Source organism: Streptomyces sp. G-G2 (genome assembly GCF_030063135.1).
In the GTDB taxonomy this organism is placed as follows: domain Bacteria; phylum Actinomycetota; class Actinomycetes; order Streptomycetales; family Streptomycetaceae; genus Streptomyces.
The window spans coordinates 1-51,356 of sequence record NZ_JASISO010000054.1 but is presented as its reverse complement, the minus strand read 5'-3'; the positions used below and the strand labels follow the sequence as shown (position 1 = coordinate 51,356).

Sequence of the window (51,356 nt, the reverse complement as noted above, 5' to 3'; positions counted from 1 at the left end):
GAGGGGGGCGGGCTTGAGGGGGTGGGGGTGGACCTCGGGTGGGGGTGGGGTTGAAACTTGCGGCGCTAGGTTTTGTTCTCAGGCCCGCCGGGAGGCTTTCCGTGTCCGCGTCGAAAACGCCCTTCGTCCCCACCGACCCCCTCGGACTCGACGAGCTGCTCAGCCCCGAGGACCTCGCGGTCCGGGACACCGTCCGGGACTGGGCCGCCGACCGGGTCCTGCCGCACATCGCCGAGTGGTACGAGAACGGCGAGCTGCCCGGGATCCGCGAGCTGGCCCGCGAGCTGGGTGCGATCGGCGCGCTCGGGATGTCGCTGACCGGCTACGGCTGCGCGGGCGCCAGCGCCGTCCAGTACGGCCTGGCCTGCCTGGAACTGGAGGCCGCCGACTCCGGCATCCGCTCGCTGGTCTCCGTACAGGGCTCGCTCGCCATGTACGCGATCTGGAAGTACGGCTCGGAGGAGCAGAAGCAGCGCTGGCTCCCCGGCATGGCCGCCGGTGAGCTGATCGGCTGCTTCGGCCTGACCGAACCCGACGTAGGCTCCGACCCCGCCGCGATGCGGACGTACGCCAAGCGCGACGGCACCGACTGGGTGCTGAACGGGCGCAAGATGTGGATCACTAACGGCGGCGTCGCCGCCGTCGCCGTCGTCTGGGCGCAGACCGACGAGGGGATCCGGGGGTTCGCCGTCCCCACGGACACGGCCGGGTTCTCCGCCCCCGAGATCAAGCACAAGTGGTCGCTGCGCGCCTCGGTCACCAGCGAGCTGGTCCTGGACGACGTACGGCTGCCCGCCGACGCGGTGCTTCCGGAGGTGACCGGCCTCAAGGGGCCGCTCGGCTGTCTCAGCCACGCCCGGTACGGGATCATCTGGGGATCCATGGGCGCGGCGCGCGCGAGCTTCGAGTCGGCGCTCGGCTACGCGAAGACGCGCGAGCAGTTCGGGAAGCCGATCGGCGGCTTCCAGCTCACCCAGGCCAAGCTCGCGGACATGGCACTGGAACTGCACAAGGGCATCCTGCTCGCCCACCACCTGGGCCGCCGTATGGACGCGGGCACCCTGCGGCCGGAGCAGATCAGCTTCGGCAAGCTCAACAACGTCCGCGAGGCGATCGAGATCTGCCGCACCGCGCGGACCGTCCTCGGCGCGAACGGGATCTCCCTGGAGTACCCCGTCATGCGGCACGCCACGAACCTGGAGTCGGTGCTCACCTACGAAGGCACCGTCGAGATGCACCAACTGGTCCTGGGCAAGGCACTCACCGGTCTCGACGCCTTCCGGTAGACCGGAGGGAACCGGCGAGCGCCCCGCTCAGCTCTGGTTGAAGAAGTCGCGGGTGCGGCCGCCGGACTCGCCGCTGACGATCTGGGTGTCGGCCGGGGTCAGCAGGAAGACTCTGGTCGCCACCCGCTCGATCGAGCCGCGCAGGCCGAAGGTCAGCCCGGCCGCGAAGTCGACCACGCGCTTCGCGTCGCCCGGGTCCATCGACGACAGGTTCACGATCACGGGCACGCCCTCGCGGAACAGTTCGCCGATGCCGCGCGCGTCGCGGAAGCCGTCGGGGGTCACCGTGGCGATGCGCCGGCCCTGCTCGACAGCCGATTCGGACACGACCTGGACGCGCGGGTCGGTGACCCACTGCTCCCGCTCGACTCCACCCGCGTGGGAACCCTGTGCCGCGGCCTCCGCGTACTCGTCGTCGTAGTAACGCTCGTCGTTGCTGTCCTCAACGAGACCCAGCCAGGCACTCGCCTTGCGTACCGAACCCATGGACGCCTCCTTTCACCGGGGCTTGATCTGACTTCTTCTCCGCGTCCCTATGGTCGACCATGATGCTGACAACGCGCCAAGTGGATAGTCGCCGCGCAGGGGTTTCGTGACGGTACTGGTGCAGAACATCCGGTGCGCGGCCACGGTTCGCAGCGTGTGCCGCAGCCAGCTGAGTGAAAATACGACCGCTGCATCCGACCGGGTGACCGCATGGGACGTACGGGTGAAGGGCCTGGCTCGATACGATGCCCCGCACGTACGAGCTTGACACACGGGGGAACCACTTGTTCGGCATTGTCAGACCCTGCGCCCACCGGCTCGGAGACCGGTTCAAGACGGAGTGGATGGCCCATCTCTGCGGACTGTGCCTGGCACTTCGCGGGGACCACGGCCAGTTCGCCAGAGTCGTCACCAACTACGACGGGCTGCTCGTCTCCGTTCTGACGGAGGCTCAGTCCGCTCCGGCCCCGGGCGCGCGGCGCACCGCGGGTCCCTGCCCGCTGCGCGGGATGCGCACCGCTCCGGTGGCCGACGGGGAGGGCGCGCGGCTCGCCGCCGCCGTCTCCCTGGTGCTCGCCTCGGCGAAGGTACGGGACCACGTGGCCGACCGGGACGGCCTGTTGGCGCGCGCTCCGCTGGCCGCCGCCGCGCGGACCGTGGCCCGGCGCTGGGACCGGGCCGGGGCCCGTACCGGGGCCTCCCTCGGCTTCGACACGGCCGTCCTCGTGGACGCGGTGGACCGGCAGGGCGGCATCGAGGCCCTCGCCGGACCGGGCACCCCGGTCCTGCGCGTGACCGAGCCGACCGAGACCGCCACGGCCGCCGCCTTCGCCCATACCGCGACCCTGGCCGGGCGGCCAGGCAACGCCCCCGCGCTCGCCGAGGCGGGCCGGTACTTCGGGCGCCTCGCGCACCTGCTGGACGCGGTGGAGGACCAGGCCGCGGACGCCGCGGCGGGTGCCTGGAACCCGCTGACCGCGACCGGGACGTCGCTCACCGAGGCCCGGCGGCTGTGCGACGACGCGCTGCACGGGATACGGCTGGCGCTGCGGGAGGCCGAGTTCGTGGACGCGGGCCTCACGCACCGGCTGCTGGTCCACGAGCTGCGGACCTCGGTGGACCGGGCCTTCGGGACGAGTTCCTGCGGGCACCAGGGCGCCGCGTCGGCCGGGCACGGCCAGAGCCACGGTCAGGGTCAGGGGCAGGGGCAGGGGCAGGGGCAGGGGCACGGTCAGGGCTTCGGCTCGGCGCCGCCCGCCTGGGACGCGGGGACGGGGAATCCGTTCGGCGGCGGCCCCCAGGGGTCCGGCCCCTACGGCGGCAACCCCTACGGCGGCAACCCCTACGGGCCGACCGCACCCGGTGGGCCCGCTGCGCCCCCGCCGATGGGCCCGGGCGGTCCCGGAGGTCCGGGCGGCGGCGGCTTCGGCGGGCTGCCGCCCCAGAAGCCGCGCCGGGGCATCCTGGCGGGCTGCGCGGTGGCCATCGGGCTCTTCTGCACCTGCCAGCTGTGCTGCACGGACCACGAGGGTCCCTGGTCCCGGAAGAAGCGGGACGCCTGGTGCGACGACTGCGACTGCGACTGCGGTGGGTGCGACGGGTGCTGCTGCGACGGATGCGACTGCTGCGACTGCGGGTGTGACTGCGGCTGCTGAGGACACGTCAGGACAGGTCCGTACGGCGTACCTTGCGATGCCGGTGCCACCCGTGGGCGGTGCCGGTATGGAAATCTGACCGTATGAGTCCTGAGGCATCTGAGGCACCTGCCCCGACGGGCGCATCCGATGCGTCCGCCGCCTGGAAACGCTGGCACGAGCACCGGGTGGACGCGGTGTCAGCTCCCTACGGCCCCTTGTCCCTCATGGGAACGCACTGGCTCGCCGACTACCCGGAAGGTCGAATTCCGGCCGTTCCGGGCCTGTGGCGCGAGACGGACGGCGCCGTCCTCCTGACCGCGTCCCCGGCCGACGGCGTCACCCTGGGCGGCGAGCCCCTCGACGGAGAGGCGGTGCTCGCCGCCGACGCGGGGCCGCCGTCCGGTTCCCGGCTCGCCGCGGGCGCCGTCCGGCTCGTGGTGATCCGCCGGGAAGGGGCCTGGGCGGTCCGGGTGTACGACCCGGACTCCCCGGACCGCCGCGCCTTCGCGGGCATCGAGGCCACCCCGTACGACCCGGCGTACGCGCTCCCGGGGCGCTTCCGGCCGTACGCCGAGGACCGGACCGTCCAGGTCGAGAACGCCGACGGCGCCGCGCGGGGCCTCGGCCTCGGGGGCGAACTGAGCTTCACGTTCCAGGGCGCCCCGCACACCCTCCAGGTGGCCGTGGACGAGGGTGACGGCAGTCTGTGGGCCGTCTTCGGTGATGCCTCCGGCGGGCGGAGCAGCTACCGGTTCCGCTTCCTGCGGCCCGGGATCCCGGCCGCCGACGGCTCGGTCACGGTCGACCTCAACCGCGCGCTGCTGCCGCCCTGCGCCTTCGCCGATCACTTCATCTGTCCGTTGCCGCCGCCCGGCAACACCCTGCCGTTCGAGGTCGCGGCCGGAGAACGGAGGCTGAAATCAGCCCTTGCTGCCGGTATCTGACACCACGAGACTCCGGATCAGTGCTTGTCAGGTGCACGGCCAGACCCATCGGTCCGCCGAGCCCCGATCCCCTCCGGGAGGACGAGAAATGAGCTTCAAGCACAACCCCCCCACCCACACCCCCGTCGCCCGTCGCGTCCGCATCGGTACGCGGACCCGGCTCACCGTGCTCGCCGCCGGGCTGGCCGCCGTCGCCGCCTTCGCCGTCCCGGCGAGCGCGAGCGCGGACGCCGACGCGTCCTCGGGCGGCCTGAGCGCCGACCGGCTCGCCGCCGTCGGCGCCTCCGTACAGCGCGCCGACGTCGCGGGCACCGCCTGGTACACCGACCCCGCCAACGGAACCCTCGTGGTCACCGCCGACTCCACCGTTTCCGGCGCCGACCTCGCCAGAATCAAGCACGAGGCGGGGGCCGACTCCGGGGCCCTGCGCGTCGAGCACACCCCCGGCAGACTGAGCAAGCTGATCTCGGGCGGCGACCCCATCCTCGCGTCGAGCTGGCGCTGCTCGCTCGGCTTCAACGTGCGCAGCGGCAGCACCTACTACCTGCTGACCGCCGGCCACTGCACCCAGGGCGCGGGCACCTGGTGGACCAGTACCTCGCACACCACCACGATCGGCGCCACCGTCGGGTCCAGCTTCCCCGGCAACGACTACGGCCTGGTCCGCTACGACAACACCTCGCTCGCCCACGCGGGCACCGTCGGCAGCCAGGACATCACCAGCGCCGCCAACGCCACCGTCGGCATGTCCGTGACCCGCCGGGGTTCCACCACCGGCATCCACAGCGGCACGGTGCAGGCCCTCAACGCCACCGTCAACTACGGCAACGGCGAGATCGTCTCCGGCCTGATCCGCACCAACGTCTGCGCCGAGCCCGGCGACAGCGGCGGCTCGCTCTACTCCGGTACCCGGGCGATCGGCCTGACCTCCGGCGGCAGCGGCGACTGCTCCAGCGGCGGTACGACGTTCTTCCAGCCCGTGACCGAGGCCCTCGCGGCCTACGGGGTCAGCGTCTACTGACGGCCCCCGCCCGGGCGCGGCCGTTGCGCGCGCCCCCTGTGCGCACCCTGGACGTCCCCCCGCCTTCTGGGAGGATGTCCAGGGTGTTCGGGCTGTCACGGGGGAGGCTTGTGTATGAAACGCATCGGCGTGACCGGCCACCGGTCCATTCCCGGCGAGGCGCTCGCCCACGTCGAAGCCGGGCTGCGGAGCGTACTCCGGGGCCACCGGGGCCCGTTGGAGGCGTTCTCCAGCCTCGCGGAGGGGGCCGACCAGCTCTTCGCCGACATCGCCCTCCAGTGCGGGGCCGACCTGACCGTGGTGATCCCCAGCGGGGACTACGAGGCCACCTTCGAGGACGGCGCGTCCCTCGCCGGGTACCACCGGCTGCGGCGGCTGGCCGCCCAGGAGATCAGACTGGGCTTCGCCCGGTCCACGGACGAGGCGTACTACGCGGCGGGCACCTTCATCGCCGACAGCTGCGACCGGCTCGTGGCCGTCTGGGACGGCCTTCCGGCGCGCGGGCACGGCGGCACGGGCGAGATCGTCGCCTACGCCCGGGCCCTCGGGAAACCGGTCACCGTCCTCTGGCGCGCGGGCGTCGTACGGGACTGACCGTCCCGTACGACGCCCGCGCCGTCCGCGGCGCGGCGGCTCAACTGCTGTGCCGCGCCAGCCAGTCCGTGTGCTGCGGGGAGACGTACCGCTCCGTCTCGTACACCGCCGACGGCCACTGCGTCTCGGTGATCGTCGTCTGCATCACCACCATCATCGCGGAGAGGTCCTGCTCGATCAGGGTGTGCGCCTCGATCAGCGGATGGTGGCGGCGCACCTCGTTCCAGGCGATCCCGGCCGCCGCCGCCGCGCTCAGCAGCCCGGTCAGCCGGGTCCCCGGGCCCGAGCCGACGGCCCCCAGCAGCGCGAACAGCAGCGCCACACAGGTCAGCAGGACGATCGACCACGACCACACGGCGGTGGCCCGCCGCGACACCTCCGTCTTGCGCTGGTACCACTTGCGCTGCTCGATCAGCCGGTCCCGTACGTACGTCTCGCGCCGCACCCGGTAGTCCAGCCCCCGCAGCCGGTGCATGGCCCCGGTGATCTCCCCGCCCTCCGGCACCATCCCGGTGGTCCGCGGATCCTCCCAGCCCATCTTGCGCAGCTCGTCCAGGCCCGCCTCCAGCCGGGTCCCGTACACCTGGCGCGGGTCGGGGACGTCACTGCCGAAGGGCGCCCCGTGCACGGCGTACCGCCAGGCCAGGGACTTGATGAACTCCGCCGCGCTGCGGTTGAGCTGCCACTGCGGCCGGGCCCGGCGCCGGGTGGCGCGCACCCCCACGCCGAGCACGCCCGCGTACGCCAGCGCGCTCAGCAGCCCGAACAGGTGCAGCGACCCGAGCCGGGTCGCCGCGGGCAGCGCGCCCGCCGCGGCGGCCGTCACGAGCAGCAGCAGCTGGGCGCGGGTGGCCTGCGTCGACTCCCGCTGCCGGGAGATCGCCGCCTGGTCGGTGTGGTGGAAGAGGGCCGGTAGGTCTTCGTTTCGAAAGGTCATGCTGTCGGTCACAGCGAACCCCCCCAGTCTGCTGTCGGGTGGTGCGCGGGGCGGCCGCCGGGAACTGCCCGGTCCCCGGCGGCCGCCCCGCCCGGAGGCGGTCACACCGCCAGCGGCTCCAGGTCCCGGTGGACCCGGCGCTCGTCGCGTGCGTAGCGGGTCAGGCCGTGTTCCTCGCCCAGGAGTCTGGTCAGCTCGTTCACCGCCTCCGTGCGGACCCGCGCGGCTTCCTCCTTGCGGCCCATCGAATCGAGGCTGACCGCCATGTTCGAGGCGCTCGCCAGGGTTTCGGGGTGGTGCGCGCCGAGCGCCTCGCGCAGCCGCAGCACCGCCATCCGCTCCAGCTCCAGGGCGCCCTCCGGATCTCCCAGATCGGCCAGGGTGTTCGCCAGGTTGAGGTGGGCGAAGATGGTGTGCGGGTGGTTGTCGCCGAGGACCTCGCGCAGCTGCCGGATGGCGTGGCGCAGCATGGACTCCGCGGTCTCCGCCGCCCCCGAACCCCAGTGGAACACCGCGAGGTTGTTGATCGCGGCCAGGGTGTACGGGTGCCGCTCGCCCGGCACCTTCATGTACTCGTCGACGACCTCCTGTGCCAGGTCCCGGGCCGCGGCCGCGTCCCCGGTGGCGAACAGGTCGGCGGCCAGGTTGAGTTCGCAGGCCAGCAGGTCGGGGTTGACCGAGGTGTACTTGGCCCGGTAGCGGTTGCGGGTGGCGGTGGTCAGCCGCCGCGCGTCCTCCAGTTCGCCCGCCCGGCGCAGCGAGACCGCGAGGGACTTGGCGGCGGCCAGCGTGCCGGGGAAGGCCCGGCCCAGCTGCCGTTTGTAGATCTCGTAGGTGCGGCTGAGCAGTTGGACCGAGTCGTCGTAGCGGCCCACCTCGCGCAGGTCGCGGGCCAGGCTCTGGGCCGAGGACAGAGTGTAGGGGTGGTCCGGGCCGAGCACCTCGGTGCGCCGGTCGAAGACCTCCTGGTCGATCTCGCGGGCCCGGGCGTACTGCCCCACCATGCGCAGGTTCAGCGCCAGGTTGTTCGCGGCCGCCAGGGTCCGGGGGTGCGACTCGTGGAAGATCTGGCTGAAGCCCTCGTGCGCGGCCGTCGCCAGTTCCATCGCCTCGCTGTACCGGCCGAGGGTGCCCAGGTCCATCGCGAGGCCGCTGGTGGTCATGTAGGTGTGCGGGTGGGAGGGGCCGAGCGCGGTGCGCTGGCGCTCCAGGGTGACCTCGTCCAGTTCCTTCGCCTCCACGAACCGCCCCTGTGAGCGCAGGATGTTGGAGAGGTGGAAGCGCAGGTAGAGGTACTGCAGGTCGTCGTTGCCGAGGGTGTCCTTCCAGGTTTCGCGCAGCTCCTCGCCCAGCTGGAAGGCGGCCTTGAAGTCACCGCGCTTCCACAGGTACCGGACCCGGTCGATGAGCAGCCGCCGGGTCTCCGGCTCCTTGCAGAAGCGGGCCTCGGACGGGGTCAGGTGCGGCCAGATGGTGTTGAACCGGGGCCAGGTCTCCGGGTTGTCTATCGGCTCGTCGTCGTCCGGCCGGGCGCCCGCGAGGATCCGGTGCACCGCGTGCCGCGCCTCGCGCTGCTCCTCCTCGGTCAGCTGGGCCCGGATCACGGCCTGCACCAGCCGGTGCACCTGGATGCTGTTGCTGACCTGGTCGACCTTGGCCATCGCGAACCGGCCGATCTCCCGGATCACCCGGCCCAGGACCAGCTTCTCCTGGAGCGAGGAGTCGTACGGCTTGAGGGCGTCGATCATCTCCTTGCTGTAGAGGAGGTTCGCCGAGATCGGCTCGGGTGCGAAGAACGCGCAGAGCTGGAGCAGCCGCACGGCGGCGGGGGAGCGGCTCTGCAGCCGTTCTATGGACACGTTCCAGGTCGCCGCCACCGGCTCCGGGTAGCCGGGGGGCTGGTTGAGGGCCAGTACCCGGGCCGCCTGCTGGGCGAGCTGTTCCAGGTACGCCGACACGGGCGTCGCGGTCTCCGCGATCCACGCACCGGCCTGCTCGACGGCGAGCGGCAGGTCGCCGACCGCGATCGCGACCTGCTCGGCGTCCTCCGTGGTGAGCCCGGGGGCCCGCCGCTGGAGGTGCTCGATGGATTCCTCGCGCAGGAAGACGTCCACCGGCAGCGCGTCACCGTACTGCGACCAGCTCTGGTTGCGGGAGGTCACCAGCACGTGCCCGGGGCCGCCCGGCGGGAAGAACCGCTTGAGGGCCTCGGGGTCGTCCGCGTTGTCGAAGACGAGCAGCCACCGCGAGGAGGGGACCCCGCGCCGGAGCAGGTCGATCGCCTCCTGCGAGGCGGCCGCCATGTCCTCCCCGGTCTGCGCGCCGAGCCGGACGGCAAGCTCCGCGAGGGCCGCGACCACGTCGTCGGTCTGCTCGGAGGAGATCCACCACACCAGGTCGTAGTCCGCCATGAACCGGTGCACGTACTCCAGCGCCACCTGGGTCTTGCCGACCCCGCCGAGCCCGTACAGGGTCTGCGGCTGCGGCAGCACCACGGCCATGCCACCGCCGAGCTGGTCGCGCATCCGCTCCAGCACGATGGAGCGCCCGGTGAAGCCGGGGTTGCGGGGCGGCGCGTTCCAGATCTTCGGCACGGTCCCGGGGAAGCGAGGGCCGGGCGCCGTGGCGCTGCTGATCCCGTCGTTGAGGGCCATCGGCCGCTCCACCGCGCGCAGCAGGGCGGTGGTGGCGTGCACCTCGTCGAGGCGGAAGAGGTCCACCGGATTGCGGTCGATGTAGGGGGTGCTCAGGCGTACGTCGCCCACGCGCAGCGGCACCAGCTGACGCCGCCCGCCGGTCGGGTCCTCGGCCGCGGCCCGCGCCCACACGTCCACCGCCCGGGCGGACTTGAGGTAGGCGTTGGAGAGGAGCACCACGGTCCGGGCGGCGGTGTCGACGCTGATCCCGGCGCCGCCGAGGGTGTCCCCGGGGGCGGTCGCGGGGGCGGGGGCGGGCGGCCGTTCGGCGGACACGTCCTTGGGCACGACCCGGAATCCGGCGCGGGTCAGCACCGACTCGATCCAGTCGGCCCACATCCGGTTCTCGGCGACGTAGGACAGGAACAGGTCGGCGGGCAGGGTGGGCCGGCGCCGGGTGAACGCGTCGCGGATCCGCAGCCGGACCTCCTCGCCGATGGGCGGCATGGAGGTGATCTCGCCCTCGGTGACCACGGCGGTGAGCCGTTCGAAGGCGGAGAGCAGGGAGTTGGTGAGCCCGGCCTCGTCCCCGAAGGTGGCCAGCGTCTCCTCGTAGGCGTAGTAGGGGCGGTACGGGATCTCCACCGCGCCCCAGTAGGCGGTGAGTTCGTCCCCGCCCAGCCCGCTGGGGAAACGGTCGAACTTGATCCGGGCCAGCGCCCGGCCCGCGTCGGCCTTCTCCTTCTCGCCCTCGTCGATGCGCATCGGGACGGGGTAGATCTTGATGCCCCGGTCGTTGAACCGCTCGTCGATCTGCCGGGCGACGGAGGCGGCGCCGTCGATGGACTGGTCGGAGAGGGTGAAGCAGTCGACCAGCACGTCGGGCAGGTGGACCGTGCAGATGTCGGCGATGTCGCTCAGCCCGGTCCGGCTGTCGATCAGCACGTAGTCGTAGTTCCGCTTCATGTCGTCGCGCAGCGCGTCGAAGAAGTGGCCGCCGCCCAGGCGGTCGTAGAAGTTGTCCCAGTCGAAGGTGGAGACGGTCGCGGAGTACTCGCGGTTCTGCCGGCCCGCCGAGACGAAGTCGAGGGTGCCGCCGTCCGGGAACTCCCAGCCGAGGGTCTCCGGGGTCAGCGAGACGGCGTGCGGCTGGATCCGCGCGTAGTCCTTGTGCCAGTCGTCGGCGCGCTGCGCCGGGCTGGTCGCGGCCCACGCGTACTCGCTGATCAGGTCGATGATCCCGGTGGTGGCCCCGAGCGTGGAGGGGTCCAGGAACGGGTGGAAGAACCGGTGCAGGCCCGGGGCCTCCAGGTCCCAGTCCACGGCGAGGACCCGCTTGCCGTTGGCGGCGAGGATCCAGGCGGTGTTGGCCAGCGCCATGGTGCGGCCGGTACCGCCCTTGTACGAATAGAAGGTGACGATCCGTCCGTCACGACTGGCTGTCATCCGCGTCCCCCGCTTGGTTGGTCGGTTCGTCGGCGTCCGGCTGCTGCGGCCCGGTGGTGCGGGCGTGGCGCTCTGCGGCTGTGTGCTGTTCGGTGCCGTGCTGTTCGGCGCGGCGCTCTTCGGCGCGGTGCTCTTCGGTGTCGGGCGGGAACGGCGCGGGCGGCGGCGCCGGTGGCGCGCCCATCCCCATCGGGCCGAGCAGCCGCGGCCGTTCGGTGTGCGCGCCGCCCGCCGGGGGATAGACCTGGGCGTGTCTCAGGAACTGCTGGGCGGCCGCCTCGACCACCTGCGGAAGGATCTGGCCGAGGGTGTCCATGTTGGCCACCCCGTTGGCCGCGGCCCGGCAGGCGATCCGCCCCTGGTTCATCTTCACCGGCATGGTCTCTTCCAGCCGGTCCGTCAGCTCGCTTTCCTGGGCGCGGCTCTGGTGGTCGTAGCGGTTCCACGGGACGACCACGCTCACCCAGGGCCGCGGGTCCTGGTCGAAGGCGGCCAGCCGCTGGCGGCGCAGGTCGTCCGCGACGGCCCAGCGGTCGACGATCAGGATCTCGGGGCGGGTCGGCGGCTGCTTGGTGTCGAAGTGCCCCGCCTCGTCGTCGAAGGAGGCGAGCGTGGTGTGGTAGTTGAGGGAGCGCACCAGGTCCTCGGCGACGTAGGCCACGGGCCGCTGCGCGACCGGGTGGTACGGGTTCCAGTCCAGCGCGGTGTCCCCGTAGTACTCGGGGCTGCGGCCCTCCGGCAGGTCGTGGCGGGTGGCGGCGGCCACGGTGACATGGAGGCTGCGGGCGGAGTTGCCGGGGCCGCCCGCGCCCCCGGGACTGCCGAACGCGCTGGGCACCACCCGGTAGTCCATGGGGCGGCTGATGTCGAGCCGCACGGTCTCGGCGACGAGCACGATCCGTTTGGCCAGTTCGTAGACCGCCCGCTCGTACTGCTCGGCGTACCCCCGCAGTTTGATCAGTCCGTAGAGCCCGTCGGTGACGTAGCGCTCGCCGAACGTGTTGTGGTTGAACTGGAGCCGTTCGGCGGGACCGGGCAACTGGGCGGGCGGTACGGGGACCCAGAGGGCGGGCACGATGGCCTCGGCCGGCTGCCCGCTGACGGCGGTCCGCTGGATGGTGCGGTGCGCGAAGGCGAACCATTCCTTTCCGCACATCTCGCTGGCGAAGTACCGCGGCGAGAAGAGCGGGACGAAGACCCGGCAGGTGGCCAGTGCCGCGCCGAGCCGTTCGGACCAGCCCTCGCCGCTGCGTATCTCGCGGTCCATGAATCCGGCGTCGGAACCCGCGGGCAGGTCCGTGAGCGCCATGACGTGGCTGGAGAGGTCACGGAAGAGCCGCTCGACCCACATGTCCGGGTCGGGCCCCCCGGCCCCGAACCTCGGCGTATGCGCATAACTGAGAAAAAAGTACGGCTGCACTGATGCGGGCACACGACCCCCGTCCCGAAGATGTGGAGCGAAGAAACATCATTCCGGAGCTGCTCCGCCACATCGCCTCATGGTTCAGTCAATCAGCGTCGGTTTTCGGTCATCCAGGTAACGGCGTGATCGACGGCGTCCGGAACCCCGAAGAGCATGGCCGTACCCCCTCCCAGCTGCCCCTTCTTTACCCGGGACGGGGGAAATGCGCGGCCGATCTCCGCGAAATCACTGTCGTCGAGCGCGACGTCCTCGTATGCCGTCCACTCCTCCCCCTGCCGCCGCCCCGGATGGTTCACCTTCACCACACACTCGTACATGCGCAAGAGGGGCTTCGGAATTCGGTACTCCGCGAGATGGAAAGCGGTGCAGACGGAAAATCCCACATTGATCATCAGTACCTGGCCCCCCTCCCAGCACAGCATTCCCAGCGGCGACTCCTCGCCTAAATGGCAGCTCAGCCGGTGTCCCGCCGACAAACGCTCCGCGTCCCGGCCCAGCGCCGCGAAAGAGGTCTGCGGATGGGCACTGCGCACGGCCCCCGGCGCGGTGCGCACCGCCTCCGCGAAGACGCCCATCCCCTCGCTCGGGGTGCCCGCCGGATCGAAGGCGGGCATCCGGTCCCGGAAGGCCCGCACCGCGGGCTCGCCCAGGCCCTCGATCCGGGCCAGGTGGGCGCTGGAGGTACGGGAGTTGGACGCGGTGAAGGCGGGCACCACCAGGGTGCCCCGCGGGCCGAGCACCCCCGTCAGGGCGGCCAGCAGCCGCTCGGCGCGCAGCCCGGTGCCGCCGAGGGAGGCGTGCACCAGCAGCCGGGCCCCCGGCCGGACCCCGAGCAGCCGCAGCCGCACGGCGAGCGCGAGCGTACTGAGGGGGGCGGCCGGGGCCGGGGCGCGCGGGACCGGGGCCGGAGGAGGGGACGGGTGCGGCGCGGTGCGGTGCGGTGCGGGCGGGTCCTGGGCGCCGCCGCCGCTCACGCGTCGACCGCCTTGACTTCCCACCGCAGCTCCTCGACGAGCCGCTTGCCGGTGCTGGTCAGCTCGGCCGCCCCGGCCAGCCGGTCCAGCGCGCGGTGGATCCGGTCCGTGCCCGCCGGGTAGCGCGGCTCGGTGGCCCGCCGGTACGCCTCCACCGCGACCCGCTCGTGTACGTCGGCCAGCAGCCGGGACACCGGAACCGGCCGCTCCCGCCACGGCGAGGGGTGCTCCCACTCCCCGTCCAGCGCGTACAGGTCGGCCACCTCGGTCAGCGCCCGCAGCCGGGCCCGCCGCTGCCCGGTCAGCAGCGCCAGGGCGGTCTCCCCGACCCCCGCCGCGTACGGCACGCCCAGCGCGCCGGGGCCGTGGCGGCCCGCCTCGCCCCGGTCGACGGCCCTCGGGCCGCCCGCCAGCGGGGTCAGGGTGGTCAGCCCGATGGCCGCCGCCCGGGCGAAATCCGGCACGGCCCGGTGCAGCAGCGCCCAGGCAGCCCCCAGCCGCTCCCGCCACTCCTCGGCCTCCCCGGAGCCCAGCCGCAGCCGGGGCGGGCGGGTGAAGCAGGTGCGGTACGGGTCGAGGTCGTCCAGGGCCAGCGCCGGACCCTCCGGTCCCGGGGACCAGGACCGCAGCGGCTGCCAGCGCGCGTCCCCGGCGGCCCGGCCGAACCGGTGCGCGGAACGGCCGTCGTGGGCCGTGCAGCCGTCCTCGGCCGCCCGCAGCGTGGCCCGGCCGTCCGTCCCGGGCTCCCCGAGGCGCAGCAGCCCCAGCGTCGGCAGGTACACCTCGCCGTCCCGGTAGGCCACCTCGGCGGACAGCTCCAGCCCGCCCCGCAGTACGGCGGCGGCGGCCAGCGCGCCCAGCCGCAGCGCCGCTTCCGGCCCGTCGGGGCGCCCCTCCTGGGCCCCTTCCAGGGCCGCCAGCACCCAGGTACGGGTGTAGGGGTGGGCCAGTACGGCGTCCAGCGCGTCGGAGCCCGCCCCGCCCGCGCCCTCCACCGCGCCCAGCAGCTCCCAGGCCCGCGCCCAGGCGGCCCCGCCGCCCGCGCGGGGGGCGAACTCGGTCAGCTCCGCGTGCAGCCGGGCCAGCAGCACCCGGGTCAACTGGTGCTGGGAAGCGGCCAGTTCGGCGGGGTCCACGAGCTCGACGGCGGTGGCTTCGGCGCCGGTCCGGCCCTCGACCCCGTCGACCAGTTCCCGCAGGTCGGCGCAGTAGACCGAGGGGTTGTCGAAGCCGTTGTCCGCGCGGTAGCGGTGGGTGTAGAGCCCGCCCCCGCACGAACGTACGACGGGGCACCGGCGGCATTCCTCGCTGACGCCCGCCAGGCCGAGCTGCCGGGCGCGCACCCCGGGGTGGGCCGCGACCTGGTCGAACGTATGGGAGAAGACGTCGAAACCGGTGGCGGCGGCGCCCTCGAAGGCGCTCTTGAGGGAGTCCACCTGCTCCAGGCTCCCGTCGGTCTCCACGACGACGAGGTCGGTGGGCGCCAGGCCCAGGGACTCGGTCAGGCTGGGTCCGCCGCGCAGGGTGGAGGCGAGCGAGTCGAAGATGCGTACCGGCACCGGACGGCCGAGCCGGTCCCAGTGGTCGAAGACCCGCAGCAGCCAGCGGGCATAGGCGTCGGGCGCGCCGTCGGGCCGGGCCGGGGGAGTCTCCCAGGTGGCGTGGGGGAGCAGGAAGTCCACTCGCGGGGGCGCCAGTTCGACGAGGGCGTCGAGCACGGAGACCGGGTCGTTGGCCACGTCCACGGTGCAGAGCAGGCCCTGGTAGAGGTGGCGGTAGGGGGCCGAACGCAGCAGGGCCACGGCGGCGAGGACCAGGGGGTGGCTGGTGCGGCCGTCCGCGAACCGGCGATGGCGGTCGTTGGCGGCGCGGTCGCCGTCGAGGGAGATGCCGACCCGGACGCCGAACTCGGCGAAGAGGTCGAGGTAACGGGGGCTGAGCTGGAGGCCGTTCGTGTGGATCCGCAGGTCCAGCGCGGCGGTTCCGGCGAGGGCCCGGGTGAACTCCTCGCACACCAGCCGCAGCCGGTCGGGGCCGGCCAGCAGGGGTTCCCCTCCGTGGAGAATCACCGTGACGGAGGGGATTGCATGATCACGGGCATGTTCGGCGAGCCGCGACGCGGTAAGTGCAATGACCTCGGGGGAGATCACTTTCGGCCGGGCTCGCCAGCTCTGATCTGCGTGTTCATAGACATAGCAATGATCACAAGCAAGATCGCATCTGCTGTGAACCTTGAGGACGATCTCGCGAAAAGCGATCAGGCCGGTCATTCCACCAGTCTAGAGCGCCTACTTCGCGGTCAGAGCGCAGAGTTGAAGATCGGTGCCTGAACCATGCGACCGGATTCCTCTCGCAGCACTCGCCCGAGCGCGACGGCGGAAGAAGCGCTGCGAACGTCGATCTGGGCGAGCGGGACCCGGCGGGCCTTGACCGTGCTGGTCGGGGGGGTTGCGGAAGTGTTCACGACACCGTCCTTGAGGGGGCCATGTGAAATGGGCGGGGGATTGACAAGAGCGTCTTGCTCGTGTCAAGCGGGACTTTACTCTTTCACGCCCTCTTGGCAACCGGGACATGACGCCAGGTCAGGCGTTCTATAGAAAGAGTGACGCATTTCCCTTTCCGGCCCTCCACGCGCCCCCTACCGTTCGCCGTCAGGCCGGGCGCTGGTGCTGCTCCGGTGTCCGGGGCAGGTCCCGCAGCAGCCAGGTGAGGATCCCCGGCAGGGCGCGCAGGGCCGCGAAGTGGGCCGCCCCGGGGTCGATGGTGGCGGTGGCGCCCGGGATCCGCTCGGCCAGCCAGCGGGAGTGCCCGACGGGGGAGAACACGTCCTGCTCCCCGTGCCAGATCATCACCGGGCAGCGGATGTCGGCGGGCTCGAACCCCCAGGGGCTGCACAGCGCGAGGGCGTCGTCGATCCAGCCGTCCGCCGAATTGCGCAGCCCCTCGCGGAAGTTGCGCAGCAGCATGGAGCGCAGGCCCGCGTCCGCGACGATCATCCGGTCGTTGTCGGTGAGTTCGATGCGCAGCTCGTCCAGCAGCCGTCCCGGGTCCTTGCCGATGGCGGCGGCCCGCGGGGTCAGCCGGGCGGCCAGTTCCTCGGGGTCCACGGAGGCGGTGGTGTACTCGCGCACGTTCGAGGCGGTCATCCCGTCGAACCAGTCGAGGCCGTCCGCGTCCCAGGGCGCGAGGCCGACCAGGGCCGCCGTCCGGGTGACCCGGTCGGGCAGCAGGGCCGCGCAGGCCAGGGCGTGCGGGGCGCCCCCGGAGCGCCCGGCCACGGCGAACTTCTCCAGGCCGAGGGCGTCGGCTATGGCGGCCACGTCCTGGACGGCGTCGGCGACCGAGCGGCCGCGCAGCCGGTCGGAGTCCCCGTAGCCGGGACGGTCGTAGGCGATGATCTGCATCCGGCGCTGGTAGAGGACCATGCCCCGGGGGGCCGGGCCCAGCCTGCTGCCCGGGGTGCCGTGGAGCAGGAAGACCGGCCTGCCGCGCGGGTCGCCGAAACGCTCCACCATGAGCTGCCGTCCGTCCGCGGTGCGCACCCGATTGTGCACGCGTCCCCTCCTTCACGGTCGACGGTGAGCCGTCCTGGTGATTGTGCTCGCTGGGGGAGGAGTGCGGTAGGGCGCACTCTCCCGGAAATTCTTGTGAATGTTTTCACAAGTGTGCGGGGGTCTTTGGGTCCCTGGCATATGTGCAGGTCAGATGCCAGATGAAGGGGGCGCGCGCGGCGTTGAGCGGACCTTCGGCCCGCCCGGAAAGGGCTTTTTCGGCGGGGTTCCTTCCGCTTTTGGGTGTCGAATTGAGGCATCAGGAAAACGGCTCGCAATGAAGGAGTTCCTGCCATGCAGGCCAACGAGATGGTGGACGCGCTCGTCCAGGGAGCGCTCGCCGCGCTGGACCGGTTCGAGGGTTTCGGCCAGGAGCAGGTCGACCACATAGTCAAGAAGGCCTCGCTGGCGGCCCTGAGCGGCCACGGTGAGCTGGCCCGGCTGGCCGTCGAGGAGACGGGCCGCGGCGTCTTCGAGGACAAGGCCGTCAAGAACCTCTTCGCCTGCGAGCACGTCGTGAACTCCATGTGCGGTCTGAAGACCGCCGGAGTCATCCGCCGGGACGAGCTGAACGGCATCACCGAGATCGCCGAGCCCGTCGGCGTGGTCTGCGCGATGACCCCGGTCACCAACCCCACCTCGACCACCGTCTTCAAGGCCCTGATCGCGCTGAAGACCCGTAACCCCATCATCTTCGCCTTCCACCCCTCCGCGCAGAACTGCTCCGCCGAGGCCGCCCGGATCGTGCGGGACGCCGCCGTCGCCGCGGGCGCCCCGGAGAACTGCGTGCAGTGGGTGACCGTCCCCTCCATGGAGGCCACCAGCGGCCTGATGAACCACCCGGGGGTCTCCACCATCCTCGCGACCGGCGGCAACGCGATGGTCAAGGCGGCCTACTCGTGCGGCAAGCCCGCCCTGGGCGTCGGCGCGGGCAATGTGCCGGCGTACGTCCACAAGAGCGCCAAGCTGGCCCGCGCGGTCCACGACATCGTGCTCTCCAAGGCCTTCGACCACGGCATGATCTGCGCCTCCGAGCAGGCCGTCATCCTCGACGAGGAGATCTACGAGCAGGGCCTGGCCGAGTTCAAGCGGCTCGGCGCCCACGTGGTCACCGCGGCCGAGAAGACCAAGCTGGAGCAGTTCGTCTTCGGTACGACGGCCTACGCGGCCGACGCCTCCGGCGCCAAGCTGAACGCCGCGGTGGTCGGCAGGTCCCCGCGGTGGATCGCCGAGCAGGCCGGGTTCTCGGTCCCCGCGGACACCTCCGTCCTGCTCGCCGAGTGCCACGAGGTCGGCGAGAACGAGCCGCTGACCCGCGAGAAGCTCTCCCCGGTGCTGGCCGCCCTGAAGGCCTCCGACACCGAGCACGGCCTCGAACTGGCCGCCGCCATGGTCGAGTTCCATGGTCTGGGCCACAGCGCTGCCATCCACGCCGAGGACGAGGCCCTCGTCGAGGAGTTCGGCAGGAAGGTCAAGGCGGTCCGTGTCATCGCCAACTCCCCTTCCACCTTCGGCGGGATCGGCGACGTCTACAACGCCTTCCTGCCCTCGCTGACCCTCGGCTGCGGCTCCTACGGCCACAACTCGGTGTCCAACAACGTCACCGCGGTCAACCTGATCAACGTCAAGCGGATCGGCCGGCGCAACAACAACATGCAGTGGTTCAAGGTCCCGCCGAAGATCTACTTCGAGCGTAACTCCATCCGCTACCTCGGTGAGATGGGCGGCATCAGCCGCGTCTCGATCGTCACCGACAAGACGATGGTCGCCCTGGGCTTCGTGCGGAAGGTCACCGACATCCTCCAGGCCCGCGAAGGGGCCGTCGCCATCCAGGTCATCGACAGCGTCGAGCCCAACCCGGAGCTGTCGACCGTCCAGGCGGGCGCCGCGATGATGCGCGACTTCGAGCCCGACACGATCATCGGCCTCGGCGGCGGCTCACCGATGGACGCCGCGAAGGTCATGTGGCTGATGTACGAGCGCCCCGAGGTGGAGTTCGCCGACACGAAGGAGAAGTTCTTCGACGTCCGCAAGCGCGCCTACAGGTTCCCCTCGCTCGGCGAGAGGGCGAAGATGGTCGCCATCCCGACGACGTCGGGCACCGGCTCCGAGGTCACCCCCTTCGCCGTCATCTCCGACCCGGCCGCGGCCCAGAAGTATCCGCTCGCCGACTACGCGCTGACCCCCGACGTCGCCATCGTCGACCCGGTCCTGTCGATGGGCCTCCCGGCCACGGTGACCGCCGACTCCGGCTTCGACGCCCTGACGCACGCCACCGAGGCCTACGTCTCCGCGTACGCGAACGACTACACCGACGGCCTGTGCCTCCAGGCCATCAAGCTCATCTTCGGCAACCTCGAACGCTGCGTCCTGGACGGGCCGGGCGACCCCGAGGCGCGCGAGAAGATGCACAACGCCTCCACGGTGGCGGGCATGGCCTTCGCCAACGCCTTCCTCGGCCTGGTCCACGCCATGGCCCACACCCTGGGCAACTCCTTCAAGGTGGCCCACGGCCGCACCAACGCGATCCTGCTGCCCCACGTGATCCGGCACAACGGCACCGTCTCGCACAAGGCCACCCCGTGGCCGAAGGCCGAGGTCTACCGCGCCCCGGAACGGTTCCAGGAGATCGCGCGGATGCTGGGCCTGCCGGCCGCCACCCCGGCCGAGGGCGTGGAGTCCTACGCCCGGGCCGTCGAGGAGCTGCGCGCCGCGTGCGGGATCCCCGCCTCCTTCGCCGAGGAGGGCGTCGAGGAGCGGGCCTTCATCGAAGCCCTGCCGACCCAGGCCATGAACGCCTACGCCGACCAGTGCGCCCCCGCCAACCCGCGGATGCCGATGATCGACGACATGAAGCAGCTCATGCGCCAGGCCTACTACGGCACCACCGAGGGCGCCCCGGCCGAGAGGGCCGCCGAGAAGAAGTGACCCTCTCCGCAAGCCTTGGCCGAGGAGGAACGGCCCGCCCGGGCCGCTGAGACCCGGGCGGGCTGTGCGCGTGCCCCGCTCCCGTCAGGCCGGGGGGATCAGCAGCGCCGCCGCCGAGCGGGCCCGCTCCAGGGCCTGCGCCCGGTCCGCCCCGGGCTGCCCGAGCACCACCCGCGTGCTCAGCCCGTCCAGCAGGGCCAGCAGCTCCGAGGCCCGGGCGGGCACGTCCAGGGCTCTCCTTCCTCTCCCTCCTGATCATCGTATTCGCCCCCTGGGGCGGGGTGTTCCTCGCCGACATGCTGATGCGCCGCTGCCGCTACGACGCCGACGCCCTGCACGCCGGGAGCGCGGGCGCCTACTGGTACCGCTCCGGCTGCCACCCGGCGGGCATGACCGCCCTCCTCGCCGGAATGGCCTTCGCCGCCCTGACCTGCGACTCGGAGCTGTGGACCGGCCCGCTGGTGGCCCCGCTCGGCGGCGCCGACCTCACCCTGCTCGGCTCGGCCGTCTCCGGGCTCACCTACTGGGCACTCGCCCGCCGGATGCCCGCGTACGTCCCCGCGCCGGCCGCCTGACCCCTCGTCCACCCCCCTCGTCCACGGCCTCGTCCGCCCCCTCTGCACAGGAGCACCACGCCATGCCCCGTCCCGTCCCCGCCGACCTGCTGCTCACCGGAGCCCGGATCCACACCGTGGACCCGGACCTGCCCGAGGCCGAGGCCCTCGCCGTGTACGACGGCCGGATCGTCTGGGTCGGCCCGGACGCCGGGGCCGAGGAGTGGGCCGGGCCCGCCACCGAACGGATCGAAGCGGGCGGGCGGCTGGTGCTGCCGGGGTTCATCGACGCGCACAACCACGTACGCCTCGGCTCCGACGACGCCTGCGTGCAGCTCGCCGGGGTCCGCACCTTGGAGGCCACCCTCGACCGGATCGGGCAGTGGCGGGAGGCCCACCCGGACGCCGAGTGGATCGAGGCGGAGGCCTTCGACTACTCCGCGATCCCCGGCGGCCGGATGCCCACCGCCGCCGACCTGGACCCGGTCACCGGGGACGTCCCGGCCGTCGTCCTGTCGTACGACGTCCACACGGCCTGGCTGAACACGGCGGCCATGCGCCGCCTCGGGGTCTCCCGCGACCGTACGGACCTGCCCTTCGGCACCGCCGCGGTGGACCCGCGGAGCGGTGAACCCACCGGATTCGTGAAGGACTTCGCCATCAAGGGGCTGTCCCGCGACGGCCACCGCGCGCTGCGCGACCTGGGCGTGCCGTGGGCCTCGCCGGACCGGCAGTACGGGCGGCTCGCCAAGAGCCTGGACGACGCGATCGGTTACGGCATCACCACCGTCGTCGAGCCCCAGAACTCCCTGGACGAGCTGGAGTTGTACGAGCGGGCCCGCGCCGAGGGTCGGCTGCGCTCGCGGATCGTCGCCGCGCTCTTCCACCCGCGCGGCACCACCGACGAGGAACTCGACGTCTTCGCGGCCACCGCCCGCATGTACGCGGGGGACCGGCTGCGGGTCGGCCCCCTGAAGCTGTACATCGACGACGTGGTGGAACCGCGGACCGCCGCCCTGCTGGAGCCCTACACCGGCTGCGGCGCGCACCGCGGCGAGACCTTCTACCCCGCCGAGGAGTTCGCGGAGCTGCTCGCGACGCTGGACGCGCGCGGTTTCCAGTGCTTCGTGCACGCCACCGGCGACCGGGGGATCCGGACCGTCCTGGACGCGGTCGAGCACGCCCGGGCGGTCAACGGCCCGCGCGACGCCCGCCACCAGGTGGTGCACGTGGAATGCCTGGACCCGGCGGACGTGCCGCGCTTCGCCGAGCTGGGGGTGGTGGCCTGCATGCAGCCGCGCCACTGCGCGCCGGAGATCGCGGGCCCGGGGCAGGACTGGGCGGAGAACGTGGGCGAGGAGCGCTGGCACAAGGCGTGGCCGATGCGGAGCCTGCACGAGGCGGGCGCGGTGCTGGCCTTCTCCAGTGACTGGAACGTCGCCGAGATGGACCCGATGATCGGCATCTACACGGCGGTGACCCGGCGCCCCCTGGACGGCGGCGAGTCCTGGCAGCCGGGGGAGACGGTGGACGTGGCCACCGCGGTGCACGGCTACACGATGGGTTCGGCCCACGCCAACTTCCTGGAGGCGGACCGGGGTTCGCTGACCGTGGGCAAGGCGGCGGACTTCGTGGTCCTGTCCCGGGACATCCTCGCCGTCCCGGTGGACCTGATCCCGGGCACGGTCGCCGAGACGGTCGTGGTGGCGGGCGAGGTCGTCCACCGCCACGCGTAGTCCCGGCGGACCCGGCGGACCCGGCGGTCGGCCGGGGCCCGGCGGGGGCTCAGCCGCGCCGCAGGTGCCGGGTGAGCAGGGCGCGGGCCCGGTCGAGGTCCTCGGGGGAGGCCGCTCCGCGCTCGGGGATCAGGTCTCGGGGTGCTCCTCGGGGGCCAGGAACCGGCCCATGGGCAGTACCGGGCGGCCCCAGGTGCTCGCGAGGATCTGCCCGGCCAGCAGGTACAGGGCCCCGAGCGAGGCCAGCAGGCCCGCCCAGCCGGTGATCCGGTTCCAGATCACCTCCCCGGTGAACCCGTTGGCCGTCATGGCGATGAACACGACGAGCACACAGGTGAAGGTGGACAGCAGCACCAGGTGGATCCGCCAGCTGCCCAGCCACAGGACGAACACCACGAACACCCAGGGCAGCGTGAACAGCCCGCTCACGTCCCCGCGCAGCGCGGGTTCGGTGGCGGGCAGCACCCACTGGAGCAGGCAGGCCTTGGCCATCCAGAAGAGGCCGAAGCCCCCGAACACGGTGGCGTGCCAGGTGTCACCGCGCTGTGCCTGGAACAGTCCGGCCAGCAGCTGGGCGAGCCCGCCGATGAAGAACCCGACCAGCGGCAGCACGGAGTGCGCGAGCTTCTCGGGGAAGATCCCCGCGTCGATGCCGGTGGCGATGGTGGTGACCACGATGAAGCCGGTGAGGCCGAGCGCACCCAGCTGCGCCTGGGCGCTGGGCTCCATCCGCTTGACGGAGGCGGACTGGGCCACCGGCCCCTGGCGGTCCCGGAAGGCGCGGCCCGCCAGGTCGCCCGCCGGGTGGTGCCCCAGCGGATCGTTCATCGGACGGCCTCCTCATCGGGCAGGCCGCTGCCCACGGCCGCTCCCGGGCGCCCCCGGTGGAAGATCGCGCAGGCCAGGGTCACCGCGGAGCCGAGTACGGCCCATCCGGCCAGGACCAGCATCGCTGGGCCCGCGTCGTTGCCCCTGAAGTACGCGATGGACCGGGCGGCGTAGGTGCCCGCGCCCGGTGGCAGGACCGGCCCGATGGCCTTCCAGAACGGCGGCAGCAGCGGGTAGGGGTAGGCGCCGCCCGCGCTCGGGTTGCCGAGGACGACCACCAGCAGGATCGCCAGGCCGATGCCGACGACCCCCGCGAGCCCCTGGAACGCCAGGGTGATCGCGCCGACCGCGAAGACGACCAGGGTGCCCAGGCCCCACAGGCCGAAGACGCTGCCGGGCAGCGCGCCCAGGACCGGGCCCGCGATCACCGTGCCGAGCAGTCCGGCGGCGATGGAGTACAGCAGCAGCGCGCCGAGCCGGATGACGGCGCGGGCGGAGTTGGCGGGCCGGGCCCCGGCGCTGATGGCGAGGATCGCGGCGCACAGGTAGCCGCCCACGCACCAGCCGACGACCAGGTAGAAGGAGCTGAGGCCGCGTGCGTCGCCCGCGGCGGCGGGGGCCACGTCGACGACCCGGACCGTGCGGCCCTGGGACTTCTCGGTCAGCTCGACGATCTGTTCGACGGCCTGGGAGAGCGAGGCCCCGGAGCCGCCCGCGACGAGCAGCCGGTCGGTCGTGCCGGAGGGGTCGACGATCAGCGCGCCGTCCACCTCCCGGTTCTTGATCTGGCGCAGGGCCGCGGCCTCGTCCTGGACCGCGCGGGGGGCGAGAGGCCTGCCGGGCAGGGCGGCGAGCTGTTGCACGGACCGCTCGGTGAGCTGGGCGGCCGGGGTGGTCACCGCGAGCGGGATCTCGCTCGGTTTCGGGTGGTGGAAGGCGCCGACGTACGAGGTGATGAAGGCGAGCTGGAGTACCAGCACCCCCAGGACCAGCAGGGCTGCCCTGATGGTCACGGCGTCCTTGATCTCGGCGAGGAAGCCGCCGGAGGTGCCTGGGGCGCCGCCCGAGGGACCTGCGGCCGCGTTGGTGGGCTGGGTCATGGCTTCACGCTCGTTCGGGTGGAGCCGGGGCGCAGCAGGGGTGGGCCGAATGGATGATCGAACACGTGTTTCGCACGTATATTCGAATTGCTCTATGGTGGAGAGCGGGGGAGGTCAGAGGAGTGTCGGGCGCCTCAGTCGGGCGCATCAAGCGAGGCAGGAGGCCGCGGATGCCTGGTTTTACGCATCTGCACACCGTTTCGGGGTACTCCGTGCGCTACGGCGCCTCGCACCCCGAACGGCTCGCGGAGCGCGCCGCCGACCGGGGCATGGACGCCCTCGCGCTCACCGACCGCGACACCCTCGCGGGCGCGGTCCGGTTCCTGAAGGCGTGCGAACGCGCCGGGATCCGGCCCCTGTTCGGCGTCGGACTGGCCGTGGCCCCGGTCCCCGCCCCCGCCGCCGCGCGCGGCTCCGGTGCGGGCCGTCCCGAGGTCTCCCACCGCCCGCGCACCCCCGTCAAGGGCGGCGCCTTCATCGACGAGTCCGCCTCCCGGGCCCTCTTCCTCGCCCGCGACGGAGCCACCGGCTGGGCCGAGCTGTGCCGGATGGTCACCGCCGCCCACGCCCACGCCGCCACCCACGGGGGCTCCCCGCTGCTGCCCTGGGACGCCCTGCGCGGCGCGAGCGGGGTGCACGTCCTGCTCGGCCCCGACTCCGAGGTCGGCCGGGCCCTGGCCGCGGGCCGCCCCGACCGGGCCGCCCGGCTGCTCGCCCCCTGGCGGGAGACCTACGGCGAGGCCCTGCGCCTGGAGGCCGTCGACCACGGCCGCCCGGGCGCCGGCCCAGGCTCGCCGCGCCTCGCCGCCCGCACCGTCGGCTTCGCCGCCGAGCAGGGCGTACCGGCCGTGCTCAGCAATGCCGTGCGCTACGCCGACCAGGGCGGGGGCCGGGTCGCCGATGTCCTGGACGCGGCCCGCAGGCTCGTCCCCGTCGACCCCCGGCGCGGCCTCGACAGCGGGGAGCGCTGGCTCAAGGGCCCCGCCGCCATGGCCGCGACCGCCGACCGGATCGCGCGGGCGGCGGGCCTCGGCCCGTCCGGCGCCCGCGCCCTGCTCGACGCCACCCGCGAGACCGCCGAGGCCTGCGCGGTCGACCCGGCGGACGACCTCGGCATCGGCGAGGTGCACTTCCCCGAGCCCCGGCTCGTCGGCGCCGCCCACCGCACGGCCCAGCGGGTGCTCGCCTCCCGGTGCTCGGCGGGCATGGTGCTGCGCGTCCACGCGAACAGCCCCCGGTACTGGGAGCGGCTCCACCACGAGCTGGACATCATCGCCTACCACGGCTTCGCCTCGTATTTCCTGACGGTCGCTCAAGTGGTGGACGACGTGAAGGAGATGGGGATCCGGGTGGCCGCGCGCGGCTCCGGCGCGGGCTCCCTGGTCAACCACCTCATCGGCATCGCGCACGCAGACCCCGTCGAGCACGGGCTGCTGATGGAGCGCTTCCTGTCCAAGCGCCGCCGCGTCCTGCCCGACATCGACATCGACGTCGAGTCCGCGCGCCGCCTGGAGGTCTACCGCCGGATCATCGGCCGCTTCGGCACCGAGCGGGTCGCCACCGTCGCCATGCCCGAGACCTACCGGGTCCGCCACGCCATCCGTGACGTCGGCGCGGCCCTGTCCATGGACCCCGCCGAGACCGACCGGCTCGCCAAGGCCTTCCCGCACATCCGGGCCCGGGACGCCCGCGCGGCCCTCGCCGAACTCCCCGAACTGAGCGGCGTACGCGGGGAATCGCACGAGCTGCTCTGGGAGCTGGTCGAGGCGCTGGACGCGCTGCCGCGCGGGATCGCCATGCATCCGTGCGGGGTACTGCTCTCCGACGCCTCGCTGCTCGCCCGTACGCCGGTGGTCCCCACCAGCGGCGAGGGCTTCCCCATGTCCCAGTTCGACAAGGAGGACGTGGAGGACCTCGGGCTGCTCAAACTCGACGTGCTCGGGGTGCGGATGCAGTCGGCGATGGCGCACGCGGTCGCCGAGATCCGGCGCGGTACGGGGCAGGAGCTGGACCTGGACGACCCGGCGCAGGTGCCGCCGGGCGACGAGGCGACGTACGCGCTGATCCGCTCGGCCGAGACGCTGGGCTGCTTCCAGATCGAATCGCCCGGCCAGCGCGACCTGGTGGGGCGGCTCCAGCCCTCGACCTTCCACGACCTGGTCGTGGACATCTCCCTCTTCCGGCCCGGACCGGTCGCCGCCGACATGGTCCGCCCCTTCATCGAGGCCCGGCACGGGCGGGCCCCGGTCCGCTTCCCGCACGAGGACCTGGCGCGCCCGCTGCGCGAGACCTACGGGGTCGTCGTCTTCCACGAACAGATCATCGAGATCGTCGACATCATGACCGGCTGCGGCCGCGACGAGGCCGACCGGGTGCGGCGCGGGCTCTCCGACCCGGACTCGCAGGCCCGGATCCGGGTCTGGTTCGCGGCCCGGGCCGCCGGGAACGGCTACCGGCCCGAGGTGATCGCCCGTACCTGGGAGATCATCGAGGCCTTCGGCTCGTACGGCTTCTGCAAGGCGCACGCCGTGGCCTTCGCGGTCCCGACCTACCAGTCCGCGTGGCTCAAGGCGCACCACCCGGCCGCCTTCTACACCGGGCTGCTCACCCACGACCCGGGCATGTACCCCAAGCGGCTGCTGCTCGCGGACGCGCGCCGGCGCGGGGTGCCGGTGCTGCCGCTGGACGTGAACCGGTCGGCGGCCGCCCACCGTATCGAACTGGTGTCCGGTACGGGCGCCGCCGCGCGCTGGGGACTGCGTCTCGCACTGTCCGACGTCCACGGGATCAGCGAGGCCGAGGCCGCCCGGATCGAGACCGGACAGCCCTACGCCTCCCTGCGCGACTTCTGGGACCGGGCCCGCCCGAGCCGCCCCGTGGCCGAACGGCTCTCGCAGGTCGGCGCCCTCGACGCCTTCGGCGCCAACCGCCGGGACCTGCTCCTGCACCTGTCCGAACTCCACGGCGCCCAGCGGGCGAAGGGCGCGCACGGCCCCCAACTGCCCCTGGACGGCGGGCTGTCCACCGCCTCCGTGGGCCTGCCCGACCTCGACGACACCGAACGGCTCAGCGCCGAGCTGGGCGTCCTCGGCATGGACGCCTCCCGCCACCTCATGAGCGACCACCACACCTTCCTGACCGAACTGGGCGTGCTCCCGGCCAGCGCCCTGCGCACCGCCGCACACGGCCAGACCGTCCTGGTCGCGGGCGCCAAGGCGGCCACCCAGACCCCGCCGATCCGCTCCGGCAGGCGGGTCATCTTCACCACCCTCGACGACGGCACCGGCCTGGTCGACCTCGCCTTCTTCGACGACAGCCACGTGGCGTGCGCCCACACCGTCTTCCACTCCTTCCTGCTGCTGGTGCGCGGAGTGGTCCAGCGGCGCGGCCCGCAGAGCCTGAGCGTGGTCGGCGAGGCCGCCTGGAACCTCGCCCAACTGGCCGAACTGCGTTCCGCCGGAGGTCTGGAGGCGGTCGCGGCCGCCCTCGCCGTACCGGCGCCCGCCACACCGTCCGCCTCCGGTCAGGCCCCCGCCGAAGCCCCCGCCGAAGCGTCCGCCGCACCGGCCCCCGGCCGCCGGATCACGCTGCCGAACGGGTACGAGATGCACCCCTGGGCGGACCTCCAGCCCCCGGGCACCGGCCCCGCCACCGGCCGCAAGCTCTGGCACTCCAGTCCGGGGAGCGCGGGATGAACCCGGGTGCGGACCCCGCCGGGTCCGTGCTGTGCCTGCGCTTCCGCCGGGCCGACGGAGCCCCGCTCGACGCGCCCGCCCACGCCGGGCTGCTCACCCTGCTGGGCGCCCTGACCCCGGTGGTCCAGGCGCTGCCGCCCGACGGGGCCCTCGCCGATGTCCGGGGCGCGCTGCGCTACTTCGGGCGGGACGCGGCCGAACTGGCCGCCGTGATCCGGGTCCGGGCCCTCGCCCTGTACGGCGCCGAGTGCGCCCTCGGCGGCGCCGCGAACCCGATGCTGGCCACCCTGGCGGCCCGCGCGGCCGGACCCGGGCGCACCCTGCTGATCCCGGACGAGCCCGCCGCCGTACGGGAGTTCCTGGCCGGGCGGCCCGTCGCGGCCCTACCCGGAGTGGGCCCCAAGGCGGCCCGGGTGCTCTGCTCCTACGGTCTCGACACCATCGGCCGGGTCGCCGCCGCCCCGCCCGCGACCCTGCGGCGGATCCTGGGACCCCGGGCCGGGCGGGAGGTCCACGAGCGGGCCCACGGCATCGACCGGACCCCGGTGCTGCCCGGCGCGGCCGCGCGTTCACTGGCCGCCGAGCGCCCCTTCGGCCGGGACGAGCTGGACCCCGTACGCCACCGCCGCGCCCTGCTCTCCCTCACCGAGGAGATCGGCGCCCGGCTGCGCGCCCGGGACCAGGTCTGCCGCGCGCTCTCCCTCACGGTGCGCTGCGCCGACCGCACGACCGTGACCCGGACCCGCGTGCTGCCGGAACCCACCGCCCACTCGGCCACCCTGACCGCCACGGCGTACGCCGTCCACGCGTCCCTGGGTCTCCAGCGGGCCCGGGTCCGCGCGCTCTCCCTGCGCGCGGAGGAACTGGCCCCGGCCACCCGGGCCGTCCACCAGCTGACCTTCGACCCCGAGGACGAGAAGGCCCGCAGGCTGGAGGCGGTCACGGACCGGATCCGGGCCAGGTTCGGCCCGTCCGCCATAGCCCGCGGCAGCCTGGCGGCCTGAACCGCGCGGCCTGTTCACGCGGCCCGGCCGGAACCCCTCGCGCGAGCCGCGGGTGAACCCGTTCGCCGTGCGACACGCATTCTTTACTGACGCGTAACTTCCAAGTCTTGCTACTCGCCCGTAATTTGGCGTCAGCAGCACCCCCATGTGATCCGGATCACGGGACTCCCCCACGTTCTTTCCCCTTGACCCGCAAGGAGATCACTCGATGCTGCCCTGGAGACGACGCCTGCTCCGCTCGCTGGCCGTCCTCGCACTCGCCGCCGCCACCCTGGTCCCCGCCGGGTCCGCGCAGGCGGCTTCCGCCCCGTACAGCGGGTGGAACAACTGGTCCTGCAAGCCCTCCGCCGCGCACCCGCGCCCCGTGGTGCTGGTCCACGGCACCTTCGGCAACTCCATCGACAACTGGCTCGGGTTCGCGCCGTACCTCGTGGACCGCGGATACTGCGTCTACTCCCTCGACTACGGCCAGCTGCCCGGCGTGCCCCTCTTCAACGGACTCGGTCCGATCGACAAGTCCGCCGGTCAGCTCGACGTCTTCGTCGACAAGGTGCTCGCCTCCACCGGCGCCGCCAAGACCGACATCGTCGGGCACTCGCAGGGCGGCATGATGCCGAACTACTACCTGAAGTTCCTCGGCGGCGCGGCCAAGGTCAACGCGATGGTCGGGATCGCCCCCGACAACCACGGAACCACCCTGCTCGGGCTCACCCAGCTGCTGCCCTACTTCCCCGGGGCCGGGGACCTGATCAGCTCCGCCACCCCGGGGCTGGCCGACCAGATCGCGGGCTCGCCCTTCATCACCAAGCTGAACGCGGGCGGCGACACCGTGCCCGGAGTCGCGTACACGGTCATCACGACCAAGTTCGACGAGGTGGTCACCCCGTACCGGACCCAGTTCCTCGACGGGCCGAACGTACACAACGTCCTGCTCCAGGACCTGTGCGGAGTCGACCTCTCCGAGCACGTCGCGATCGGCCTGACCGACCGGATCGCCTGGCACGAGGCGGCCAACGCGCTCGACCCGCAGCACGCGCGGCGGACCACCTGCGCGTCGGTCTTCGACTGACGCGCGAGCGGTCCGCGGGGCGCTGAGCAGGAAGGGAGCGCGGGCCGTCAGCGGCCGTGACGACCGGCGGTGGTCCGGCGACGGGCCACGCCGAAGAGCACGGCCGCACCGGCGGCGAGCGCACCCGCCCCGGCGATCGCGATCATCGGGGTCGCACCGTCGCCGCCGGTCTGGGCGAGATTGCCGTCCGCCGGGCTCTGCGACGTGACCGGGACGGCCGACGCCCCGTTCGTCTTCGGGTCGTTGTCGCCGTGACCGCTGTGCTCGACCGTGGACTTGTCCGCCCCGGCCGCGATCTGCTCGTCCGTGGGCGCCTTCGCGGGGTCCTGCGCGGAGCCCGGTGCGGGATCCGCCGGGACCTGTCCCGCCGACGGCTTGGAGCCGGGCTTCCCGGTGGCGCCCTCCTCCGGGTGCGCGGAGGCGGCGGGACCGGCGGTCGGCCCGGTGCCGCTCCCGCCGCTGTCCTTGCCGAAGACCACGTCGGAGCAGGAGTAGAAGGCCTCCGGGCTGTCCGAGCGCTGCCAGACGCTGTAGATGAGGTGGCGGCCGGTCTTCTTCGGGACGGCGGCGGAGAACACGTAGTCGCCGTTCCGCATGCCCGGGTCGCTGACCTTCGCGAAGGGCGTGGCCTCCAGATCGGACCACTTCAGCGGCTTCGACGGGTCGTAGGAGTCCTTCGTGACATACAGCTCGAAGGACCCCTTGTGCGGGGCGGTCCCCTTGTACCGGAAGGTGTGCGCGCCCGCCGCCATCGGGCTGGCGGGCCAGTCGGCGCGGGCCAGGTCCAGGCCCTTGTACTTGCTGTTGCCCGCCGAGCACAACTGCCCGTCCGGGATCAGCGACTTGCTCTGGCCCGCCGCGTTGGCGATGTTCACCGCGTTCCAGTCGTAGAAGGCCTGCGCGCCGCTCGCCGAGACGGCCGCCTTGCACGCCGCCGACCGGGGTGATTCCGGCCCCTCCGCGTAGCACGCGGCCACCCGGCTGACCGGGTCCGTCATCGAGCCGTGGGCCGCCGCGGGCGAGGCGGTGTACGCGGCCACCGCGAGCGGGGCCAGGCCCAGGGCGGCGATACGGGCGGCGGTGCGCGGGGCGGTGCTGGGGCGGCGTGCGGACATGGATGGAACTCCTCTGGGCGGGGCGTACGGGGGTACGGCCGGTGGACCGGGCTGGGTGGCGCCGCTCCCGATGGGTGACGACGCCGCCTCCGGCCCTCCCTGGCTCGCCCAAGCTAGCCACTGGAACCGCCCGTTCCGAGGCCTTCGGGCCCCGGAGGGCGATCCTTAGGGCGCAGTTAAGGACGCGCTAAGCGGGCCCACAGGAACGCCCCCGTCCACGGGTCCACCCGCGCGGTTCAGCCGAGCAGCGCGGCCAGGCCGGCCGCCGAACGGGCCTGGCGCTCCAGCGCGTCGAGGGCCGCCACGGCCCGCATGGCGGCCTCCGGGTCGCGCCCCGCGAGGCCGCTCTCGGCGAACTCGTCCTCGTCCAGGCGCCGTACGTCCGACCCGTCCGCCGAGACCCACAGGTCGAGGTCGAGGTCCTCCACCAGGATCTCGCCGTCGCTCATCACGGCCGGCCGGGTGATGTCGCAGTACCAGCCCTTGAGGACACCGGTGGCGCCGCGCACCTCCTTGACCGCGTACCAGCGGTCCCGCCAGAAGTGCTCGGTGAATACGTCGCCCGGCTCGAAGCGGACGAAGCCGAAGTCGCGCACGCCCGGGGCCGCCCAGGGGGCGCGTACGGAGATCCGGGCACCGGTGTCGGCCAGCAGGGCGGCCCGATAGCGGATCTTGGTCCGGTCGCCCTTGACCAGGGCGACGGTCACGGTCCCCGGGTCCCGCGGCGCCAGCTTCTTCGTGTACCGGACCTCGGCGGCGCAGACCTCGTACCCGAAGCCCTTGTTGACCGCCAGCATCGGGGCGTTCGCGGTGTCGTTGCCGGTGAACGCCTCCGTGTACCCCGCCGCCCGGGCCCGCCGCAGCGAGGCGGCCTTGGCCAGCTTGGCCAGCCCCCGGCCGCGGAAGGCGCGCCGGGTGCCGGTCATGGCCGAGGCGTAGCGGGTGGCCCCGTCGGTGTGGGCCGCGGTGAAGGCCGCCACCGCGCCGTCGACGAGGACCACGGTGCTCAGCTCCCGGTCCAGGGCGGGGCTCCGCCAGATGTGCAGCAGCCAGCCGTCGTAGTCGTCCATCTCGGTCGCCACGTCGCCCGGTTCGTCGCAGGAGGTCTCCGCGTCCGCCTCGAACAGGGGCCGCGGATCGGCCTCGAAGGCGGCGGCGGTCCGCAGCTCGACCCCGGTCGGCAGGGCGCCCGGCAGCTCCGGCAGGGCGGCGGTGGTCAGGTCCAGGCGCAGGAAGTACGCGCTCCGGCTGGCCCGGTACCCCCGGCGCTCGGCGAAGGCGCGGGGCGCGGGCTCGTCCAGGACCCACGCGAACACATCGGTGGCCCCCCGCGCCGCGAGGTGGTGCTCCGCGGCGCGCGCCAGCGGGCCACCCGCTCCGAGACCCCGGTGCAAGGGGTCGACGTACACGTTGAGGAAGGCCTGACCCGGCTCCGGGCTGTCGTGCGCGACGCCCACCTGGGCGCTGCCCACCACCGTGCCGTCGGCCGTCTCGGCGACCAGCAGGCGGTAGTGCCGGTCGGGGTGGGCGGAGGCGAGTTCGAAGGCGACGCCCTCAACAGTGGTGATCATGAAGGGCAGTGCGGCCCGGCGCACCCGGACCACGGCCTCGGCGTCCGCCACGTCACCGGGGCGCAGGTCGCGAATCAGAACGGTCATGAGCGCGACGCTACGTGCGGCGCTCCGCGGCCCGCCTCCGAATTACCCTCCGATGGGCGACAATCGGGCCCGTGACCTCGACGAACCTGAAGCTCACCCTTGACGGCGCGGCCGGTGCGGCCGCCCCCTACGAACAGCTGCGCGCGCAGATCTCCCGGCAGGCGCGCTCGGGCCGGCTGCCCGCCGGCTTCAAACTGCCGACGGTGCGCGGGCTCGCGGAGGAGCTGGGCCTGGCCGCGAACACGGTCGCCAAGGCCTACCGGGCGCTGGAGTCCGACGGGGTGATCGAGACGCGCGGCCGCAACGGCACCTTCATCGCGGCCACGGGCGACGCCCCGGCCCGCGAGGCCTCGGCGGCGGCCCAGACCTACGCGGAGCGCGCCCACCGCCTCGGCCTCACCCGGGAGGCGGCCGAGGCCGCCGCCGTGACCGCCCTGCGCGCGCGGTACGGGAGCTGAGAGCGGCGGGTCCTGGGGGTGCGCGGGGGTCCTAGAGGTACAGCCCCGCGTCGGGCCCGTGCGCCTGCGGCGGCAGCAGCGAGCCGGGGCCCGCGCCGCGCCGCAGCGCGAACAGCTCGGCCAGGGTGGCGCCCTCGCGCGGCACCCCCTCGTCGGTGCCCAGCCAGTCCACCGCCTCCCGGTGCGTCAGCTTGTCCACCTCGATCCGCGCCAGGCAGCGCCCGGGCCGGACCACCGCCGGGTGCAGCCGCTCCAGGTCCTCGTTGGTGGTGACCCCGACCAGGACGTTGCGGCCCTGGCCGAGCAGCCCGTCCGTCAGGTTCAGCAGCCGTGACAGGGCCTGCCCGGCGGTGTGCCGGGCCTCGCCGCGGATCAGCTCGTCGCAGTCCTCCAGCAGCAGCAGCCGCCAGCGGCCCTTGGCCGTGCCCTCGTCCTCGCCGATGGCGATGTCCATCAGGTAGCCGACGTCGTTGAACAGCCGTTCGGGATCGAGTACGCAGTCCACCTGGCACCAGTCCCGCCAGGAGCGGGCGAGCGTGCGCAGCGCGGAGGTCTTGCCGGTCCCGGGCGGCCCGTGGAGCAGCAGCAGCCGCCCCGCGATGTCGTCCGGGGTCACCTTCATCAGCCGGTCCAGCGACCCGGCGACCGGGGCGGTGTAGTTGGGCCGCACCTCCGCCCAGGTACCGGCCGCGATCTGGCGGGTCGTCCGGTACGGGCCCCGGCGCGGGGAGACGTACCAGAAGCCCATGGTGACGTTCTCGGGCTGCGGTTCGGGTTCGTCCTGCACGCCCTCGGTGGCCTCGCCCACCACGGTGGAGGCGAGTTCTTCGCTGACCGCCGTCACCGTGACGTCCGCGCCGCGGCTCCAGCGGGAGACGAGCATGGTCCAGCCCTCGCCCTCGGCGAGGGTGGCGCTGCGGTCGGAGTCGCGCGCGGAGCGCAGCACGGTGGCCGCGGGCGGCACCAGGCTGGCCCCGGCCTTGACCCGCTCGATGGACACGCTGTGCGAGTACGGCTGCTCGCCGGACGCGAACCGGCCGAGGAACAGCGCGTCGACGACGTCCGACGGGGAGTCGCTGTCGTCGACGTTGAGCCGGATCGGCAGCGCGTCATGAGGGTTGGCTGGCATGGCGCCCATGATCCGGCACGAAGTGCCCCTGTGCACCCGTGTTTCGCCGGAACGGGTGGGTGACTTCCCTCTTCAAACACCCCCGTGGTGAAGATTCCGGCGGGAACTCCACCCCGAACATTCTTGGCATGAACACTTCCAGTGGGCCCCAGCTCCTTGTACCACAGAACGGACAGGAAACCCCCACAAGGAGCCGTACATGAGATTGTCACGGTTTGCCGCTTTAACCTCGTCACTCCTCCTGGCCGCGGGCGCCGCACTGCTCGGCGCCGGTCAGGCCTCCGCCGCCCAGGCGGACTTCGGCTATGTCGCGCTCGGCGACTCGTACTCCTCCGGTGTCGGATCCGGGAACTACGACAGCTCCAGCGGCGATTGCAAGCGCACCAGCCGGGCCTACCCAGCCCTCTGGGCCGCCTCGCACGCGCCCCAGACCTTCGCCTTCACCGCCTGCTCGGGCGCCCGTACCGGCGATGTCCTCGCCAACCAGCTCGCCCCGCTGAACACCGGAACCGACCTCGTCAGCCTCACCGTCGGGGGCAACGACGCCGGATTCTCGGACGTGATGCAGACCTGTGTGCTCCAGTCCGAGGCCACCTGCATCACCCGGGTCGACCAGGCCAGGGCCTACGTCGACTCCACCCTGCCCGGCAAGCTCGACCAGGTGTACAGCGCCATCGACTCGCGCGCGCCCAACGCCCACGTCGTCGTCCTCGGCTACCCCCGCTTCTACAAGCTCAACGGCAGCTGCCTCGCCGGGCTGTCCGAAGGCAAGCGCGCCGCGATCGACGGCGCGTCCGACTACCTGAACGCGGCGCTCGCCAAACGCGCCGCCAACCACGGATTCAGCTTCGCCTCCGTCACCAGCGCCTTCACCGGCCACGAGATCTGCACCAGCAGCGAATGGCTGCACAGCCTCAACTGGGCCAACATCGGCGAGTCCTACCACCCGACCGCGACCGGCCAGTCCAGCGGCTACCTGCCGGTCTTCACCAGCGCGGCCTGAGCGCCACGGGGCACGTGATCTAGGGCGTCGGGGCCGGACCGACCGGCCGGCCCGGCGCGCCGGGTGAACCGGACGGCCCGGGGGAGGAGGCTCCGCTCGTCGGAGTCTCCTCCTCGCACGTCACGGAGAAGTCCACCCAGTCGGAGGTGACCGCTCCGGGCCGCCGCACCTCCAGCCGGACCGCGTCGTCCAGGGTGGTCCCCGGCCGGTGGCTCAGCTCGGTGAAGTTCAGCTCCCGGGCCGTCGGGCCGCCCGCGTCGAAGGTGACGGCCTGCCAGTCGGGCGCCGAACTCACCCCGCTGCGGGTGGCCCAGCGGTACTCCACGACCACCGGCGTACGGACCACCGACAGCGTCGCCGCGAAGGCGGGCGCGGCGGCCTCCGGCGGCGGGCACGGACCGGAGTAGCGGCCGCGCACCGCGTGCACGGCGAGGGTGACGCTCTGGGCGGGGGTGGCCGAGGCGCTCGGTGACGGGCTGGGCGAAGGGCTGGGCGAGGGGGTGGTGGCCGAGGGCGCCGGGCCGCTGGTGACCGGGGAGGCGCTCGGCGAAGCGGCCCCGCCGCCCGTCGGACCGCCGCCCGCGCGGTCCTCGAACAGCAGCCAGCCCAGGAGCGCCAGCACCAGCAGCAGGACCACGATGCCGAAGGCGAGGACCAGACCCGCCCCCGTGCGCGGCGCGGGGTCCGCGGGCCCGTGACCGGACTCCCGCCGCGGCTGCGGCGCGGGCAGCGCGGGCGTGGGGGAGCCGTACGGGCCGGCCGCGGCGCCGGAGAAGGCCCCGGGGGAGCCCCCGGCGCGGTCGCCGTGGTGCGCGGTCGCCGTCGGCGAATCGGGCCCCGACACCGGCCCGCCCTCCGACCGTACGGTCCCGCCGGCGCCCACCACCCGCAGCATCCGCGCCGCCTCCGGCGCGGTCAGCCGCCGCGCCGGGTCCTTGCGCAGCAGTCCCTCCAGTACGGGCTCCAGCGCTCCGGCGCGGCGCGGCGGCGGCAGTTCCCGCTCCACCACGGCCTGGAGGGTGGCGATCGGGGAGTCCTGGCGGAAGGGGGTGCTGCCCTCCACCGCCGCGTACAGCATCACGCCCAGCGACCACAGGTCCGACCCGGGTCCGGGCGCGGCCCCCAGCGCGGCCTCCGGCGCCAGGTACTCGGGGGAGCCGATCACCTCCCCGGTCATCGTGATCGAGGCGGAACCCTCCAGCCGGGCGATCCCGAAGTCGCTCAGGAGCACCCGCCCGTCGTTGGCGATGAGGACGTTCCCGGGCTTCACGTCGCGGTGCAGTACGCCCGCCTCGTGCGCGGAGCGCAGCGCCGACAGCACCTGCTCGCCGATGTGCGCGGCCCGCTGCGGGGACAGCGGGCCGTCGGCCTCCAGCATCTCCGCGAGCGAGAGCCCGCGCACCAGTTCCATCACGATCCAGGGCCGGCCGCCGTCGGTGGCCACGTCGTAGACGGTGACCACCCCGCGGTGCGTGACCCGGGCCGAGGCCCAGGCCTCCCGCTCCAGGCGCGCGTACATGCGCTGCACCTCGGCCTCGTCCAGGCCGGCCGGGGCCCGGACCTCCTTCACGGCCACCTCGCGGCCCAGGACCTCGTCCCGGGCCCGCCAGACGACGCCCATGCCGCCCCGGCCCAGCGGACCCAGCAGCCGGTACCGCCCCGCGACCACGCGTTCGTCGCCGCTCGGCTCTCCGCTCACGCGGGCCCCCTCGTTCGGGTAACGGGATGATCACTCCAAGTTAACCGATCGGCCGCCGTGTGACTCCCGCCGCGTCGCAACTCGCGGGCTCGCACGTCCGGGCGGTCCCCGCCACCCTTCTGACGCGGGATCACTTCGGAGAGTGATGGACGACTGCGCTCAGTAATCGTCAACTGGGGTCGCCGAAGGGGTAATTCACGCGACCGGGATACCCGACTGCGACGCGAGGGCGATAGGGTTAACCTGCCCGGGCCGGGTGCCCTCGTACGGGTGGGGAGAGACATGGAACAGATAGCAATGCGTAGCAGGCCGCCTCGCGTGCCTGCCATCACCTGCGGCAGTAGCGCGACCAGTTCGCGCCTCGACCGTCATCTCGCCGTGCTGGGCGGACCCGCCGTCCCGCACTGCGACGCCATCGAGGCGACGCTGCTGATGCGTGAGCTGACGTCGCGCGACCATACGCACGTCCAGCGGAGCCGGAGCGCGCGCGTCTCGCTCTTCGCCCCGTTGCGGCGGCTGCGTCGCACACTCTTCGGCAGCCGCCGCTCGTAACTGCCACCGGATCCAGGGCCGTTGCGGCGGTCGCCGGATCCGCACCACGCGCCGGTGACCGCCCCGGTCGGCCCGGCTCCGGTCAACGCTGTCCCCGGTCAACCCGGCCGCCCGTCACCCGGTCGCCGGTCAACGCCGTACCCGGTCAACGCCTTACCCGATCGGTCTCTCCCCGGTCGTTCCGGTTCCCGGCCTCAGGCGATCACGCCGTCCCGGCGCAGCGCCGTGAGCTGCGCGCCCGTCATCCCCAGGGCGCGCAGCAGGGCGTCGGTGTGCTCGCCGAGCGCGGGAACCGCGCCCATCCGCGGTTCCGGGCCGCCCGGCAGGCCGATGGGCGGCAGCAGGGCCCGCAGCGGCCCTGCCGGTGAACCGATCTCCCGCCAGCGGTCCCGAGCGGCGAGCTGCGGGTGCCCGGCCAGTTGGGCCACCGAGTTCAGCCGGGCGCAGGCGATCCCGGCCGCCTCCAGCCGCGCGAGTGCCCCGGCCGCCGTGAACCGGGCCAGCGCCTCGGCGACCACCGCGTCGGTCTTCTCCCGGTTCGCGGTGCGCGCCGCATTCGTCGCGTACGCCGCATCCTCGGCCAACTCCGGTCGCTCCAGCACCTGTTCGGCGAGCCGGCGCCACTCGCGGTCGTTCTGCACCGACAGGAGCACCCGGTCCCCGTCGGCGGTCGGGTAGGCGTCGTACGGTGCGATCACGGCGTGCGCGAGACCGGTCCGGGCGGGCTCCTCGCCGCCGTGCATCGTCAGGTGCAGCGGGTGGCCCATCCACTCGGCGAGCGCGTCCAGCATCGACACCTCGACCGGTCCGCCGAGCCCGGTGGTGGCGCGCCGCAGCAGGGCCGCGAGGACCCCGGAGAACGCGTACATGGCCGCGGCGATGTCGGCGGCCGGGATGCCCGCCTTGACCGGCTGTCCGGGGGTGCCGGTGACCGAGACCAGGGCCGCCTCGCACTGGACGAGCATGTCGTAGGCCCGCTTGTGCGCGTACGGTCCCTGGGCGCCGTAGCCCGAGATGTCCACGGCGACCAGCCGCGGGTAGCGCGCGCAGAGCGCGGCCGCGTCCAGCCCGAGCCGGGCCGCGGCCCCCTGGGCGAGGTTCTGCACGAAGACGTCCGCCCCGGCGAGCAGGCCGTGCAGGGCCTCCCGGCCGCGCGGGTCCTTGAGGTCGAGCGCGATCGACTCCTTGCCGCGGTTGGCCCAGACGAAGTGGGAGGCCAGCCCGTGGGCGGCGGTGTCGTAGCCGCGCGCGAAGTCGCCCCCGTCGGGGCGCTCCACCTTGATGACCCGGGCCCCGAGGTCGGCGAGCTGGCGGGTGGCGAAGGGAGCGGAGACGGCCTGCTCGACGGCGACGACGGTGATCCCGTCGAGGGGGAGGGGGAGCGGGGAGGGCCGGTGCGGGGTGCCGGGGCGCGGGGTGTCGCTGTCACGGTGCATGACACCGGTACCTACCGGGCCGGACCCCTCCCTGTCACCCCCCTGGTCCTCCGGCCCTCGCTCCCGGGCCGGGGGCCGCCTCACAGCGGGAGGGCGAACTGGCCGTCCGGGCCCTCCTCCTGGTGGTCCAGCACCGACGCCGGGCGCCGGGCCCAGCGCGGTACCGGAAGCACCCCGGCCGCCCGCAGCGCGGCGCCCGCCAGCGCGGGCCCCGGCTCGAACGCGGCCCGGGCCGGGGCCAGGTCGGCCAGCAGGGCCAGGGTGGTGACCAGGGTCAGCAGCTCCGAGGTCCACACCTGCGGCCACTCGGTGGGGCCCAGCGCGGCCAGGCCCCCCGCCTCCGGCTCCCGGTGCGCGCCGCGCGCGGTGAACCAGCGCTCCAGTACCCGCACGCCGTTCACCTCGTACTCCCACGCCCCGGCCGGGACCGGCGCGATGCTCCCGGCCCCGAACAGCAGGGTCTCGCCCTCCGCCTCGTACGAGAGCCCGGGCGGCCACCCGGAGACCGCCGAGCGTACGAACGGTCGGCGCCCGGCCGGCAGCCGGGGCGGCTGCGCCCCGCGCGCCCCGCGCAGCTGGACGGTCAGCAGCCGCTGGCCCAGCTCCAGCCCGGCCCGCCAGCGCTCCGGGTCGGCCGGGAGCGGGACCTCGTACCCCCGGGGGCCCGGGCGGCCCGCGGCGAGGATCCAGCACAGGACGTCCTCCGGGGTCACCCAGCCGCGGTAGCGCTCGCCCAGCAGCGGCAGCAGACCCGGCGCCAGATTGGGCTCGGCGCCCCCGGGGCGGCGGTGCAGCGGACGGATCCGGCCCAGCCTGCCCGCGGGGAGGTGCGCGGTGACCAGCGGGCCGGGCAGGCCCGGGGGCTCGACGAGGAAGAGCTGGTGCTCGTCCAGGACCCGCCACAGCTCCGGCCGGGCCAGGTCGATCAGCCGCTGGTCCGGCAGCAGCCACTGCTCGTCGAAGGGCTCGTACAGCACCCGTACGGGGTCGGGACAAGCGCCGGGCTCCCGCGCGAACCGGCCGGTGGCCGACCGCTGACCGGGCAGCGCGGCCGCCCCGGCGGCGGGCCGCCGGGACCGGCTGGGCCTGAACAATCGTTCCCGCTCGGCGTCCTCGGCGGCCGTCAGCGCCGCCCAACGGGCCCGCAACGACCCCGCGTCGGGCGCGGCCACCCAGTCCCGGCCCAGCCGCAGCCCACCCACGGACCAGGGGACCAGCTCGTCCAGCAGAGGTACGTCATCGCTCACACCGACCGATGCTAGTGCCGCGTCAGGCAATGTTTGCCCGTCGAGGAACGGCCTCCGGTGCGTGCTCCGGGCGGGCCGGCCGGAAGCCCTTGTACTGGACGTACGTGGGCTTTCGGCCGGTGCGGCGAGAGTGCGTGCGGGGCGTCGCGACGGGGCGAACGTTGCCTGACGCGGCACTAGGCCGTCCGTCCCGTCGGAGGCGCCAAGGGCTGTCCGTGATCCCCGGCGGGCGCGCGACGCCGGCCACGGCGCCTCGCCGCGTTGTCGGATCGCCCGAATGCACCCGGCATGAGGACGACCCTCCGCCGTGCGAGGCACCGCATCCGACGCCGCACGCTGGTCGACCGCGGAGTACGGGCCCGGGTCCGCCGGGGGTTCAGGAGCATCCGCGCTCACCTCGCCTGCCCGGCCCGTGTCCCAACGCCACAGGCATCGGGCCCGGACAACCACCCGGCGCCAAGAACAAACACCAGGCACCCGGCTATGACGTCGGCAAGACCGTCAAACGCCCCGAGACTCTCAAGGCCATGGGCAAGCCTGGAAGATCTTGGTAGACAGAGAACAAGCTCAGTGCGCGTCCATCGTGACCGTGAACGAGAAACGGTCACCGCGATAGCGGATCCGGGCCACGTCCACCACCCGGCCGTCCTCGTCGTAGGTCACCCCGGTGTAGTGCAGGATCGGGCTGAGCAGCGGCACCTGGAGCAGCTCGGCGGTGGGCGGGTCGGCGAGGCGGGCCTCGACGGTGTCCGTGATCCGGCTGATCCGTACGCCGACCACGTCCCGCAGGACCTTGGTCATCGGCCACCGTTCCAGATCGGCCAGGTCCACCGCCTCGGCCAGCTCCGGACGGACCGCGTTCTCGGCCCAGTTCGTCGGCTCGCCGCTCTCCCCGTCGTGGCGCAGCCGCCGGTACGTCACCACCTCCGCGAGGTCCGGGAAATGCTCCAGCAGCTCCGCGGGCACCGGCGTCCGCGCGTGGCCGAGGATCGTCGTACGTTCGCCCGACTGCTGGGCCACGATCGCGTCGACCGAGCCCAGCAGCCGGATCGGCGCCCCGCGCCGCGCCCCGGGCTCGATGAAGGTGCCGCGCCGCCGGTGCCTGCTGATCAGGCCCTCCTGCTCCAGCTCCTTGAGGGCCTGGCGCATGGTCAGCACGCTCACTCCGTAGTGCCCGGCGAGCTGCTCCTCGGTGGGCAGGCGCAAGGTCGCGTCCGGGGTGCGCCCGAGTATCGAGGCGCGCAGTGATTGCGACACCTGGTACCAGAGCGGCAGCTTCCGGTTCAGCACCACGGAGTCGGGGGCGAAGGCGGTCACGGGCGGGTTCTCCGTACGGGTGGACAAGGGCGGCGTGCTGCGATGTTAGGCGCGAAAGTGCCGTTCCAGCCCCCGCCAGACGTCGTCGTAGGCGGGCTGGAGGTGATCCGCGCCCGCCGCCCGGGCGGTGGCGGTGACCGGCCAGCGGGTTTCGAACATGAAGGCCAGGCCGTCCGAGATCTTCTGCGGCTTCAGCTCGGCGCCGCTGGCCCGGTCGAAGGTCTCCTGGTCGGGGCCGTGTGCGGACATCATGTTGTGGAGGGAGCCGCCGCCGGGAACGAACCCCTCCGCCTTGGCGTCGTAGGCCCCCTCGATCAGGCCCATGTACTCGCTCATCACGTTGCGGTGGAAGTAGGGCGGCCGGAAGGTGTCCTCGCCGACCAGCCAGCGCGGGGCGAAGACCACGAAGTCCACGCCCGCCAGGCCCGGTGTGTCGGAGGGGGCGGTCAGCACCGTGAAGATCGAGGGGTCGGGGTGGTCGTAGCTGATGCTGCCCAGGACGTTGAAGCGCCGCAGGTCGTAGACGTAGGGAACGTGCGAGCCGTGCCAGGCGACCACGTCGAGGGGCGAGTGGTCGTAGGTGGCGGCCCAGAGGTTCCCGCAGAACTTGTTGACCACCTCCACCGGGCGGTCCTCCTCCTCGTACGCCGCCACCGGGGCCTGGAAGTCGCGGGCGGCGGCGAGGCCGTTGGCCCCGATCGGGCCGAGGTGGGGGAGTTCGAAGGGGCGGCCGTAGTTCTCGCAGACGTAGCCGCGGGCGGTGGCGTCGAGCAGCTCCACGCGGAAGCGGATCCCGCGCGGGATCAGGGCGACCTCGCCGGGGCGGGCGCTGAGCAGGCCGAACTCGGTGCGCAGCAGCAGGCCGCCCTGCTCCGGGACGATCAGCAGCTCGCCGTCGGAGTCGCTGAACACCCGGTCGGTCATGGAGGTGTCGGCGGCGTAGAGGTGGATGGCCATCCCGGTGCGCTGCGTCGCGTCGCCGTTGCCGCCCAGGGTCCACAGTCCGGCGACGAAGTCGGTGCCGGGGGCCGGGGCCGGCAGCGGGTTCCAGCGCAGGCGGTTCGGGTCCGGGACGGACTCGGTGAAGGGCGCGGTGCGCAGGTTGCCGTTGTCGACCCGGGCGAAGGGCGGGTGCGCGGCCGAGGGGCGGATGCGGTAGAGCCAGGAGCGGTGGTTGTGCGGGCGCGGCTCGGTGAAGGCGCTGCCGCTGAGCTGCTCGGCGTAGAGGCCGAGCCCGGCGCGCTGGGGCGAATTCCGGCCGACGGGCAGAGCGCCGGGAACCGCCTCCGAGCTGTGCTCGTTCCCGAAGCCGGTGAGGTACTCCAGCGCCTCCGCCGTCTTCCTGGCCTGCTCGCTCATGGCTGCTCCCGCTCAGTCGAAGGAATCCTATGGTTGACAGTAGGATTCCCCGGCCCCGACGTCAACGGGCACGCGCGGCGGGTGGCGGGGGAGGGTCGGGCGGAACCCGTCCAGCGGATGCGTGCGCGAGGGGATCCGAAAACATGAACATTGCTCTACTCTCTCGCGCATGTCGTGGACCCGCAGGTTCCCTGCCGTGCCGGCGGCGCTCCTCGCCGCCCGCCCGGCCCTCCTCTCCCTCCTCTCCTTCCTGACCCTTCTCGCCCTCTTCGCCGCCGCGCCCGCCGCCCAGGCCCACGAGGAACGCCCCATCACCCTCCCCGACGGCTCCGGAAGCGTGCCGGAGTACCGCACGGGCGAACCCGACCTGCTCGTCTGCAAGACCGGCCGCCCCGACTTCGAGCGGCGCACCGCCGGCTTCCCGGAGCCCCTCAAACTGCGCAACCTCGCCCTCTACGACCGGTGCGAGAAGAACGGCTTCCGCAACCTCCAGGAAGCCGTCGACGCCGTCGACCGCCCCGGGATGAACATCGCGATCCTGCCCGGCCTGTACGAGGAAGAGCCCTCGCTGCCCAAACCGACCGGCGAGTGCGCGTCCCTGAAGGCCCCCAACTCCTCGCTCGGCTACCAGATCCTGTCCTACGAGCAGCAGGTGCGGTGCCGCCACAACCAGAACCTCGTCGCCATCCTCGGCAAGAAGAACCTCCAGATCGAGGGCACCGGGTCATCCCGGCAGGACGTCGTCATCGACGCCAAATACCAGAAGCTGAACGCCATCCGGGCCGACAAGTCCGACGGGATCTACTTCCGCAACTTCACCGCGCAGCGCACCACCTTCAACTCGCTGTACGTCCTGGCGGGCGACGGCTTCGTCATCGACGACGTCCTCACCCGCTGGAACGACGAGTACGGCTTCCTGACCTTCGCCAGTGACCACGGCCTGTACAAGAACTGCGAGTCCTACGGGAACGGCGACTCCGGCATCTACCCCGGCAGCGCCTCCGACATCAACGACGGCCGCGGCTACGACGTCCCGCGCCACTCCATCGAGATCACCGGCTGCCGCAGCCACCACAACATGGTCGGCTACTCCGGTACGGCGGGCGACTCGGTGTGGGTGCACGACAACGAGTTCGACGGCAACATGGGCGGCGCCTCGATGGACAGCGCCTTCCCCGGCCACCCCGGACTCCCGCAGAACCACGCCCTGTTCGAGCGGAACCTGATCCACGACAACAACGAGGACTTCTACCCGTACGTCGCCGACGGCACCTGCGCCAAGGCCCCCGTCGACCGCGGCTACGAACAGGGCGTCGTCTGCCCGCAGATCTCCATGCCGCCGGGCACCGGCATCATCACCGCGGGCGGCAACTGGAACGTGTACGAGAACAACTGGGTCTACGGGCACCGGCGCGCCGGGTTCTTCCTGAGCGCGGTCCCCGCCTTCATCCGGGGCGAGCCGGCCTGGAGCAAGCAGGCCGACACCTCCCACCACAACCGCTACGCCGGGAACATCCTGGGCAAGGACAAGTCCGGCGCCTCCCGCCCCAACGGCGCGGACGTGTGGTGGGACGGCCAGGGCAGGGGCAACTGCTGGCAGGACGGCCCCGACGGTTCCACCCCGGGCACGCTCCCGCAGTGCGGTGAGGCGCGCGGCGCCGTCTCGGGCGGCTCGGCCCGGCTGGTGGGGGAACCGGTCAAGCTGGCCCAACTGCTGGTCTGCGCCGACTACAACGTCCAGGCACGCAAACTCCCGGCAGGCTGCGACTGGTACGGCGCCCGGGGCCTGGAGCGGGTGGAGACCCAGATCGCGCTGTCCGTCGCGGTGGTACTGGCCCTGGCGGGCGGGGCGCTGTGGTGGCGCAGGCTGCGCGTGTCGCGACGGGGAACGCTCTCCTCGCTGCTGGGCCTGGCCGGGCTGGCCCTGGACGTGGCCGGGTCCACGATGACGCTGACCAGCACTTTCGTGCCCGTGCTCGCGCTGTTCCTCCTCGGGTTGTGGTGGACGGGTGCCGGGGTCGTGCTCCGGGCCGACCGCCCCTGGCTGGCGCGGCTGACCCTGCTGCTCGGCGCACTGACCCTGCTCGACGGCTTCGACAAGGCCGTGCTGATGATTCCGTGGATCCCGCTGAGCCCCGCGTGGATCCGCGCACTGGTGGCGGTGGTGTGGGTGCTGTGGGCCGTGGTCGCCTCCGGCCGCCCCGGCCCCGCCCGCGCCCCCACCGTCCCCGGCGGGGGCGGCGACTCCGACGAGGACCGCGAGCCCGTCCCGGCGGGCCCCCGCCCCACCCTGGACGGCGCCGCATGACCCTGGCCCAGCACCACACGCCTCCCGCCCAGCACCGCACGCCCCCCGCGCCGCCCGGGCCGACGGGTCGCGTGACGCCCGCCCGGGCGGTGCGGGACCGCCGGGCCCGGCTCGGGGCGACCTGGGCCGTACTGGCCCTGCTCGCCGCGGCCGGCGCCGCGGGCTGCGGCGGGCGGGCCACCACCCACCACAAACCCGGCACCACCCACCAGCAGGCCTCCGGCAGCGTCGGAACCCTGCTGGACACCCAGGACGAGGCCGGTCACCGGCTGCGCCAAGTCCCGTCCCAAGGTGCCCCCGAGGTCAAGCTCGCCGTCCGCCCCGACAGCGAGGACGGCTGGAACCTCCAGTTGGAGGTGCGCGACTTCCGCTTCACCCCCGACAGCGTGGGCGGCGCCGCGCTCGCAGGTGGCGGCCACGCCCACCTCCTGCTCGACGGCCACGAACTGGCCCGGTTGTACGGCTCCTGGTACCACCTGTCCGCCGCCCAGGTGCCCCAGGGCGCACACACCCTGACCGTCCGCCTCTACGCGGACGACCACACCGCCTGGGCGGTCGCGGGCAAGCCGGTGGAGTCCACGGCCCAGCTCGCCGCGCCCGCCCCGGACCAGGCGGGCCACGACCACGGCACCACCGCACCCCCGGCCCAGCAGCCGCCCCCCGCCCAGCCGCCCGCCCCGCCCACGCCTGCGGCCGACCGGACCGTGACCATCACCGTCCATGACGGCAAGGTCACCCCCGCCCCCGGGCGGACGGAGCTGAAGCGCGGCGAACGCGTCGCCCTGCGGGTCACCAGCGACCGCGCGGACACCCTGCACGTCCACGGCTACGACAAGGAGCTGCCGCTCCCCGCAGGCCAGGAGACCACCCTGATCCTCACGGTCGACCGCACGGGTCTCTTCGAGGTCGAGACCCACGAGTCCGACCTGGTCCTGACCCAACTCCTCGTCCGATGACCCCGGCGCCGCCCCTGGCATCGGCCCTGGTGCGACCCCTGCTGTCGGCTGGGGCATCGGCTGGGGTGCCGCTCCCGGGGCCGGGCCCGGCGGCGGGTCCCGCTCCCGGCGTCGTCCCGGCCGGGGGCCCGGGCGCCCTCGCCGATCCGCTCACCACGTTGGCCCATGGCATCGGTTCCCAGCACGACCTGCCCATCTCCCCCTTCTACGCCTTCGCCGGTGCCTTCGCCGCGCTCTTCGTCTCCTTTCTCGCGCTCGGTCTGCTCTGGTCCACCTCCCGCTTCCGGGGCGACCGTTCGGGTCGTCCGCTGCCCACCGCCGTCCAGCGGGTGGCCGACGCGCCGACCACCCGGACCGCGCTGCGCGTCCTCGGACTCGCCGCCGCCCTCTTCGTCCTGTCGCACCTCCTCTTCGGTCCCGACGACCCCGCCCGCAACCCCGCCCCGGGCGCCGTCTACGTCCTGCTCTGGGTCGGTCTCGTCCCCGCCTCCCTCCTCCTCGGCCCCGCCTGGCGCCTGCTCAACCCGCTGCGCACCCTCCACCGCTTGCTACACCGCCTCCGGCCCGCCAGACCGGTGCCGCCCGTCCACCTCCTTCCGTCCCGGCTCGGCCTCTGGCCCGCCGCCATCGGCCTGTTCGGTTTCACCTGGCTCGAACTCGTCTCACCCGACCCCGCCTCGCGCACCACCCTCCTGATCGCCCTGGCCGTATACGCCACCGTGCAACTCGGCCTCGCGGCCCGCTTCGGCGAATCGTGGTTCGCCGAAGGCGACCCCTTCGAGGCCTACTCCACCCTTCTGGCCCGCTTCTCCCCCCTCGGTCGTCGAAACGACGGCCGCCTCGTCCTCCGTAACCCCTTCCACGGACTCGACGCGACACCCGAGCGACCCGGACTCGTCGCCACCGTCTGCGTCCTGCTCGGATCCACCGCCTACGACGGCTTCTCCGACAGCCCCTCGTGGATCAACACCATCCAGACCTCCCCCCTCGGCCGAACCCCCGCGGCCGCGCTCGGACTCCTCGGTTCCATCACCCTGGTCGCCGCCCTCTACTGCCTGTGCGCGGCGGCCACCCGCCTGGTCTCCGGCCCGCTCCCGAGCCCCCTGACCGCTTTCGCGCATTCCCTCCTTCCCATCGCTCTCGGTTACCTCACAGCCCACTATTTCTCCTTGTTCGTCACCGAATCGTCACGGACAGTGATCATTGCGGGTGGTGCTGACCACGTCCCGGCGCCCGCCCCACCCCTGGACCCGGGCGGTCTCGCGGCCCTCCAGGTCGTCGCCGTCGTCACCGGCCACGTCCTCGGCGTCGTATCCGCGCACGACCGGTCCGTACGCCTCTTCCCGCCCGCCCGGGCGGTCGCGGGCCAACTGCCCCTGCTCACGCTGATGATCACGTACACCATCGGAGGTCTGAGCCTCCTGCTGAACTGAGAACCCAGGACCGGCATGATGGACTCCGTGCCTCCCGCCCACCCCCTGCGCCGCGCCCCGATCCAGCAGCGCAGCGCCGACCGGCTCGCCCGGATCCTCGACGCCTGCGCCGAACTCCTCGACGAGACCGGGTATGAGAACCTGAGTACCCGGGCCGTCGCCCTCCGCGCCGGCGTCCCCATCGGCTCGGTCTACCGGTTCTTCGGCAACAAGCGAGCCATGGCCTACGCCCTCGCCGAACGCAACCTCGACCGCTATGCCGAGGGCATCACGGCCCGGCTCGCCGCGCTCCCCGAGGTTCACTGGCGGCCCGCGGTCGACGCGGTCCTCGACGAGTACCTCGCCATGAAACGCAGCGTCCCCGGCTTCGCCCTGGTCGACTTCGGCGTGCCTGCGCCCCCGTCGAGCGAGGTCGCGGACACCGCCGACCCCAATGACCTGGTCGCCGCGCGCCTGACGGAGCTGTTCTGCCTGCACCTGGGCCGCGTACCCGATCCCGCGCTGCGGCGGACCGTCCTGGTCGCCGTCGAGGCCACCGACGCGCTGGTCCAGCTCGCCTTCCGGGTGGCCCCGGCCGGAGATCCGGACATCATCGACGAGACCCGCGCGATGATGCACGCCTACCTCGCCCGCGTCCTGGACTGATCCCCACCCGCTCTCCGTCGGCCGCTCTCGGTCGGCCGCCTTCCGCTCGGCGCGCCTCTTCCTCGCTCGCGCCAGGGTCTCCCCAACCTCCGTACCGGTCGGTATGCTCGGGCCGCCCGCGTGCCGCCGCAGCCTGCCGTCCCCAGGAGGGCCCATGCCCCGTACCGCCTTGCGTATCTGCCCGCTCTGCGAAGCCACCTGCGGCCTCACCCTGACCATCGAGGGCGCCGCGGTCACCGGCGCCCGCGGTGACCGCGACGACATCTTCAGCCGCGGGTTCATCTGCCCCAAGGGAGCGGCCTTCGGCGCCCTCGACGCCGACCCGGACCGGCTGCGCACCCCCCTCGTCCGCCGCGACGGCACGCTCCAGGAGGCCACCTGGGACGAGGCCTTCGACGCCATCGCCGCCGCCGTCCCGACGCTCACCGAGCGGTACGGGCCCCAGTGCACCGGGGTCGTCCTCGGCAACCCCAACACCCACACCATGGCCGGGGCCCTCTACCCGCCGCTCCTCCTCAAGGCCCTCGCCACCCGGAACCTCTTCACCGCCAGCACTCTCGACCAGATGCCCAAGCACGTTTCCAGCGGCCTGCTCTTCGGAGACCCCTTCGCCATCCCGGTGCCCGACCTCGACCGCACCGATTTCCTGCTGCTCATCGGGGCCAATCCGGTCGACTCCAACGGCTCCCTGTGCACCGCACCCGACTTCCCCGGGCGGCTCAAGGCGCTGCGCGCACGGGGCGGCACCCTCGTCGTCGTCGACCCGCGCCGCACCCGCACCGCGCGCCTCGCCGACCGCCACCTCGCGCCGCGCCCCGGCAGCGACGCCCTGCTCCTCGCGGCCCTCGCGCACACCCTGCTCGCCGAGAAACTCACCGACCCCGGCACGCTCTTGGAACATCTGGAGGGAATCGGGGAACTCACCGAAGCCCTCCGCGCGTTCACACCGGAAGAGGTCGCACCCGCCTGTGACCTGTCCGCCGAGGAGATCCGGCTGCTCGCCCGGGAACTGGCCGCCGCCCCGAGCGCCGCCGTCTACGGCCGGATCGGCAGCTGCACCGTCGAGTACGGAACCCTGGCCAGCTGGCTGGTCGACGTACTGAACATCCTCACGGGAAACCTGGACCGCCCCGGCGGCGCCATGTTCCCGCTCTCCGCGACCGCCGCGGCGCCCCGGCCCGCGGGCCCAGGGCGGGGGTTCGCGCTCGGCCGCTGGTCGAGCCGGGTCTCCGGCCACCCCGAGGCCAAGGGTGAACTGCCGATGGCCGCGCTCGCCGAAGAGATCGAAACCCCGGGGGACGGGCAGATCCGGGTGGTGATCGCCGTCGCCGCCAACCCGGTGCTGTCCGCGCCCGACGGGGACCGGCTTGACCGGGCGCTGTCCGGGCTGGAGTTCATGGTCTCCGTGGACCCGTACCTCAACGAGACCTCGCGCCACGCCCACGTCGTCCTGCCCCCGCCGCCGCCCGCCCAGAGCGCGCACTTCGACTTCGCCTTCAACGGTTTCGCCGTGCGCAACCAGGCCCGTTACTCACCTGCCGCCATCCCGCTGGAGGCCGGGAGGATGGACGAGTGCGAGATCCACGCGCGACTGATCCTGGCCGTCTCCGGGCGGCACGGAGCCGATCCCCGAACCGTGGATGAAGCCGTCATCGCGGACACCCTCGCGCGGGCCGCCACCGATCCCCGTTCCCCCCGCTCCGGCACCGACCCGCAGTCGCGGGTCCGGATGCCGGCGGGCCACGACGGGCCCGAGCGCAGGCTGGACATGATGCTGCGCCTGGGGCCGTACGACCTCGTCCTCGAAGACCTCCGGAACGCGCCGCACGGGGTCGACCTGGGTCCCCTCACCGCCCGGCTCCCGGGCCTGCTCAAGACCCGCAGCGGCAGGATCGAGCTGCTGCCGGAGCCGATCGCGGCCGAGCTGCCCCGGCTGCGCGAAGCGCTCGCCGACCGCCCCACCGCCCTCGTACTCGTGGGCCGCCGCCACCTGCGGTCCAACAACAGCTGGATGCACAACGTCCCGGCGCTGACCGGAGGTTCCAACCGCTGCACCCTGCAGATCCACCCCGATGACGCCGGACGCCTCGGGCTCGCCGACGGGGGACGGGCCAGGATCACCGCCGACGGAGGCAGCCTGGAGGTTCCGGTCGAGGTCACCGACACCCTCCGCACCGGGGTGGTCAGCCTCCCGCACGGCTGGGGGCACGACCGGCAGGGTGCGCGGCTCGGTGTGGCCGCCACCGTGCCCGGAGTCAATGTCAACCAGCTGCTCGACGGCTCCCGGCTCGACCCGCTGTCGGGGACCGCCGTGCTCAACGGTTTCCCGGTGGAACTGACCCCCCTGCCCTGAGCTGGGGTTTTGCTCGTATTGCTCACGCGCCGACGTCTTGTTGGGGTTACCGGGAGACGCCTACGTTCCCACCATGCTGACCTTCCTCGGCTTCGCCATGATCGCGACGTTCCTCGTCCTGATCATGATGAAGAAAATGTCGCCCATCGCGGCGCTCGTCCTCATCCCCGCGCTCTTCTGCGTGTTCGCCGGCAAGGGCGCGCATCTGGGCGACTACGTCATCGACGGCGTGGGCAAACTCGCGCCGACCGCAGCCATGCTGATGTTCGCCATCGTGTACTTCGGCGTGATGATCGACGTGGGCCTCTTCGACCCGGTCGTCCGGGGCATCCTGCGCTTCTGCAAGGCCGACCCGATGAGGGTGGTGGTGGGTACGGCGGTGCTGGCCGCGATCGTCTCGCTCGACGGGGACGGTTCGACCACCTTCATGATCACGGTGTCGGCGATGTACCCGCTCTACAAGCGGCTCGGTCTCAGTCTGGTGGTGATGACCGGGGTCGCCGCCACCGCCAACGGCGTGATGAACACCCTGCCGTGGGGCGGCCCGACGGCCCGCGCCGCGACCGCGCTCAAGCTCGACGCCTCGGAGATCTTCGTACCGATGATCCCGGCCCTGGCGGTCGGCCTGCTGTGCGTCTTCTTCCTGGCCTACGTGCTCGGGCTGCGCGAACGCCGCCGGGTGGGCGCGCTGTCCCTGCCGGGCGACCTCGTGACGGCCGGAGCCGCCGTCGCTGCGGTCACCGAGGAAGAAGACGCCGAACGCCTCGTCGTCGCCGGTACGGGCGCCACCGCGTCCGGGACCGCCCCGGCCGGCCCCACCACCCCCGCCGGCTCTCCTG

38 protein-coding genes and 3 pseudogenes are annotated in these 51,356 nt (G+C 73.0%); 21 read left to right on the top strand and 20 right to left on the bottom strand.

The window, feature by feature from the left end; all coding sequences use genetic code 11:
- Window positions 1–101: 101 nt before the first annotated feature.
- Window positions 102–1,286, top strand: coding sequence for an acyl-CoA dehydrogenase family protein (locus QMF80_RS32195; RefSeq protein ID WP_283459739.1), 1,185 nt, complete (start codon window positions 102–104; stop codon window positions 1,284–1,286).
- Window positions 1,287–1,313: 27 nt separating this feature from the next.
- Here the strand turns inward: QMF80_RS32195 and QMF80_RS32190 are convergent, their stop codons facing one another.
- Entirely contained in the window at window positions 1,314–1,772 is a 459-nt protein-coding gene (locus tag QMF80_RS32190; RefSeq protein WP_283459737.1) for a cell division protein SepF, read from the bottom strand.
- 284 nt (window positions 1,773–2,056) lie between these two features.
- Here QMF80_RS32190 and QMF80_RS32185 point away from each other — a divergent pair, with 284 nt between their 5' ends.
- From QMF80_RS32185 to QMF80_RS32170, 4 genes are all read left to right on the top strand, one after another.
- Entirely contained in the window at window positions 2,057–3,427 is a 1,371-nt protein-coding gene (locus QMF80_RS32185) for a DUF5685 family protein (protein ID WP_283459735.1), read from the top strand.
- Window positions 3,428–3,510: 83 nt separating this feature from the next.
- Window positions 3,511–4,353 (top strand): DUF1684 domain-containing protein, encoded by an 843-nt coding sequence (locus QMF80_RS32180; RefSeq protein WP_283459734.1) that lies wholly within the window; start codon window positions 3,511–3,513, stop codon window positions 4,351–4,353.
- 88 nt (window positions 4,354–4,441) lie between these two features.
- Window positions 4,442–5,374 carry a S1 family peptidase gene (locus QMF80_RS32175; protein WP_283459732.1) on the top strand — a complete coding sequence of 311 codons (933 nt, stop codon included), beginning with the start codon at window positions 4,442–4,444 and terminating at the stop codon, window positions 5,372–5,374.
- 114 nt (window positions 5,375–5,488) lie between these two features.
- Window positions 5,489–5,968: an OTU domain-containing protein gene (locus tag QMF80_RS32170; protein ID WP_283459730.1), complete on the top strand. Its 480-nt coding sequence runs from the start codon at window positions 5,489–5,491 to the stop codon at window positions 5,966–5,968.
- A gap of 40 nt (window positions 5,969–6,008) precedes the next feature.
- Here QMF80_RS32170 and QMF80_RS32165 read toward each other — a convergent pair whose 3' ends face one another.
- From QMF80_RS32165 to QMF80_RS32135, 7 genes are all read right to left on the bottom strand, one after another.
- Entirely contained in the window at window positions 6,009–6,905 is an 897-nt protein-coding gene (locus tag QMF80_RS32165) for a DUF4231 domain-containing protein (protein WP_283459728.1), read from the bottom strand.
- Window positions 6,906–7,006: 101 nt separating this feature from the next.
- Window positions 7,007–10,987, bottom strand: coding sequence for an FxSxx-COOH system tetratricopeptide repeat protein (gene fxsT, locus QMF80_RS32160; protein ID WP_283459726.1), 3,981 nt, complete (start codon window positions 10,985–10,987; stop codon window positions 7,007–7,009).
- Entirely contained in the window at window positions 10,971–12,419 is a 1,449-nt protein-coding gene (locus QMF80_RS32155; protein WP_283459724.1) for a TIR-like protein FxsC, read from the bottom strand. The genes fxsT and QMF80_RS32155 overlap by 17 nt, the downstream gene beginning before the upstream one ends.
- An 80-nt stretch (window positions 12,420–12,499) precedes the next feature.
- Window positions 12,500–13,384, bottom strand: coding sequence for an AAC(3) family N-acetyltransferase (locus QMF80_RS32150; RefSeq protein ID WP_502962965.1), 885 nt, complete (start codon window positions 13,382–13,384; stop codon window positions 12,500–12,502).
- Window positions 13,381–15,654: a radical SAM/SPASM protein FxsBH, inactivated beta-hydroxylase extension form gene (gene fxsBH, locus QMF80_RS32145; RefSeq protein WP_283459722.1), complete on the bottom strand. Its 2,274-nt coding sequence runs from the start codon at window positions 15,652–15,654 to the stop codon at window positions 13,381–13,383. The genes QMF80_RS32150 and fxsBH overlap by 4 nt, the downstream gene beginning before the upstream one ends.
- Window positions 15,655–15,683: 29 nt before the next feature.
- Entirely contained in the window at window positions 15,684–15,848 is a 165-nt protein-coding gene (locus QMF80_RS32140) for an FxSxx-COOH-like cyclophane-containing RiPP peptide (RefSeq protein WP_283459720.1), read from the bottom strand.
- Between the two features lie 187 nt (window positions 15,849–16,035).
- Window positions 16,036–16,926, bottom strand: coding sequence for an alpha/beta fold hydrolase (locus QMF80_RS32135; protein ID WP_283459745.1), 891 nt, complete (start codon window positions 16,924–16,926; stop codon window positions 16,036–16,038).
- A gap of 303 nt (window positions 16,927–17,229) precedes the next feature.
- On the opposite strand from QMF80_RS32135, the gene adhE reads away from it, so the two are divergent.
- Complete coding sequence (gene adhE, locus QMF80_RS32130; RefSeq protein ID WP_283459718.1) at window positions 17,230–19,863, top strand: bifunctional acetaldehyde-CoA/alcohol dehydrogenase; 2,634 nt, start codon at window positions 17,230–17,232, stop codon at window positions 19,861–19,863.
- Window positions 19,864–19,947: 84 nt separating this feature from the next.
- Here adhE and QMF80_RS32125 read toward each other — a convergent pair whose 3' ends face one another.
- The gene (locus tag QMF80_RS32125; RefSeq protein ID WP_283459716.1) at window positions 19,948–20,088 is read right to left on the bottom strand and encodes a TetR family transcriptional regulator C-terminal domain-containing protein; all 141 of its coding nucleotides are present in this window, start codon (window positions 20,086–20,088) and stop codon (window positions 19,948–19,950) included.
- A gap of 56 nt (window positions 20,089–20,144) precedes the next feature.
- Between QMF80_RS32125 and QMF80_RS32120 the strand changes: the two genes are divergently transcribed.
- Both QMF80_RS32120 and QMF80_RS32115 read left to right on the top strand, forming a co-directional pair.
- Window positions 20,145–20,438 (top strand): hypothetical protein, encoded by a 294-nt coding sequence (locus QMF80_RS32120; protein ID WP_502962964.1) that lies wholly within the window; start codon window positions 20,145–20,147, stop codon window positions 20,436–20,438.
- A 62-nt stretch (window positions 20,439–20,500) separates the two neighbouring features.
- Complete coding sequence (locus QMF80_RS32115; protein ID WP_283459714.1) at window positions 20,501–22,153, top strand: amidohydrolase; 1,653 nt, start codon at window positions 20,501–20,503, stop codon at window positions 22,151–22,153.
- 129 nt (window positions 22,154–22,282) lie between these two features.
- Here QMF80_RS32115 and QMF80_RS32110 read toward each other — a convergent pair whose 3' ends face one another.
- Window positions 22,283–22,981: an acetate uptake transporter gene (locus QMF80_RS32110; RefSeq protein WP_283459710.1), complete on the bottom strand. Its 699-nt coding sequence runs from the start codon at window positions 22,979–22,981 to the stop codon at window positions 22,283–22,285.
- Window positions 22,978–24,081: a YhgE/Pip domain-containing protein gene (locus tag QMF80_RS32105; RefSeq protein ID WP_283459708.1), complete on the bottom strand. Its 1,104-nt coding sequence runs from the start codon at window positions 24,079–24,081 to the stop codon at window positions 22,978–22,980. Before QMF80_RS32105 ends, QMF80_RS32110 begins: the two co-directional genes overlap by 4 nt.
- Before the next feature lie 170 nt (window positions 24,082–24,251).
- Here QMF80_RS32105 and QMF80_RS32100 point away from each other — a divergent pair, with 170 nt between their 5' ends.
- The 3 genes from QMF80_RS32100 (at window position 24,252) to QMF80_RS32090 (ending at window position 29,849) form a co-directional block, all read left to right on the top strand.
- Window positions 24,252–27,776: a DNA polymerase III subunit alpha gene (locus QMF80_RS32100; RefSeq protein WP_283459706.1), complete on the top strand. Its 3,525-nt coding sequence runs from the start codon at window positions 24,252–24,254 to the stop codon at window positions 27,774–27,776.
- Window positions 27,773–28,780, top strand: coding sequence for a DNA polymerase Y family protein (locus tag QMF80_RS32095; protein WP_283459704.1), 1,008 nt, complete (start codon window positions 27,773–27,775; stop codon window positions 28,778–28,780). The genes QMF80_RS32100 and QMF80_RS32095 overlap by 4 nt, the downstream gene beginning before the upstream one ends.
- Window positions 28,781–28,988: 208 nt before the next feature.
- Window positions 28,989–29,849: an esterase/lipase family protein gene (locus tag QMF80_RS32090; protein WP_283459701.1), complete on the top strand. Its 861-nt coding sequence runs from the start codon at window positions 28,989–28,991 to the stop codon at window positions 29,847–29,849.
- Window positions 29,850–29,896: 47 nt separating this feature from the next.
- Here QMF80_RS32090 and QMF80_RS32085 read toward each other — a convergent pair whose 3' ends face one another.
- The 3 genes and pseudogenes from QMF80_RS32085 to QMF80_RS32075 all read right to left on the bottom strand — a co-directional run.
- A complete protein-coding gene (locus QMF80_RS32085) occupies window positions 29,897–30,964 on the bottom strand; it encodes a lytic polysaccharide monooxygenase auxiliary activity family 9 protein (protein ID WP_283459699.1) in 1,068 nt (355 codons plus the stop codon).
- A 236-nt stretch (window positions 30,965–31,200) separates the two neighbouring features.
- Window positions 31,201–31,533 (bottom strand): annotated as a pseudogene (locus QMF80_RS32080) (ribonuclease FAU-1 family protein); the annotation flags it as partial.
- Between the two features lie 159 nt (window positions 31,534–31,692).
- Window positions 31,693–32,622 (bottom strand): annotated as a pseudogene (locus QMF80_RS32075) (GNAT family N-acetyltransferase); the annotation flags it as partial.
- 71 nt (window positions 32,623–32,693) lie between these two features.
- Here QMF80_RS32075 and QMF80_RS32070 point away from each other — a divergent pair.
- Window positions 32,694–33,080 carry a GntR family transcriptional regulator gene (locus QMF80_RS32070; protein WP_283459697.1) on the top strand — a complete coding sequence of 129 codons (387 nt, stop codon included), beginning with the start codon at window positions 32,694–32,696 and terminating at the stop codon, window positions 33,078–33,080.
- Between the two features lie 31 nt (window positions 33,081–33,111).
- On the opposite strand, the gene QMF80_RS32065 is transcribed toward QMF80_RS32070, so the two are convergent.
- Complete coding sequence (locus tag QMF80_RS32065; RefSeq protein WP_283459695.1) at window positions 33,112–34,209, bottom strand: DUF5925 domain-containing protein; 1,098 nt, start codon at window positions 34,207–34,209, stop codon at window positions 33,112–33,114.
- 199 nt (window positions 34,210–34,408) lie between these two features.
- Here QMF80_RS32065 and QMF80_RS32060 point away from each other — a divergent pair, with 199 nt between their 5' ends.
- Complete coding sequence (locus QMF80_RS32060) at window positions 34,409–35,212, top strand: SGNH/GDSL hydrolase family protein (protein ID WP_283459693.1); 804 nt, start codon at window positions 34,409–34,411, stop codon at window positions 35,210–35,212.
- Window positions 35,213–35,231: 19 nt separating this feature from the next.
- On the opposite strand, the gene QMF80_RS32055 is transcribed toward QMF80_RS32060, so the two are convergent.
- Window positions 35,232–36,911, bottom strand: a complete 1,680-nt coding sequence (locus QMF80_RS32055) for a serine/threonine-protein kinase (RefSeq protein WP_283459691.1) — start codon at window positions 36,909–36,911, stop codon at window positions 35,232–35,234.
- Between the two features lie 282 nt (window positions 36,912–37,193).
- On the opposite strand from QMF80_RS32055, the gene QMF80_RS32050 reads away from it, so the two are divergent.
- Entirely contained in the window at window positions 37,194–37,463 is a 270-nt protein-coding gene (locus QMF80_RS32050) for a hypothetical protein (RefSeq protein ID WP_283459690.1), read from the top strand.
- A 194-nt stretch (window positions 37,464–37,657) separates the two neighbouring features.
- Here QMF80_RS32050 and QMF80_RS32045 read toward each other — a convergent pair whose 3' ends face one another.
- Both QMF80_RS32045 and QMF80_RS32040 read right to left on the bottom strand, forming a co-directional pair.
- Window positions 37,658–38,899 (bottom strand): CaiB/BaiF CoA transferase family protein, encoded by a 1,242-nt coding sequence (locus tag QMF80_RS32045; protein WP_283459689.1) that lies wholly within the window; start codon window positions 38,897–38,899, stop codon window positions 37,658–37,660.
- Window positions 38,900–38,979: 80 nt separating this feature from the next.
- Window positions 38,980–40,146: a type ISP restriction/modification enzyme gene (locus tag QMF80_RS32040; RefSeq protein ID WP_283459687.1), complete on the bottom strand. Its 1,167-nt coding sequence runs from the start codon at window positions 40,144–40,146 to the stop codon at window positions 38,980–38,982.
- A gap of 351 nt (window positions 40,147–40,497) precedes the next feature.
- Here QMF80_RS32040 and QMF80_RS32035 point away from each other — a divergent pair.
- Window positions 40,498–40,700: pseudogene (locus QMF80_RS32035) on the top strand (NF041680 family putative transposase); the annotation flags it as partial.
- A gap of 13 nt (window positions 40,701–40,713) precedes the next feature.
- Here QMF80_RS32035 and QMF80_RS32030 read toward each other — a convergent pair.
- Both QMF80_RS32030 and hmgA read right to left on the bottom strand, forming a co-directional pair.
- A complete protein-coding gene (locus QMF80_RS32030; RefSeq protein WP_283459741.1) occupies window positions 40,714–41,463 on the bottom strand; it encodes a GntR family transcriptional regulator in 750 nt (249 codons plus the stop codon).
- A 45-nt stretch (window positions 41,464–41,508) separates the two neighbouring features.
- Window positions 41,509–42,822, bottom strand: a complete 1,314-nt coding sequence (gene hmgA, locus QMF80_RS32025) for a homogentisate 1,2-dioxygenase (protein WP_283459685.1) — start codon at window positions 42,820–42,822, stop codon at window positions 41,509–41,511.
- A 169-nt stretch (window positions 42,823–42,991) separates the two neighbouring features.
- Between hmgA and QMF80_RS32020 the strand changes: the two genes are divergently transcribed.
- The 6 genes from QMF80_RS32020 to QMF80_RS31995 all read left to right on the top strand — a co-directional run.
- A complete protein-coding gene (locus tag QMF80_RS32020; RefSeq protein WP_283459683.1) occupies window positions 42,992–45,130 on the top strand; it encodes a right-handed parallel beta-helix repeat-containing protein in 2,139 nt (712 codons plus the stop codon).
- A complete protein-coding gene (locus QMF80_RS32015) occupies window positions 45,127–46,086 on the top strand; it encodes a cupredoxin domain-containing protein (RefSeq protein ID WP_283459681.1) in 960 nt (319 codons plus the stop codon). The genes QMF80_RS32020 and QMF80_RS32015 overlap by 4 nt, the downstream gene beginning before the upstream one ends.
- Before the next feature lie 158 nt (window positions 46,087–46,244).
- A complete protein-coding gene (locus QMF80_RS32010; protein ID WP_283459679.1) occupies window positions 46,245–47,519 on the top strand; it encodes a hypothetical protein in 1,275 nt (424 codons plus the stop codon).
- An 18-nt stretch (window positions 47,520–47,537) separates the two neighbouring features.
- On the top strand, window positions 47,538–48,164 hold the full coding sequence (locus QMF80_RS32005) for a TetR/AcrR family transcriptional regulator (RefSeq protein ID WP_283459677.1): 627 nt from the start codon (window positions 47,538–47,540) through the stop codon (window positions 48,162–48,164).
- 154 nt (window positions 48,165–48,318) lie between these two features.
- On the top strand, window positions 48,319–50,517 hold the full coding sequence (locus QMF80_RS32000; protein ID WP_283459675.1) for a molybdopterin oxidoreductase family protein: 2,199 nt from the start codon (window positions 48,319–48,321) through the stop codon (window positions 50,515–50,517).
- Window positions 50,518–50,590: 73 nt separating this feature from the next.
- The coding region (locus QMF80_RS31995) for a citrate:proton symporter (protein ID WP_283459674.1) at window positions 50,591–51,356 on the top strand (766 nt) is incomplete at its 3' end.

Excerpts from the sequence above, each read along its gene's own strand:
- QMF80_RS32190 (WP_283459737.1), bottom strand. The coding sequence starts at position 1,772 with ATGGGTTCGGTACGCAAGGCGAGTGCCTGGCTGGGTCTCGTTGAGGAC.
- QMF80_RS32180 (WP_283459734.1), top strand. The coding sequence starts at position 3,511 with ATGAGTCCTGAGGCATCTGAGGCACCTGCCCCGACGGGCGCATCCGAT.
- QMF80_RS32175 (WP_283459732.1), top strand. The coding sequence starts at position 4,442 with ATGAGCTTCAAGCACAACCCCCCCACCCACACCCCCGTCGCCCGTCGC.
- QMF80_RS32170 (WP_283459730.1), top strand. The coding sequence starts at position 5,489 with ATGAAACGCATCGGCGTGACCGGCCACCGGTCCATTCCCGGCGAGGCG.
- QMF80_RS32165 (WP_283459728.1), bottom strand. The coding sequence starts at position 6,905 with ATGACCTTTCGAAACGAAGACCTACCGGCCCTCTTCCACCACACCGAC.
- fxsT (WP_283459726.1), bottom strand. The coding sequence starts at position 10,987 with ATGACAGCCAGTCGTGACGGACGGATCGTCACCTTCTATTCGTACAAG.
- fxsBH (WP_283459722.1), bottom strand. The coding sequence starts at position 15,654 with ATGACCGGCCTGATCGCTTTTCGCGAGATCGTCCTCAAGGTTCACAGC.
- adhE (WP_283459718.1), top strand. The coding sequence starts at position 17,230 with ATGCAGGCCAACGAGATGGTGGACGCGCTCGTCCAGGGAGCGCTCGCC.
- QMF80_RS32115 (WP_283459714.1), top strand. The coding sequence starts at position 20,501 with ATGCCCCGTCCCGTCCCCGCCGACCTGCTGCTCACCGGAGCCCGGATC.
- QMF80_RS32110 (WP_283459710.1), bottom strand. The coding sequence starts at position 22,981 with ATGAACGATCCGCTGGGGCACCACCCGGCGGGCGACCTGGCGGGCCGC.
- QMF80_RS32105 (WP_283459708.1), bottom strand. The coding sequence starts at position 24,081 with ATGACCCAGCCCACCAACGCGGCCGCAGGTCCCTCGGGCGGCGCCCCA.
- QMF80_RS32100 (WP_283459706.1), top strand. The coding sequence starts at position 24,252 with ATGCCTGGTTTTACGCATCTGCACACCGTTTCGGGGTACTCCGTGCGC.
- QMF80_RS32095 (WP_283459704.1), top strand. The coding sequence starts at position 27,773 with ATGAACCCGGGTGCGGACCCCGCCGGGTCCGTGCTGTGCCTGCGCTTC.
- QMF80_RS32090 (WP_283459701.1), top strand. The coding sequence starts at position 28,989 with ATGCTGCCCTGGAGACGACGCCTGCTCCGCTCGCTGGCCGTCCTCGCA.
- QMF80_RS32085 (WP_283459699.1), bottom strand. The coding sequence starts at position 30,964 with ATGTCCGCACGCCGCCCCAGCACCGCCCCGCGCACCGCCGCCCGTATC.
- QMF80_RS32065 (WP_283459695.1), bottom strand. The coding sequence starts at position 34,209 with ATGCCAGCCAACCCTCATGACGCGCTGCCGATCCGGCTCAACGTCGAC.
- QMF80_RS32060 (WP_283459693.1), top strand. The coding sequence starts at position 34,409 with ATGAGATTGTCACGGTTTGCCGCTTTAACCTCGTCACTCCTCCTGGCC.
- QMF80_RS32050 (WP_283459690.1), top strand. The coding sequence starts at position 37,194 with ATGGAACAGATAGCAATGCGTAGCAGGCCGCCTCGCGTGCCTGCCATC.
- QMF80_RS32045 (WP_283459689.1), bottom strand. The coding sequence starts at position 38,899 with ATGCACCGTGACAGCGACACCCCGCGCCCCGGCACCCCGCACCGGCCC.
- hmgA (WP_283459685.1), bottom strand. The coding sequence starts at position 42,822 with ATGAGCGAGCAGGCCAGGAAGACGGCGGAGGCGCTGGAGTACCTCACC.
- QMF80_RS32020 (WP_283459683.1), top strand. The coding sequence starts at position 42,992 with ATGTCGTGGACCCGCAGGTTCCCTGCCGTGCCGGCGGCGCTCCTCGCC.
- QMF80_RS32015 (WP_283459681.1), top strand. The coding sequence starts at position 45,127 with ATGACCCTGGCCCAGCACCACACGCCTCCCGCCCAGCACCGCACGCCC.
- QMF80_RS32005 (WP_283459677.1), top strand. The coding sequence starts at position 47,538 with ATGGACTCCGTGCCTCCCGCCCACCCCCTGCGCCGCGCCCCGATCCAG.
- QMF80_RS32000 (WP_283459675.1), top strand. The coding sequence starts at position 48,319 with ATGCCCCGTACCGCCTTGCGTATCTGCCCGCTCTGCGAAGCCACCTGC.